This window comes from Gemmatimonadaceae bacterium (genome assembly GCA_035633115.1).
Classification (GTDB): Bacteria; Gemmatimonadota; Gemmatimonadetes; order Gemmatimonadales; family Gemmatimonadaceae; genus UBA4720.
Map to the genome: position 1 here is coordinate 115344 of DASQFN010000103.1, position 57671 is coordinate 173014.

45 protein-coding genes and 9 tRNA genes (2 of these 54 cut by a window edge) are annotated in these 57671 nt (G+C 61.6%); 28 read left to right on the forward strand and 26 right to left on the reverse strand.

What is annotated here, in order from left to right:
• Positions 1-775, forward strand: partial view of an MFS transporter gene (locus VES88_13560; GenBank protein HYN82524.1) — the 3' portion only. The gene continues 449 nt to the left of window position 1, outside the view; only the last 775 of its 1224 coding nucleotides appear in the window; the start codon falls outside the window, past its left edge; its stop codon occupies positions 773-775.
• A gap of 143 nt (positions 776-918) precedes the next feature.
• Here VES88_13560 and VES88_13565 read toward each other — a convergent pair whose 3' ends face one another.
• Positions 919-1350, reverse strand: coding sequence for a hypothetical protein (locus tag VES88_13565; GenBank protein ID HYN82525.1), 432 nt, complete (start codon positions 1348-1350; stop codon positions 919-921).
• Positions 1351-1504: 154 nt separating this feature from the next.
• Here VES88_13565 and VES88_13570 point away from each other — a divergent pair, with 154 nt between their 5' ends.
• From VES88_13570 to VES88_13580, 3 genes are all read left to right on the forward strand, one after another.
• Positions 1505-1915, forward strand: coding sequence for a hypothetical protein (locus VES88_13570; protein HYN82526.1), 411 nt, complete (start codon positions 1505-1507; stop codon positions 1913-1915).
• Positions 1916-1975: 60 nt separating this feature from the next.
• Complete coding sequence (locus tag VES88_13575; protein HYN82527.1) at positions 1976-2353, forward strand: hypothetical protein; 378 nt, start codon at positions 1976-1978, stop codon at positions 2351-2353.
• Positions 2354-2420: 67 nt separating this feature from the next.
• The gene (locus VES88_13580; GenBank protein ID HYN82528.1) at positions 2421-5207 is read left to right on the forward strand and encodes a UPF0182 family protein; all 2787 of its coding nucleotides are present in this window, start codon (positions 2421-2423) and stop codon (positions 5205-5207) included.
• On the opposite strand, the gene VES88_13585 is transcribed toward VES88_13580, so the two are convergent.
• The 3 genes from VES88_13585 to VES88_13595 form a co-directional block, all read right to left on the reverse strand.
• A complete protein-coding gene (locus VES88_13585) occupies positions 5188-5334 on the reverse strand; it encodes a hypothetical protein (GenBank protein HYN82529.1) in 147 nt (48 codons plus the stop codon). The two genes, VES88_13580 and VES88_13585, sit on opposite strands and share 20 nt — an antisense overlap.
• Before the next feature lie 40 nt (positions 5335-5374).
• Positions 5375-6157: a glycerophosphodiester phosphodiesterase family protein gene (locus VES88_13590; protein ID HYN82530.1), complete on the reverse strand. Its 783-nt coding sequence runs from the start codon at positions 6155-6157 to the stop codon at positions 5375-5377.
• 83 nt (positions 6158-6240) lie between these two features.
• Positions 6241-9066 carry a TonB-dependent receptor gene (locus VES88_13595; protein ID HYN82531.1) on the reverse strand — a complete coding sequence of 942 codons (2826 nt, stop codon included), beginning with the start codon at positions 9064-9066 and terminating at the stop codon, positions 6241-6243.
• A 249-nt stretch (positions 9067-9315) separates the two neighbouring features.
• Here VES88_13595 and VES88_13600 point away from each other — a divergent pair, with 249 nt between their 5' ends.
• Positions 9316-10614 carry a hypothetical protein gene (locus VES88_13600; protein ID HYN82532.1) on the forward strand — a complete coding sequence of 433 codons (1299 nt, stop codon included), beginning with the start codon at positions 9316-9318 and terminating at the stop codon, positions 10612-10614.
• 79 nt (positions 10615-10693) lie between these two features.
• Here the strand turns inward: VES88_13600 and nagB are convergent, their stop codons facing one another.
• Both nagB and VES88_13610 read right to left on the reverse strand, forming a co-directional pair.
• Entirely contained in the window at positions 10694-12619 is a 1926-nt protein-coding gene (gene nagB, locus VES88_13605; protein HYN82533.1) for a glucosamine-6-phosphate deaminase, read from the reverse strand.
• A complete protein-coding gene (locus VES88_13610; protein ID HYN82534.1) occupies positions 12616-13917 on the reverse strand; it encodes a serine hydrolase in 1302 nt (433 codons plus the stop codon). Before VES88_13610 ends, nagB begins: the two co-directional genes overlap by 4 nt.
• Positions 13918-14447: 530 nt before the next feature.
• On the opposite strand from VES88_13610, the gene VES88_13615 reads away from it, so the two are divergent.
• On the forward strand, positions 14448-16445 hold the full coding sequence (locus VES88_13615) for an Ig-like domain-containing protein (protein ID HYN82535.1): 1998 nt from the start codon (positions 14448-14450) through the stop codon (positions 16443-16445).
• Position 16446: 1 nt separating this feature from the next.
• On the opposite strand, the gene VES88_13620 is transcribed toward VES88_13615, so the two are convergent.
• The 3 genes from VES88_13620 to VES88_13630 all read right to left on the reverse strand — a co-directional run bounded on the left by VES88_13620 (position 16447) and on the right by VES88_13630 (position 21492).
• Positions 16447-17991 (reverse strand): leishmanolysin-related zinc metalloendopeptidase, encoded by a 1545-nt coding sequence (locus VES88_13620; GenBank protein ID HYN82536.1) that lies wholly within the window; start codon positions 17989-17991, stop codon positions 16447-16449.
• 109 nt (positions 17992-18100) lie between these two features.
• A complete protein-coding gene (locus VES88_13625; GenBank protein ID HYN82537.1) occupies positions 18101-20779 on the reverse strand; it encodes an FtsX-like permease family protein in 2679 nt (892 codons plus the stop codon).
• A complete protein-coding gene (locus VES88_13630) occupies positions 20776-21492 on the reverse strand; it encodes an ABC transporter ATP-binding protein (protein HYN82538.1) in 717 nt (238 codons plus the stop codon). Before VES88_13630 ends, VES88_13625 begins: the two co-directional genes overlap by 4 nt.
• Here VES88_13630 and VES88_13635 point away from each other — a divergent pair.
• The 4 genes from VES88_13635 (at position 21491) to VES88_13650 (ending at position 23161) form a co-directional block, all read left to right on the forward strand.
• On the forward strand, positions 21491-22240 hold the full coding sequence (locus VES88_13635; protein HYN82539.1) for an arylesterase: 750 nt from the start codon (positions 21491-21493) through the stop codon (positions 22238-22240). The two genes, VES88_13630 and VES88_13635, sit on opposite strands and share 2 nt — an antisense overlap.
• 96 nt (positions 22241-22336) lie before the next feature.
• Positions 22337-22900, forward strand: a complete 564-nt coding sequence (efp, locus tag VES88_13640) for an elongation factor P (protein ID HYN82540.1) — start codon at positions 22337-22339, stop codon at positions 22898-22900.
• Positions 22901-22970: 70 nt separating this feature from the next.
• Positions 22971-23044: transfer RNA gene (locus VES88_13645), tRNA-His, on the forward strand.
• Positions 23045-23088: 44 nt separating this feature from the next.
• Positions 23089-23161, forward strand: a tRNA-Trp gene (locus VES88_13650).
• A gap of 153 nt (positions 23162-23314) precedes the next feature.
• Here VES88_13650 and VES88_13655 read toward each other — a convergent pair.
• Entirely contained in the window at positions 23315-23695 is a 381-nt protein-coding gene (locus tag VES88_13655; protein HYN82541.1) for a hypothetical protein, read from the reverse strand.
• Positions 23696-23747: 52 nt separating this feature from the next.
• On the opposite strand from VES88_13655, the gene VES88_13660 reads away from it, so the two are divergent.
• Both VES88_13660 and VES88_13665 read left to right on the forward strand, forming a co-directional pair.
• Positions 23748-25358 (forward strand): sodium:solute symporter, encoded by a 1611-nt coding sequence (locus VES88_13660; GenBank protein ID HYN82542.1) that lies wholly within the window; start codon positions 23748-23750, stop codon positions 25356-25358.
• Positions 25359-25480: 122 nt separating this feature from the next.
• A complete protein-coding gene (locus VES88_13665) occupies positions 25481-26509 on the forward strand; it encodes a Gfo/Idh/MocA family oxidoreductase (protein HYN82543.1) in 1029 nt (342 codons plus the stop codon).
• Positions 26510-26562: 53 nt separating this feature from the next.
• On the opposite strand, the gene ugpC is transcribed toward VES88_13665, so the two are convergent.
• The 10 genes from ugpC to nhaA form a co-directional block, all read right to left on the reverse strand.
• Positions 26563-27678 carry a sn-glycerol-3-phosphate ABC transporter ATP-binding protein UgpC gene (gene ugpC / locus VES88_13670; GenBank protein HYN82544.1) on the reverse strand — a complete coding sequence of 372 codons (1116 nt, stop codon included), beginning with the start codon at positions 27676-27678 and terminating at the stop codon, positions 26563-26565.
• A gap of 2 nt (positions 27679-27680) precedes the next feature.
• On the reverse strand, positions 27681-28496 hold the full coding sequence (locus VES88_13675; GenBank protein ID HYN82545.1) for a carbohydrate ABC transporter permease: 816 nt from the start codon (positions 28494-28496) through the stop codon (positions 27681-27683).
• Complete coding sequence (locus tag VES88_13680; GenBank protein HYN82546.1) at positions 28493-29356, reverse strand: sugar ABC transporter permease; 864 nt, start codon at positions 29354-29356, stop codon at positions 28493-28495. The genes VES88_13675 and VES88_13680 overlap by 4 nt, the downstream gene beginning before the upstream one ends.
• Positions 29346-31946, reverse strand: a complete 2601-nt coding sequence (locus VES88_13685) for a sugar ABC transporter substrate-binding protein (protein ID HYN82547.1) — start codon at positions 31944-31946, stop codon at positions 29346-29348. The genes VES88_13680 and VES88_13685 overlap by 11 nt, the downstream gene beginning before the upstream one ends.
• Positions 31947-31969: 23 nt before the next feature.
• Entirely contained in the window at positions 31970-32956 is a 987-nt protein-coding gene (locus tag VES88_13690; GenBank protein ID HYN82548.1) for a hypothetical protein, read from the reverse strand.
• Positions 32953-34128 carry a cellulase family glycosylhydrolase gene (locus tag VES88_13695; GenBank protein ID HYN82549.1) on the reverse strand — a complete coding sequence of 392 codons (1176 nt, stop codon included), beginning with the start codon at positions 34126-34128 and terminating at the stop codon, positions 32953-32955. Before VES88_13695 ends, VES88_13690 begins: the two co-directional genes overlap by 4 nt.
• Complete coding sequence (locus tag VES88_13700; GenBank protein ID HYN82550.1) at positions 34125-35189, reverse strand: glycoside hydrolase family 130 protein; 1065 nt, start codon at positions 35187-35189, stop codon at positions 34125-34127. Before VES88_13700 ends, VES88_13695 begins: the two co-directional genes overlap by 4 nt.
• A 3-nt stretch (positions 35190-35192) precedes the next feature.
• Positions 35193-36062, reverse strand: coding sequence for a TIM barrel protein (locus VES88_13705; protein HYN82551.1), 870 nt, complete (start codon positions 36060-36062; stop codon positions 35193-35195).
• The gene (locus VES88_13710; GenBank protein ID HYN82552.1) at positions 36059-36217 is read right to left on the reverse strand and encodes a hypothetical protein; all 159 of its coding nucleotides are present in this window, start codon (positions 36215-36217) and stop codon (positions 36059-36061) included. The genes VES88_13705 and VES88_13710 overlap by 4 nt, the downstream gene beginning before the upstream one ends.
• Before the next feature lie 120 nt (positions 36218-36337).
• Positions 36338-37702: a Na+/H+ antiporter NhaA gene (gene nhaA / locus VES88_13715; GenBank protein ID HYN82553.1), complete on the reverse strand. Its 1365-nt coding sequence runs from the start codon at positions 37700-37702 to the stop codon at positions 36338-36340.
• 193 nt (positions 37703-37895) lie between these two features.
• Here nhaA and VES88_13720 point away from each other — a divergent pair, with 193 nt between their 5' ends.
• The 3 genes from VES88_13720 to VES88_13730 are packed head-to-tail and all read left to right on the forward strand — an operon-like array spanning position 37896 to position 42746.
• Complete coding sequence (locus VES88_13720) at positions 37896-40169, forward strand: trehalose-6-phosphate synthase (GenBank protein ID HYN82554.1); 2274 nt, start codon at positions 37896-37898, stop codon at positions 40167-40169.
• Positions 40153-40959 (forward strand): trehalose-phosphatase, encoded by an 807-nt coding sequence (otsB, locus tag VES88_13725; protein ID HYN82555.1) that lies wholly within the window; start codon positions 40153-40155, stop codon positions 40957-40959. The genes VES88_13720 and otsB overlap by 17 nt, the downstream gene beginning before the upstream one ends.
• Positions 40956-42746: a glycoside hydrolase family 15 protein gene (locus VES88_13730; GenBank protein ID HYN82556.1), complete on the forward strand. Its 1791-nt coding sequence runs from the start codon at positions 40956-40958 to the stop codon at positions 42744-42746. The genes otsB and VES88_13730 overlap by 4 nt, the downstream gene beginning before the upstream one ends.
• Positions 42747-42779: 33 nt before the next feature.
• Here the strand turns inward: VES88_13730 and VES88_13735 are convergent, their stop codons facing one another.
• Entirely contained in the window at positions 42780-44147 is a 1368-nt protein-coding gene (locus VES88_13735; protein ID HYN82557.1) for an ATP-binding protein, read from the reverse strand.
• A 254-nt stretch (positions 44148-44401) separates the two neighbouring features.
• On the opposite strand from VES88_13735, the gene VES88_13740 reads away from it, so the two are divergent.
• From VES88_13740 to VES88_13765, 6 genes are all read left to right on the forward strand, one after another.
• The gene (locus VES88_13740) at positions 44402-45598 is read left to right on the forward strand and encodes a hypothetical protein (GenBank protein HYN82558.1); all 1197 of its coding nucleotides are present in this window, start codon (positions 44402-44404) and stop codon (positions 45596-45598) included.
• Between the two features lie 100 nt (positions 45599-45698).
• Positions 45699-45771 (forward strand) — tRNA-Glu (locus VES88_13745).
• A gap of 79 nt (positions 45772-45850) precedes the next feature.
• Positions 45851-45922: transfer RNA gene (locus tag VES88_13750), tRNA-Glu, on the forward strand.
• Positions 45923-45966: 44 nt separating this feature from the next.
• Positions 45967-46041, forward strand: a tRNA-Asp gene (locus VES88_13755).
• A 42-nt stretch (positions 46042-46083) separates the two neighbouring features.
• Positions 46084-46165: transfer RNA gene (locus VES88_13760), tRNA-Leu, on the forward strand.
• Between the two features lie 23 nt (positions 46166-46188).
• Positions 46189-46260 (forward strand) — tRNA-Thr (locus VES88_13765).
• A gap of 7 nt (positions 46261-46267) precedes the next feature.
• Here VES88_13765 and VES88_13770 read toward each other — a convergent pair.
• Positions 46268-46606 (reverse strand): hypothetical protein, encoded by a 339-nt coding sequence (locus VES88_13770; protein HYN82559.1) that lies wholly within the window; start codon positions 46604-46606, stop codon positions 46268-46270.
• Between the two features lie 194 nt (positions 46607-46800).
• On the opposite strand from VES88_13770, the gene VES88_13775 reads away from it, so the two are divergent.
• From VES88_13775 to VES88_13795, 5 genes are all read left to right on the forward strand, one after another.
• Positions 46801-46873, forward strand: a tRNA-Gly gene (locus VES88_13775).
• 38 nt (positions 46874-46911) lie between these two features.
• On the forward strand, positions 46912-48396 hold the full coding sequence (locus VES88_13780; GenBank protein HYN82560.1) for an MATE family efflux transporter: 1485 nt from the start codon (positions 46912-46914) through the stop codon (positions 48394-48396).
• Positions 48397-48557: 161 nt separating this feature from the next.
• A complete protein-coding gene (locus tag VES88_13785; GenBank protein ID HYN82561.1) occupies positions 48558-49673 on the forward strand; it encodes an OmpA family protein in 1116 nt (371 codons plus the stop codon).
• Between the two features lie 39 nt (positions 49674-49712).
• On the forward strand, positions 49713-52370 hold the full coding sequence (locus VES88_13790) for an Ig-like domain-containing protein (GenBank protein HYN82562.1): 2658 nt from the start codon (positions 49713-49715) through the stop codon (positions 52368-52370).
• Positions 52371-52442: 72 nt separating this feature from the next.
• Positions 52443-53201 carry a sulfite exporter TauE/SafE family protein gene (locus tag VES88_13795; protein ID HYN82563.1) on the forward strand — a complete coding sequence of 253 codons (759 nt, stop codon included), beginning with the start codon at positions 52443-52445 and terminating at the stop codon, positions 53199-53201.
• A gap of 9 nt (positions 53202-53210) precedes the next feature.
• On the opposite strand, the gene VES88_13800 is transcribed toward VES88_13795, so the two are convergent.
• The gene (locus VES88_13800; GenBank protein ID HYN82564.1) at positions 53211-53720 is read right to left on the reverse strand and encodes a DinB family protein; all 510 of its coding nucleotides are present in this window, start codon (positions 53718-53720) and stop codon (positions 53211-53213) included.
• Positions 53721-53869: 149 nt separating this feature from the next.
• On the opposite strand from VES88_13800, the gene VES88_13805 reads away from it, so the two are divergent.
• A tRNA-Pro gene (locus VES88_13805) sits at positions 53870-53943 on the forward strand.
• A gap of 80 nt (positions 53944-54023) precedes the next feature.
• Here VES88_13805 and VES88_13810 read toward each other — a convergent pair.
• The 3 genes from VES88_13810 to VES88_13820 all read right to left on the reverse strand — a co-directional run bounded on the left by VES88_13810 (position 54024) and on the right by VES88_13820 (position 56119).
• Positions 54024-54497: a hypothetical protein gene (locus VES88_13810; GenBank protein HYN82565.1), complete on the reverse strand. Its 474-nt coding sequence runs from the start codon at positions 54495-54497 to the stop codon at positions 54024-54026.
• 247 nt (positions 54498-54744) lie between these two features.
• Positions 54745-55200: a hypothetical protein gene (locus VES88_13815; GenBank protein ID HYN82566.1), complete on the reverse strand. Its 456-nt coding sequence runs from the start codon at positions 55198-55200 to the stop codon at positions 54745-54747.
• A gap of 253 nt (positions 55201-55453) precedes the next feature.
• Positions 55454-56119, reverse strand: a complete 666-nt coding sequence (locus tag VES88_13820; GenBank protein HYN82567.1) for an NAD(P)H-dependent oxidoreductase — start codon at positions 56117-56119, stop codon at positions 55454-55456.
• A 91-nt stretch (positions 56120-56210) separates the two neighbouring features.
• Here VES88_13820 and VES88_13825 point away from each other — a divergent pair, with 91 nt between their 5' ends.
• A protein-coding gene (locus VES88_13825; GenBank protein HYN82568.1) for a Gfo/Idh/MocA family oxidoreductase crosses the window boundary here: on the forward strand, positions 56211-57671 show its 5' portion. The gene runs 111 nt beyond the window's last position; only the first 1461 of its 1572 coding nucleotides appear in the window; its start codon is at positions 56211-56213; the stop codon falls past the right edge of the window.

Sequence of the window (57671 nt, forward strand, 5' to 3'; positions counted from 1 at the left end):
CCTCGGAATGAGCGTAGGGCCCGCGGCGGGCGGATTCATTGCCGCATATTCCTTCCGCTCGATCTTTCTCGTCAATGCGGTCGCATCGCTCGCTGCCGGCGCGTTCCTCGTGGCTGTGCCGATGAAAAGCGCGGCTCACATCCGGCATCTCGACGCCGGCTCAAACGATGCGCGCTCTGGCGCTGCACGCACGTCAGTGCTCGGAGATCGGCGCCTGCTGGTTTTCCTCTTCGCAACGTTCCTGGCGAGCGCTGTTTTCTTCCAACACGAGGGAGCGCTTCCTCTGTTCCTAGTGCAGGATCTCCATTTGTCGACGGCATTCTACGGTATGCTTTTCACGATCAACACGCTGATGATCGTGTTCCTCGAGGTACCGCTGAACGCGGCGACAGCGCACTGGCCACACCGCTGGGCGCTTGCAGCCGGCTCGCTCCTCTTCGCTATGGGCTCCGGCTTGTTTGGATTAGCGGCTGGGCCGCAAATGATCGTGCTCGGCATCGTTGTGTGGACTTTCGGCGAGATGATGCTTTTCCCCCAGGCCTCGGCATATGTTGCCGACATTGCGCCGCCACACCGCCGCGGCTCGTACATGGGCGCGTACTCGCTCGCCTTCAGTATCGCCTTTGCCGTCGCGCCCTGGGCGGGGACGACGGTGTTCGCTCATTTCGGGGCGACGATTCTGTGGGCGTCGGTTTTTCTCGTTGGAGTCGCGGCCACGGTGATAATGCTGCAGGTCACGAGCGAGGAGCCGGCAGAAGCAGCAGCGGCCGCGTGACCGCCGGACTGCGGTATGGCACTGCGGGCTGCGGTACTACGCTGCGGACTGCGGACTAAACGACGGACTGCGGAATATAAGAAAGCGAGCCGGAAAACCTCCGGCTCGCCTTGCACCAGTCTTTCGGCACTGCGTCAGCTGAATTACCTCGTACCGCACTTCAGCGTTACGCGGTTGGCATCGCCCGGCATGTAGATGGCAAGCGCCGACGTCTTTGTATCTGCCGTGTTTCCACCCACCGCCGCGCCGATCACCTTCGTGGTCGCCTTCGACTCGGTGAAGTCATTGACGATAACTCCGTTCGCGCCGTTCTCGGCCGCCTTCTTCTTGATCTGGGCCGTGATCTGGCCGTCGGTTGTCCATACCGAGTTGCCTTCGGCGTTTATCCATGTGAGCTCGTGATAATCGTATGGGACTTCTGCGCGGCTCTTATAGACGTTGATCGCCTCGTCACATGTCGGGGCGCGGCTCATGCTCGGATTCACGTCTGTCGTCGTTGTGCGCACACCACACGCCGACGCCGTCAACGCGGCGATAACGAGCGGCAGCACCCATTTGCTGTTGTTTCTTGTCATGGTTTCTTCCTCCTTGCTGAGTCAATGTCCCCAGAGCGTGGGGAGAACAACACCTTATTTTGCAAGTAAGGGGCCGGGACCAGCATCTCGTTAACATTAGACAATGCAGCTCGAATAGCGGGTTTAAGACTTTGACGGAGGCCGTGACAGCCGCATGAAACACCGGTTTGGCGTAACGCCGCTCCTGCTGCTGCTCGTTGGCGCATCGGCGACCTGCGGGGGCTCGCTCACCGGGCCGGTAAGTCCGGGAGACTGGGGAGGGGAGCACATCGGCCTGGTTGTCGCACAAAATGGGGCCACGGTCGAGTATGACTGCGCGAGCGGTACGATCGACCAGCCGCTAATGGCCGCGAAAGGACGGTTTACGGCTGTTGGAACCCACACACGCGGGCATGGTGGTCCCGTCAGGGAGGATGAGATTCCGGACAAGCACCCCGCCCGCTACGACGGCCGAATCGACGGAGCGACCATGGTTCTCGAGGTGACGCTGATCGACAGCGGCGAGAAGCTCGGCCGTTACACCCTCGTTCGTGGTCGATCTCCTCGCGTATTCAAATGCCTGTAACAGGTGTGAAACGGATAGCCGGTCTGCTGAAGGCGAGGCACCAGCGTTAGTTTTACGGTCGTGCGGCCAACATTTCTTGCGCTTGTCGCAGCGGTAATTGCCGCGGCCGGATGTGGCCGGGAACCGACCGATCCGTCGCGCACAGACTTCGCGGGCGTGTGGCAGTCGTTCGATCGCGATCTCTACATCTACAATATCCGCATGGTGATCATCGAGCCGCAGCCCGGCATCGTAGTGGGACAGTGGACCGCTGACGGAAGGACGGACAACCTCTGCACGCCGGGAATCCCGTGTCGGGATTCCAGCATCATTCACGGGCGCAACGAAGTGTCCCAGGTAGTGCTCGGGCTTCTCGGTGCCGGCACGTTGTGGGCGAGCGACCGAAAAGCGATCTGCTCAAGGGAATCATTCGCTCGCAAAACCAGAACTTTCACGTGACGTTCACGCGATGACGCCGCGATGCTTCGCGGTGATCGCGCAACCCAGATAACCCGGAAGACCCTATATGGCGGTGTCGCGGCGGTTTGCGGTGGTGAGCGTGGTAACGCTCATGTTCGTTGTTCTCACAATCGTGCCGACCTTCGTCGGTTTCGTGACGGATCTGTTCTGGTTCCGCGAGATCGGCTACGAGACAGTCTTCTTCACGGAGCTGACGACCAAGGTCACACTGTTTCTCGTCGCCGGCCTGGTGACCTACGCGTTCCTCGCGCTCAATGCGCGTCTTGCGCGCAGCGGCCCGGCGCGCGTGCCGGTTCTCTGGCGAATGAGTCCCGAGCTTCCGCCTGTGGACGTCGCTGCGTCGCTCTCGAAGATCGCAACTCCTCTCGTTCTGGTGCTGTCGTTTCTCTTTGCTCTTGGCGCAGCGGGAAGCTGGATGGATGTGCTGAGGTACATGAACCGACTGCCCTTTGGCGTCACGGACCCCGTTTTCTCCCGAGACGTCGGATTCTACGTTTTCGTCCTGCCGGTCCTTGCTACGCTGCTCGGGAGTCTGAGAAGTCTGGTAATCCTCGCCTTGTTCGGCGTCGTCGTGCTCTATGTACTCCGCGGGCGAATCTCCCTTCCGCCGCAGAGGATCACGCTTTCGTCACCAGCAGACGGTCACGTCGCTGCCCTCCTCGTCGGGTACCTCCTTCTGACCGCGCTCCAGATCTGGCTCGTTCGAATTCCGGAGCTGCTCTATTCCAACACCGGGCCGCTCGTCGGTGCGAGTTACACGGATCTCCACGCGAAGCTGCCGGCGCTTCACGCTGTCGCGGGAACCGCGATCATCGCCATCGGCCTCGTCATCTACGGAATGCTTCGCGGCAGAATCGTCTGGTTCACACTCGTTGGCGCGGCCGCGTATGTAATCGTGTCGATTCTCGCGGGCGGCATTTACCCTTACTTCATTCAGCGATTCGTCGTCGCGCCAACAGAGCTCACACGCGAGCTGCCGCAGCTGCGCAATCACATCAATGCCACCCGCCAGGCATGGGGCCTCGCGAATGTCGAGACACGCGACCTCACGGGCGACGCCGGCCTGAGCCTCGACGATATCCGCGCGAACGCGGCGACTATCCAGAACGTACGGCTCTGGGATCGCGCTCCACTGCTTCAGACATTCGGGCAGCTCCAGGAAATTCGCACATACTACGATTTCGTCTCGGTAGACGATGACAGGTACGTCATCGACGGTCGCTACCGGCAGGTGCTCTTGTCGCCCCGCGAGCTCAACGCGGCTTCACTCCCGAAGCGCACGTTCATCAACCAGCACCTGACCTTCACGCATGGGCTTGGGCTGACGCTTGGTCCTGTAAACGAAGTGACTGCCGAAGGTCTTCCGGTGCTCTACATCAAGAACCTTCCCCCGGTGTCGACTGTCTCGCTGAAAGTGACCAGGCCGCAGCTCTATTTCGGCGAGCTCACTGACGAGCATGTGTTCGTCAACACTGCACAACCGGAGTTCGATTACCCGTCGGGGAATGAGGACGTCTACACGAGGTACAAGGGTACCGGCGGCGTTCGCGTCGGCGGATTCATAAAACGCTCACTTCTCGCGATGCGCTTCGGGGCGCTCAACATCCTGTTCTCCGGAGACATCACGAGCGAGAGCCGCGTCCTCTACAACCGGCAGATCGAGGGAAGGGTCAGGGAGGCGCTACCGTTCATAAGGTTCGACTCCGATCCGTATCTCGTGATCGATACGAAGGGTGAGCTGTACTGGATCGTGGATGGATTCACGTCCAGCAGTCGCTATCCCTATTCGCAGCGGCTTGACGATGGCACGAGCTATATGCGCAACAGCATCAAGGTGACCGTCGATGCGTACAACGGGACGGTCACGGCATATGTAGCCGATCCTTCTGATCCGCTGATTCGAACATACGGAAGAATCTTCCCCGGAATCCTGAAGCCGCTGTCGGCGATGCCTACGGACATTCGTGCTCACATTCGCTATCCGCGCGATCTCTTCCGCGTCCAGACCGAGCTGTATGCAACCTACCACATGGACGAGGCGAAGACGTTCTACAATCGCGAGGACCAGTGGCAGATCCCCGCCACTCCGGGCCAGAAGGAGGACGACGACCGATTCATGCGTCACCTCGTGATGCGTCTCCCTGACGAGAAGCAGGCCGAGTACATCTACATGGCGCCGTTCACTCCGCGTGGCAAGAACAATCTCGCTGCGTGGATGGTCGCCAGAAACGACGGCGCCAGCTACGGGCATCTCAGAGTCTATCGCTTTCCAAAGCAGAGCCTGGTCTACGGTCCGCTGCAGATCTCCTCGCGCATCAACCAGGACACAGACATCTCCCGCGAGCTCACGCTATGGGACCAGCGCGGGTCGCAGGTCATAAAGGGAGAGCTTCTCGTCATTCCGGTCGAGGAGGCGCTGATCTACGTGCAGCCGATCTATCTTCGCGCGGAAGGCGGACAGATTCCCGAGCTCAAGCGCGTCGTCGTCGCGTTTCAGGACAGGGTAGTGATGTCCGAGACACTGGAGAGTGGGTTGACGCGCTTGTTCGCCGGTCAGGGAGCGCTCGCGACGCGTCCAGGCGCGGCCGCAGTGCAGGCGGTGGCTGATACAGCACGACCGTCAACACTTGCGGGAGCAGCACCGGCGCCGCCCGCAACCGCGGGCACCGCCGCCGGGAGTGCCCCAGCCGTCAGCGCCTCACTCCTGCGGGAGGCGGAGGATCACTATCAGCGCGCGATGTCCGCACAGCGAGCAGGAGACTGGGCGACGTACGGGCAGGAGATTCAGCGCCTTGGCGAGGTGTTGCGGCGGCTCAATGCGGGAGGCCGTTGACGGGCAATCGGATTTTCTGGGAGTTCAGTACAGACGCCGCCATCGGCTCGTAGCATCTGCTGTCCATGAGCGCATCGACGAGCGCGGGGTCGAAGTGCATTCCGCGCTCCTTTATCACCTCTCTCATGGGGGCACTTCGACTTGGGAGCCCTCCTAGCCCTTACAAGTCAGCGGGGCAGGAGGGCCCTCGCCCGGAGCATGGCGGCCGGATCATCACTGATGATCCCCTGTACACCCGCGAGCCAGAGGTCCGTTGCGACTCTGGTGTCATTGACCGTCCAGACGTGAACTACGCAGTCCTGCTCCGGGGCGAGGCGCGCGAACCGGCGGACAGGCAGCGGGATCCCGTTGTAATGCATCGGGACGCACAGCGCCTTGTATGTAAATGGCGTCAGTGCACGCATGAGAATAATCTCTCGCATGAGGCGCATCACATCCGATCGCGAAGCCCCGATCGGTATCGCTGAATCCGTGAACGGCCTGAGCGCGGCGGCCTCCATGCTGTCCACCAGCACTCGTTGCTCAGCGTGACGACTCTCGATCACTCGCCGTGTTTCCTCGCCGGCGTTTACAGTCTTGATCTCTATCAGCGTAGGCGTAGCCGGAAAGGCTTCGAGCACTTCCTCGAGTGAGGGAATGCGGTGGCCGAGCCCGCGATACGGATAAGTCCTGCCGTTGTCCGGCGTGAAGCGCGCCCCGGCGTCGAGCTTTCGGAGCTCGTCGAATATCAGGCGCTCGACATCGCCGACGCCATCCGTGGTGCGTCGAACATGGGGATCGTGGAACACCACCGCGACTCCGTCAGCCGACAGGTGCACGTCGAGCTCGATCGCGTCTGCGCCCGTGGCCACGGCCTGAGCAAACGACTCAATTGTGTTCTCAGGGGCGTACGCACGATTGCCCCGATGTCCGATGACGGGCCGGCAGCTGACGTCGATCAAAACGTTCATGCGACGCGTGTGCGAGGTGGGCCTCCGAATGCAAACGGAGCGGTACGCAGGGCGCACCGCTCCGTTGCGGCAGGCTCCTGCCGCTAGAACGTTACTTGAACCCGGGTCATGATGAGCCGCCCTATGAAGTTACCCTGAGTGAACTCGCGGTGCTTCTTGTTCAGGAGATTCGTGCCGTTGAGAGACCACACCACTCCGTTGACGAAGGACGGGCGAACCGACAGGTTCGCGTCCAGAAGGGTGTAGGGCTCGACCGGCCCGCCAACGAACGCGAGAGTGTTGAACCCATCCACGTGACGCTCGCGCACCTGCGCGCTCAAGCCCTTCACTTCGTCGCGAAAGTTTATCGCGAACGAGTGCTTGTTCGCCGGAGCATTGAGCGAGACGTCCTCTCTGGTCCCCAGATACGTCTTGGAGAACAGCTTTTTGTTCACCCAGGAGTAGGTTCCCTGTAGCGAGAACCCTCCGTCGAGCAGAAGCTCGCCGCCGAAATCGCTTCCGAGAAGGTTGATGCTCTTCTGGTAGCTGCGATAGGCGAGGACGACGTCGTTTCTGGCATTTGGAGTATCGAAGTTCACAACGCCGATGGGGCAGGCTGCTGGTGTAGCCAAGGCGCACGGGACCGTTGACGCCGGGTTGCTGCCGGGCAACCCGGTCGAGAGGTTCGCCGCTGTCCCACCGGCAAGCTGAGCCGCGAGGCTCGCGGGCAAACCCGTACCTTGAAGAGCGGCCTGGAAGAATGGGGTGAGCGACGCGCTCAAGTAGCCATTGAGAGCTGTTGGGTTCATGAATACAACCGGTGATTCAATCTGCAGCGGACCGACGAAATTCTGCCGGTTCTCGTGCCACAGATCCAGTGAGATTTGCAGCCGGTTCGCGAGGATTCCCTTGTACCCCGCCTCGATCGTGTTGTGAATCGTCGGCATCGGGCGATCGATGTCCAGAAGCTGATCAGGCGACACCGGGAAAGCCGTTGAGCCGGGCCCAACCGAGGGAATTATCAGCGTCGTACCGACTTGCGCCGCAGTTGGACGGAGCGTGCCGAGGTAACTGCCCACTCCTGCCGCCAGAGCGGCTGCTGTTGGACCAGGAATACCGAACCCGGCGTAGGCCGCGGTGAGTCCGGCAACCAGGGTGCCCGCCCGCGCTGCGGCCACTGAGGTGACGAACGGATTCGCCGCCACAAAATCAGCGGTCGCACTCCCGCCAAACGAGTTGAATGTCTTCATGCAGAGTCCGCCGAGTCCGGCCGGGCAATCGCGTCGGAACTGAAAACCCGTGTTCGGCGTGCCTACTGCACGAACGTTGAGAAGAGCATTACTAAGCCCGATGCGATCGAGAAAGAGGTTGTTCGTGCTGGGAGTCGAGAAGGCGCGATTGTAGATCAGCCTCAAGTTCTGGTTCTCAACCGGCTTGAACACCAGGGCGAGGCGCGGGGAGAAAACAGGATCATCGAGGCGGCTGTGCTTGTCGACGCGGGCCGCGGCGGTGACCTCAAACATCCGCGAGAGCTGCGTAACTGAATGGAGGTAACCTCCTACTTCCTTGATCTCGTCGTCGTCCTCGTTGTTGCCGTTGATCGTGCCTTCGGTCTTCGGCATCGTGTGGATGTAGTCGAAGCCATAGAGAAGCCGCTCGCGCGTCCCGAAGTTCAGCCCGTGCTGGGCCTGCGCAACGAACTGTTTTGACCTGTCGATGATGCACGCGTCATCACTGACGTCCGGGCAATTCGTCTGCGGCTGCACTTTCTGGAGCAGATAGGTTTCTCCCGCGTCGCTCGTATTGAGGAACACCTGTGCGAACAACTGCTTGAACCGGCCGCGCAGCTGATAGGTTTGATAGACCCAGTCCTTCACCTGTGCGGGGCCGAGTCCCGTCGGCTCGACGACGCTCCCGGCCTGGCTGCGGCCGTAATTGGCAATTATTTCGCTGCTGGGCGTGGGCCGGAAATCCGCGCGTATTTCGCCGCCCTGGCGGTTGATGTCACGGTCCCGTGGCTTTCGCTCACCGATCGTGTCGGCAGCTAAAAAAGGCCACTCTTTTCCGCGAAACGCCTCGTACGCCACCTTGAATCCGAATTTCGGAGTAGGCGCCCACGCTGTGCGGATCGATCCGCGGAGCACGCTCTGATTGCCTCCATCGACGGTGACCGTCGTGCCCTGTGTCGAGAACGGCGACTTGGTGAAGATGGCCATCACGCCGCTGGTGGTATTCGGGCCGTACAACGCCGCGCCGGGACCAAGGACGACCTCGATTCGGTCGATGTCCTCCATGTTCGTCGGATTCAAATAGGGAATGTTGACGCGAAGAGACGGCACGAATGCGAACCGGTTGTCCGTCATCGTCATCATCGCGCCGGAAAAGATGTTGTTGAAGCCGCGGGCGACGATGTTCGAGCGCAAGAGACCGCCGCGAGCGACGTCAACTCCGGGCAGTGCCGCCACGTGATCCGCGACGGTAATGGCCGGGCGCTCGTTGATCTCCGCCGAATTGACGACCGATACAGACGCCGGCGCGTCGATGACTTTTTCGGGGGCGCGGGAGACGCCAGTGATAATTGTCTCGAGCTGCGTCGGAAGCTCGGCCATCGCAATGTCGACCGTTGCGGAAGCGCCCGCCCCGACAGTGATCCCTTCCCTCCGCGTCGGAGTGTAGCCGACGCGCCTTGCCTCGACCGTATAGGTTCCGGGCGCAACGTCGGAGATCCGGTAATTGCCATTCTCGTCGGTTGCGGCGCCTCCCGCGTTTCGAATCCCGGCCAGCACGCGCACTCCGGCGCTGGCGATGCCTGCGCCCGTGCCTGCGTCAGTGACCCTTCCAGTAATCGTCCCGTTTTGCGCCGCCGCCGGCAATGCAAATAACGTCACGGCAATACCAGTCAGAAGCCTGCGTACGTTGAGTGCGAACATCAGCGGCGCCCTCGTGTTTGGGAAGAAAAATGCAGGCGATGCGGCGGCCCAATGATCACCGTCCCGCTGCCTCGCGTGCGCCATACCTAAGGACGTACGCTTCTCGCGTCAAGACTAGACCGTGTTGCGAGATACGCGTATCCGCCAAAGTACGTAGAACTCGTACATTCGTGACGTAGCTCCCCCCGCCGAAAAGACTTGCCGCGACCGGTAACGCGCGCGATTGTTGAAGATCGGAGGAGTCGACAGATGGCCACGACGATCGGAATTCCCCCAGCGACCGGACCAGAGCATCCGCGGGCAGAATCCGTCGGCCCGGTCGCCTCGACCGTGATTCCGCAGCCGCCGAAGGGCGAGCGGTTGATATCCCTCGACGTGTTTCGCGGGCTCACAATCGCCGGCATGCTGCTTGTGAACAATCCCGGCACCTGGGGCGCGATCTATCCGCCGCTCGAGCACGCCGCATGGCACGGCTGGACGCCCACCGACGTCATCTTCCCGTTCTTTCTCTTCATCGTCGGGATTACGACTCACATCTCGATCGCCTCGCGCCGGGCGAAGGGCGACGACGACGCCGCGATCGTAAAACAGATTCTCCGGCGCGGCGGACTGATCTTCCTGCTGGGGTTCCTGATGTCGCTCTTCCCGTTCTACCAGTGGGGGACCATCGAAGGCATGGCCAATCCGTCGATACTCGACCGCATCGTCCATCGCTGGGAGCACGTGAGGATACTGGGAGTTCTCCAGCGGATCGGCCTTGTCTACATCGCGGCCGGCCTCCTTTCACTGAAGACTACGCTCAAGCAGCAGATTGTGATCGTCGCGGCGCTACTATATGGATACTGGTTCGCGATGACGCTCATCCCGGTCACCGGGACCCTTAATGGAGTCCCGGGGCGTTACATCGGCGCCCTGTTGCTCGGGAATCCAAGCGAGACTCTGGCCGCCCATCTCGACCGGGCGATCCTCGGACTCAGCCACATCTGGTCGGGCAGCGTGACGTACGACCCCGAAGGGCCGTTCTCCACGATCCCCGCCATTGCAACGGCGATGCTCGGCATCTTTGCCGGCAGATGGATTGCCGACCGCCGGCCTCTCATCGAGCGGATCGCGGGCCTGTTCGCGATAGGGAGCATTGGAATGGTCGTCGGACTTATGTATAACTGGTCCTTCCCGATCAACAAGAATCTGTGGACCAGCTCCTACGTCATCTTTACGGCGGGAATGGCCTGCGTGACTTTGGCAACGACCATGTGGCTCATCGAATGGCGGAACATCCGCTGGTGGACGAAGCCGTTCGTGATCTACGGAATGAACCCGATCGTGGCGTTCGTGGGCTCGGGCGTCCTCGCGCGCTGCATCTACACGCTGTGGAAGGTCCAATACAACGGAAAGCCGACGCCGGTCGAGAGCGTCATCTACAAATCGGTCTTCGAGCCGTGGCTCGAGCCCCGCAACGCCTCGCTCGCCATGGCGCTGGCGACCGTGCTGTTCTGGTTCGCGATCCTCGCGTGGATGTACCGAAAGAGGATCTTTCTCAAAGTCTAGACGCCTATCCCTTTGCGGTTGACTCTAGTGGTCGGATGGATCTGTCCAACAACGAGTGCAGAGCCCAGGCGCGCAGACGCTATCGAGCGTGTGCGCGCGGCGAATCCTGATCACTCGGCGCTCCCAGCGCACTCGTGGGAACTCGCTCTGCCTCCATCGGCGCGCCGTCCCGCCGGACCACGTAGGCCTCCATAGCGAAGTACTCCGGCAATCCCAGCCCGTCGACGACTGCCGCAGTGCGCTTGTTCCGCTCCTCAACGCGCTGCCAGAACTCGCGCTCGTCCTGGCCGGGAAAGGGAGCCCGATCCTTCTGACTCTGGTGCTTGAAGATCGCCCGGATCTTCCATCGAAGCTCGTCCTCGGACAACGGCACCAGCACATCGGCTTCACCGACATCCCACTCCTGCCACGCGCCGCGATAGTACCACACTTCAGGCGGCTCACCCGAATACTGGTCGAGCGCATGCTGCACGGTCTCGAGACACATCCGGTGAGTACCGTGCGGATCTGAAAGGTCGCCGGCCACGAATATCATTGACGGGCGATGCTGCTCGAGCAGCTCGAGCGTGATCTGTACATCTTCCGGGCCGATCGGATCCTTCCGCGTTTTGCCGGTCTGATAGAACGGCAGATTGAGAAAGCGTGCCTGCTCGCGGCTCATCCCGAACGTCTCGATTCCCGACACTGCCTCGGCCTCGCGAATGCCACGCTTGATCGCCAGCACCTCCGGAATGTCCACCTGGCCCGGCTCCTTCTGCGCCAGAAATCGCTCCACTTTCTCGAGCACGGGTGCGAGCCCGGTCTCGCGCGCTGTGAAGTCGCGATTCACGCGCCTGAGAAAATCCACGTAGCGCCGCACCTCGTGATCGAACACGGCGATGTTGCCGGATGTCTGATACGCGACCACGATGCGATTTGCGTTCTGGTGCAGCTTGTGGAGAATCCCGCCCATCGAGATCACGTCGTCATCCGGATGCGGTGAGAAGACGACAATGTTCTGCCTCGTTGGAAGCTTGCTCTTTCCGCGCACTTTGGAGATCAGCGCGTTGAACACCTCGCCGTTGAGCGGGCCTGCTGTCTGGTAACGGGCGAGAAGCGAGCTCAAATGGTGCTCACGGTAATCGAGACTGTCGAGCTTCAGGATCGACTTGCCGGTGACTTCGCTCAGCCAGATTACGGCGGCCACTTCGAGCGCCGGCGTCCATTCCACCTCGCCCGTGATCCACGGCATGCGAACGCGCGTGAGGTCGGCGGCCGCAGCGGGGTCCACATAGAACACCGCGTTGGGATGAAGCTGCAGGTAGGTGGCCGCTACATCGGGATCAGGCTCGCCCTCGACCGCACGCTTGATGATGACCGATTTGTGCTCGCCAGTTGCGATTAGCGCTATCTCCCGCGCCTCCATGATCGTCGCCACGCCCATGGTGACCGCTTCGGTCGGCACGTTGTCCTCGCCGAAGAAATCGGCAGCCGCGTCGCGACGCGTCACGGTGTCGAGAGCGATCAGCCGCGTTCGCGAGTCAATGCCCGAGCCCGGCTCGTTGAAGCCGATATGCCCCGTCTTGCCGATGCCGAGGATCTGAATGTCTATCCCGCCGGAATCCCGAATTGCCTGCTCGTAGGCGGCGGTTTCCGCCGCCACCTGATCCCGCGGAACGTCGCCGCGCGGCACGTGCACATTCTCCGGCCGCACGTTGATCTCGTCGAAGAGATTCTCCCACATGTAGCGATTGTAGCTGTGGATGCTCTCCGGCCGCATCGGGAAATACTCATCGAGATTGAAGGTGACGACGTCGGAAAAATCGACTCCCTCCTCCCGATGCAGGCGCGCCAGCTCGCGGTAGATCCCGATCGGAGTGCTTCCCGTGGCGAGTCCGAGCACCGCATGCGCTCCTGCCTTTCGCCGCTCGGCGATCACGTCGGCGATTCGTCTGGCTATCCGGCGCGAGACTTCGTCATACTCGGCAATGACTACGGGGATTCGCTCACGAACTTGCGGGCTCATTTGCGTGCCCCCGCGGTATCCCAGTCGACGAGCGGCGCATTCGTGATTGATTGCTGGACAGCATCGGCGACAGCGCGCCGCAGCGCAAAGACTCGCGTGTTCTCGCGTGTCGGGTTTACCCGGTTCGTCAGCAGAATCACGAAGAGGTCACGGGTCGGATCAATCCACATGGACGTGCCCGTGAACCCGGTGTGGCCGAAGCTACGCGGCGAAAAGAAACGGCCGGCACTCGATACCGTCGACGGAGTGTCCCAGCCGAGCGCTCTGCTCGACCCGCGAATCTGTGGCGCGGTCCACCTCGCGACCGTGGTCGGACTCACGATTCTCACGCCGTTGTATTGGCCTCCATTCAACAGCATCTGTGCGAAGATGGCAACGTCGCCGACGGTTGAGAAGAGTCCCGCGTGACCGGCAACCCCGCCCATGGCATCGGCGTTCTCGTCGTGAACGCGTCCCCACACCAGCCCGCCGCGAGTAGTGTCGATCTCCGTGGGAGCAATTAGCGCCTTCAGGCTCGAATCCGGGTTGAATCTCGTGCTGGTCATGCCAAGAGGACGAAACACCTTCTCATCGGCGAGCCGGTCGAGAGGGACACCCGTAATGGTCTCGAGCACGAGCTGAGTGAGGATCATTTCCCAGTCACTATATATGGTAGTGGTGCCGGGGACCGCCTTCAGCGGCCTCTGGTTTATCTGCTGCAGATACTGGTCGCGCCCGCGGAACGTCCTGAACAGGGGAGCGAACGCCTCGAGGCCTCCACGATGTGTCATAGCCATTCTCATCGTGATCGGCGCCTTGTCGGGGGCATTGAACCCGGGCAGGTAGCTGGCAATGGTTCGGTCGAGATCGAGCACGCCCTGCTCTTCGAGGATCATGGCCGTCGTGGTCGTGGCTATGACTTTGGTCAGTGACGCCATGTCGAATATCGTGTTGACATCGACTGGTGCTGACGCGACGGCGGTATCGAGGCGCCCATACGCCTTGAGATGCACGAGCCGCCCGTAGCGTCCCACCGCGAGTGTCGCGCCGGGAGCGGCGCCCTCAGCCAGCGCGCTCGCAATGATCGAATCGAGTGTCGCGTTCAGATTGCCGCTCATTCCAGCCGCTGCCGGAGGTGCGGAGACGAGAGTATTCACTGGTGCGATGCGGGTAATAGTCGACCCTTCGGTGGCGGCGACGGTGGCGCAGCCAGCGGCTGCCACGAACAGGATGAGCGAGACAACTGGTCTCATCGACGCGTCGAGCCATCGGCGGGATGAATCGTTTCCGCCGGCCCCCTCACCACTGTAGGCGCGCACGCGCCGATCGCACTCGAGCGAAAGATGAGCTTACGGCTATGCATTATCGTGCGCGGCAAACGGGAGCAGTTCCTTCCGCGGCTTGTCGCGGGGCAGCTGGTTGAAGCGGCCAACGTACGCCCTTGTGAAAAGCGTGTCAACGCAACGTTGGACGAAACCAAAGACGCGATGAAGCGACAGGCGCGACGAAACATCGGGCACGACGAAAATACTCTTGCGGCTTGTTTGATCCAGGCCGTACAATTGCCCGTCGCTAAAACCGCTCGGCCGTGTGTGGCAACGCGATGTGCTGGCCCCTCAACGCAGCGGAGATCACGAACAATCCACTTGTACCCAAGCCATATCCCCCACCGCCCGGGCCGTAGCGCTGAGTCGGAAAAGCGGCACAGCGAGTCATTCTCCCTGGCCTCTTTTTCAGGCTTACTCGAAATGCGCGGAACAAGTCGTGCGTGACCTTTTCCACGCCATGGCGTGTATACAACTGTTCGGCGCGGTAGCCGCAGTCCCATTTGTGAGGAGTTGGCTCGTTGATGCGAAAGTTCATTCTGGCGGGCGCGCTCCTTTTTGCGGCCGCATGCAGCAAGGACGGCGGTGGCGGGCCCCTTGTCGTCACTACGGTCAGCGTGTCGGCCACTCCGACGCAGATCATCGTCGGAGGCACCGCGCAGGCGGCGGCCATCGTCAAGGATCAGAACGGCAATCCCCTGTCCGGGAAAACCGTCAACTGGGTCAGCCTCACGCCAGCCGTCGCATCAGTCAATGCGACGACCGGCGTCATCACCGGCGTGTCGGCCGGAACCGCGACGATTCAGGGCTCGGCCGATGGCGTCTCGGGCTCGGCCACTGTCATCGTCATCGCTGCAGTCAGCGCGTGCAACACCGGCATCACAATAGTCGATCTACCCGTTGGCGGTGTTCGTGTGCTCACCGCGAGCGAAACCCAGGGCTGCATCAAGATTCCGGCGGCAAGCGGCGGGCCGGCCGATTATCTGGTCATTCCCGGCAACATCAGCGCGACACCTGACATTCTGGGAGCCTACGTGCTCAAGTCCGACGAGGGCGAGAATGTCCCGTCGTCGACGATTGCTCCGAGCCACACGATTTTCTCCGCCGACAATGTCGCTCCGCGCATCCCAGCGGCGGATCTTGGCGCCGCCCAGATCGCATTCGAGACGCGCCTGCGATTGATGGAGCGCCGCGAGCTGAGGATTCCCGACGCTCAGCGGGCATACCGCGAGCGCCTTCGGGCTGGAGCACAGGGGCGCTTGTCTGTCTCCAGCGCAATCCCGGCGGTAGGCGAGAAACTCAATTTCAAGATTCCCGGCAGAACGAACGCGTGCACGAATTTCACGACGATCACCGCCGAAGTTAAGTACGTCAACGACAAGGCGATCATCTACACTGATATCACCGCGCCAGCGAACGGTTTCACGGCCGCCGACTATCAGCAGATCGGCGACGAGTTCTCCAACCTCATTTACCCCACGGACGTCGCGTTCTTTGGAACGCCACTCGACGATGACGCCAACGGACGCGTAATCATCCTTTACACCTCCGAGGTCAACAAGCTGACGGAGGCGAACTCGAACAGTTTCGTTGGCGGGTTCTTCTTCGCCGGCGACCTGTTTCCCTCGACCGGTGCTGGCTCCTGCGCCCAGAGCAACGAGGCCGAGCTTTTCTACATGCTTGCGCCGGATCCCGATGGCACGATCAACAACAACAAGCGATCACTGGCGCTCGTCAGGCAGAACACCAGAGGCACGATCGCCCACGAGTTCGAGCACATGATCAACGCATCCGAGCGCATCCGGAGCCCGATTCTGCAGCCGCTCGAGGTCACATGGCTCGATGAGGCGCTGGCGCATTTTGCCGAAGACGCGGTTGGGCGCGTGGTGCGGGGTATTGGCGAGGCCGAGGACGCTTCTTTCTCCCGCGCTCACGGTGGGAGCACGGATGATTTCAACGCGTTCTTCTTCCAGAATCTCGCGCGCTTCCGAGCGTATCTCAATAATCCCGGTCCGTTCGGTCCGACCAGCTCGGCTGCTGACACATCCCTGGCGGTTCGCGGGGCCGCGTGGGCTTTGCTTCGATATGCCGCCGACCAGTATTCGGGCGGCGACGTTAAAGCCTTCACGAAAAGACTCGCTGGAGGTCCCGACGTAGGAGTGGCCAACCTTGTGAAGAACGCCGGAGCATCCTTCGATGCGATCGCCACGGGATGGATGATCGCGAACTACGCCGATAACCTCGGCATCCCTGGCCTGTCCGTGCTCAATACCTATCGCGTTTACGACATGCGAAGCATGATGAGCAGCATCAGCGCGGGTATCTATCCACTCAAGGTGACGACTGTCACTGGGAGCGGCGTCGTGCTGACCGGACTGGAGGCACGCTCGGGCTCAGGGAATTACTTCTTCGCGGAGCGGAACGCCGGCTCGCCGGCGAGGACGTGGCGATTCCTCAACGCGGACGGTGCGACAGCAGCAAGCTTTACCGGCGCTGCCTGGATCATTCTGCGGACGCGTTAGCTCAGCGCGTTCCGACGTAACCTTGTAGCCCGGCCGGCCCGATCTCGAAGAGGGGCCGGCCGATTATTTCCCAGGGACCATTGTCGGCGGGACTGGCGCTTCTCGACTGATTGCCCGGCGCGCTCAGAGCGGCTGAGAAGGGAACCAGGTACTGGTCTCCCGCGGAGGGATTTATCGAGTAGCCCGCGTCCGCCAGAGATTGAACCGTGATGGCGCTGAACGGCATGGGTATTCCCTCAGCTTCGACGAAGCCTGTCATCACCTCGCTCTCGAAGATCGATTCCCGCCAGTGTGAATCGGCCGTGCCGGCCGTGAACGGAAGTCCTTCCACCGCGACGCCGCCGCCGCACGCTCCAGTACCGCCCGCCACGCCGCACGCGGAAATCGCGAGCGGCCCCGTGTAGCGTGGATTGTCGGTTCCGCCGCCAGAAAGAAGAACTCCTCCAGGCCTTCGGCTGTCCGCCCATATGGTGCCGAATCCAACGACATGCAGCATCTCGTGAAGAACGATGTTCGACAAGCGGCCGGTTGAGATCAAACCGTTGACGTCCTCGACGTCGAACTTCATGACCCCGATGGTCGCCAGCCTTGACTGATTGCGGATCACGCAGACTCTCGCTGACGCGAGGACTTTCCCGCTACCGTCGATCGGAGCGACGCTCGCGTAAATGAGAACGTCGTCCACGACCTCGTTCACGATAACGCCGGAAACGCCGCAGGGGCCGATGTCGATGCCGGCCCCACTGCGAAGCAGCGGGATATCCACGTCCGGGATGTCGCCGACGATCGTCGCCCTGATTCGCGCACCGGCTTCGATGAACGCCGAGGCTGCCTCATCCGAGGGCGTCGGTCCGAAAAACCTGACATCCACATTGAAATTGGTCGAGACACTCGACGTCAGAGTCGTGAACAGACCCCCTGCGCTGACAATTGCCGTCTGCGGGACCGCTGTCTTTCCCAAGCGCCAGACGGCTGCGCCCGCCATTCCCGCAGCGTCCGTCACGACGCTGCCCGGTGAGATCGTACCGCCTCCGCCCGTGACAACGAAGGAGACGATAGTCGATGGCACGCCGTTGCCGAACTGATCGTGCACCTGAAAAGAAAGCGGCGCGGGAAGCTCAGCTCCCGCGAAACCGCTCTGCCTGTCGCCACTGACAGCAACCAGTGAAGCAGCCGGACCGGCTACACTGTTGATCGTGATCACGAGCGGCGGGAGATCAGCAACCGTCACTGTGAGAGTATTGGTGCCGGCGACCTTTCCAAGTGTCCACGTGCCGACCGGGGTCGGTACGCCCGCAACCGTTGACGTCGGAGCGTTGACAAGCGTTCCGCCGCCGCCTGTCACAGCGATTGTGATGGGCACGCCTCCGAGGATAGTTCCGTTCGCGTCCTTGACGGAGAACGAAGGCGCCGTCGGAAGTGGCAGTCCCGCAGTTCCGGACAACGCGCCGACAGACGGCGCAATCGAAGCCGGCGGTGGCGGTGCAGTGCTGTCGCTGCATGCGGCGACCAGAACCGCGAGCAGGATTGCTGCGGGAATCCTCATAGCAGCGAATATAGTTAGCGCGAGAGTCCGTCGGTCCAACAAGCTCAGGCCGCGCGTTCCAGCTCGCCTGGTTCAGCTAGCTCGGGCTGAGGGCACCGCGAATAGCAATTTATACGTCACGTAAAGCAGTCATTGGCGTTTCACGGAAAACATCCCGCCCGGCGAGAAGGCCAATCGTAATCGTCAGCGCGAGCATCGCCGCCGCTATTGCGAGTGCAGAGCCGATTGCCGGTGAAAACGGTGTATCGAACACGTAATTCGTCAGTGCCCAGGCGCCGGCGATTGCCAGTAGCATTCCCGTCAGACTTCCAAGCAGCCCAAGAAGAGAGTACTCGGCCAGAAGTATTCGCGCGATCTGCCCACGCGTTGCGCCCAGCGTCTTGAGAAGCACGCCCTCGCGAATGCGGTCGCGTCGCGTGGCCGCGACGGCCGCGAAGAGAACTGGAATTCCCATCGCCAGGCTGAACAGGGCCATGAAACGAATCGCGGTTGTGACCTTCGATGCAATCTTCTCGACCGACTCCTTGATCAGCGACAGATCGAGACTCGAAACGTTCGGAAATCGCGACACTACGTCGCGCTGCAGCCCAGCCACCGCATCAGGCCCGCTGACAGTGGAGAGAAGGACGTACTGCTTGGGTGCCGACTGAAGTGTCGGCGGCGAGAACACCGCGAAGAAGTTTGGCTGAAACCGCTGCCACGTAACTTCCCGCAGGCTCGTGACACGAGCCGGGACCTGAACTCCCTGCACATCCCATGTGACGACGTCACCGATCCTGAGGCTCAGCTCTTCCGCAACATCCTGCGCCATTGAAACCTCTCCGGTGTCGCGACGCCCGCGAAGCGCCTCGGCGCCGAACCACTTACCAGCGACGAGCTTCTCCGACGACGAAACCTTGTCGCGATAGGTCGAGCGATACTCGCGACGGAGCGCCCAGGAAGGGCGTCCCGCCCGATTCTGCCCTGATCTGCGCTCCGCGCCGCCGGAAGCCGATCGACCCTGCCGCTGTGAAGTTTTCCCGCCAACCGCCGTTTGTGGGCGAAGCGTATCGGCCGAGATATCCTCGACGGTTCGATCGTTGATCTTCGCGATTCTCATCGTGACCACGGGTGCGACGTCCACTACTCGATACCCCGCAGCCCGGATTATCGAATCGATTGGTGCGCGCTGATCCTCCTGAACGTCGAAGAACACGAGATTAGCGCTCGACGCATCCATGCTGATCTTGAATTGGCCGAGCAGATTGCTCTGTACCAGATACAGCGTCGTGATCAGGAACGCGCCAAAGCCGAGCGAAAGCACTACGGACTGCGTCTGATTCGCGGGCCGGTAGAGATTCGCCACGCCCTGTCGCACGACATACGGCCAACCGGTTCGGAGCGTTCTGCGCGCAACCCACGAGAGCAGCCAGGCGCTGGCGACGAGCACCGCAATCGCCCCGCCGGTTGCGGCGCTGATCCATAGTCCCTGCTCGAGATTAGTGGCGCGCAACAATGCGATCGCAACGATGCTTGCAACGAGCGCCGCATTCACGACAACGCGCGGCCAGTCGTTCCAGTGCATGCGGAGGACTTCCGCGTCAGCGTCGCGCCGCAGTGTCTGCAGTGGCGAGACGTTTCTCAGCGCCAGGAGCGGCCGAAGGGCGAAAATCAGCGCGATCCACCCTCCAATCAGAACGCCGGTGATTATTGCCTGAGGCTCCAGGGTGACGTCGACATCGACCGGTAGAAAGTCCTTCACCAGGAGTGGCAATCCAAACTGGATCGCGACGCCGAGAGCCGCGCCCGCCAGCGCGCCAAGAATGCCCATTGCCGCCGCCTGAATCACGTACATCGCGAGAACCTGCTGGCTCGACGCGCCGAGGCAGCGCAGAATGGCGACTGTATCGATCTTTCGTGCGACATAAGCACGAACCCCGCTGGCAACCCCGACTCCGCCGAGGAGCAGTGCGACGAGTCCAACGATCCCTATGAACTGGCTGAGCTGGTTGATCGAGCGCGACGATCTGTCTTCAGTCTCCGTTACTGTGGAAACGTTGATTCGGGATTTGCGCAACTGGGGGCGGAAGGGCTTTACTACTTTGACGGGATCGCGGCTGGGGTCGAGCCGCCCGAGCACGGTGTATTCGGCGGTGCTTCCAAAGACGAGAAGCTGCGTCTGGGCGAGGTACTGCTCCGGAATGAAAACTCGCGGCCCGATGATCTCGGCGACGCCGGGCGTTCCGGGCACCAGCTTCAACGTGCCGATGATTCGAAAGCGGGCATACCCCAGGCTCAGCGTATCGCCGACGCGCGCCCCGAGCGTAACGAGCAGCGACGGATCGACGAGCGCGTTTGCGCCTTTCTGCAGCGCCGCCCATTGGCCGGCCGGCGTCGTCGTGATCTGCCCGTACAACGGGTAGTTCTCGCTCACTCCGCGAACCTGCGACAGCCTTGTGCGTCCGGTACGGGAAAGCAAAGCCATCGACGGAAATGTCACGACGCGCGCGTAGGTCGCCCCCGATGCGCGAGCAATTGAATCGAGAATTGCGCCCTGAGCGGGAGTGAACACCTTGCGTGAGCGAAACGAAATGTCTCCGCCGAGGAGGGCGCGGGACTGATCGCGCACCGACCGGTCTACGTTTCCCGCGAAGGAATCGATTGCCACCAAGGCTGCCGCGCCGAGCGAGATGGCAGACATGTAGAGCAGGAGGCGCCGCCGCGCGCTCCGGCTCTCGCGCCACGTGAGGCTTATCAACTGGCGGAGTGAAGCCTTGCCGCGAGCCGATCCGATCGAAGGCGTAGTCACTGAGCAGCCACTGCGGCGTCAGCTACGACACCCGCGTCGATGGAGAGGGTGCCGTCGCTCACGACTCTGCCGTCGCTCAGCCGTATCGTGCGCCCCGCCCGCGCCGCGAGCGAGGCGTCGTGGGTCACCAGAACAATCGTCGAGCCAGAATCCCGGTTGAGCGACGCAAGCAGATCGAACACTCGCGCACCGCTGGCAGCGTCCAGATTTCCAGTCGGCTCGTCGGCAAAGAGTATTCGCGGCGAATTCGCGAAAGCGCGTGCAAGAGCAACGCGCTGCTGCTCGCCTCCCGAGAGCTGCATGGGGAAATGGTGCCCGCGCTGCTCGAGGCCAACCCGCTCGAGAAGCTCCCGTGCGCGCTCCGACGCACCGTCGTTACCCTGGAGCTCGAGTGGAACCTGAATGTTCTCCCGTGCCGTCAGCGTCGGAATGAGCTGGAACGTCTGAAAGACGAAGCCGACTTTTTCGCCCCGGAGCCGGGCCCGCTCGTTTTCGGACATGGTCGTCAGGTCGTGACCGTCGAGGATCACCGTGCCCCGAGTCGGAGTATCAAGACCTGCGAGGAGCCCGAGCAGAGTTGTCTTGCCGCTGCCCGAGGGCCCGACGATTGCCACGAAATCGCCCTGGGGTATGGTGAATGACACATCCTTCAGAACGGCAAGGTTCTGATCACCGCTCCTGTATTCCCGCGTAACTTCCTTTGCAATGAGCATGAAGATTTCTTGGATTGTATTGCTGGGCGCCCTGGTTGCGTGCCAGCCGGAGCGAAATATGGATGGTGCGACAGCGGCCAAGCGGGCTTCCGCGGATGCCGTACCGGCAGCGGATTCTCCCAGTGCATCGAACGGCGAAAGCACCGCGAAGGATTCGGCTCGAGCGAAAGTTAGCGTGCTGTTCTTCGGAACGAGTCTGACTGCGGGATACGGCCTCGACCCGTCGCAGGCGTTTCCGGTGATGGTCGCGGCCAAGGCGGCGGCGGAAGGAGTGCCGATCACCGCGATCAATGCTGGTCTTTCAGGTGAGACGTCGGCCGGCGCGCTGCGCCGCATCGACTGGGTGCTCAAGAATCCGGTGGACGTCGTCGTTGTGGAAACAGGAGGAAACGATGCGCTGCGCGCGCTCGACGCAAGCGCGCTCAAATCGAATCTCACGGCAATCGTCGGCCGGATACGAAAGGCTCAGCCAGGAGCAAAGATTCTGCTCGCCGTCATGGAGGCGCCGCCGAATTTTGGCGCGCGGTACACGGCGGGCTTCCGGGAAGCGTACGCGACTGTCGCCAGGAACGAGAGTGTGACACTGGTGCCGTTTCTGCTCGACCGCGTTGCCGGACATCCTGCGCTGAATCAGGAGGACGGCATCCATCCGAACCTCGCGGGCGAGCGGATTGTTGCCGACAACGTGTGGCGTGCCTTGAAGCCTGTCGTCGCAGAGATCTACGCATCGTGGCGAGATCGCGGATAGGCATTTCTGGTCCAAATCATCGTGCGTTTGTTGCCTCAAACTGCGATTTCCCGCTAAATTTAAAGGCTATCCCCGAAACTGTTTCCGGACCGACTTATGGCTTTCCCCGCGACACAAATCAGACGCGGAATGGTCCTCGTTTTCGAGGGGGATCCCTGCCGCGTGCTCGAATTTCGTCACCACACGCCCGGAAATCTCCGGGCCATGGTGCAGGCCAAGCTGAGAAATCTTCGCAGCGGCTCCAGCTTCGAGCATCGCTTTCGCGCGGCGGATACCGTCGAAAAAGCGTCGATGGAAACGCACGACCTCGAGTTCATGTACCAGGGTGGTGACACTTACCACTTTATGAACACCGAGAACTACGATCAGATCGAGATGGATTCGGAAACACTCGGCGACTACGCGCAGTGGATGCAGCCGGGTATGAAGATCCAGGCCGAGTACTACAATGGCCGCCCGATTGGGATCGATCTTCCGAACTCGATGGTATTCGAGGTGGTGGATACTTCGGTCGTGATGAAGACGGCCACGAAGACGGCCTCGACGAAGCCCGCGAAGCTCGAGAACGGAGTCACGATCAACGTTCCCGAGTTCGTCCGCACCGGTGAGAAGGTCCGTGTGAATCCGAACACCGGCGAATATCTCGACAGGGCAAAGTAGCGCGATTAAGATGCAGGACGCAGGTGCACGACGCAGGCGCACGACGCGGTTGCACGACGCAGGTGACATGGTGGCTGTAGCTCAATCGGTTAGAGCACCGGACTGTGGCTCCGGGGGTTGCGGGTTCAATTCCCGTCAGCCACCCTCCCGCGACGCACTCGGAGTAAGCGAGATCGAAAGCGGATTGTAGGTCCGTAGCTCAATTGGTAGAGCACCGGTCTCCAAAACCGGCGGTTGCAGGTTCGATTCCTGCCGGGCCTGTGAAGCTCGATACAAGGCAAAGAATCACTGCCGGAACGCGCGGTGAACTACAGAAATACGGCGGTGAACTACCGCATTGCCCGGGATTGCTCGGGCGCCCGATCCCGCGGACTCACCGTCGGCCCGACACCCCCCTTCAGAGGCCTCGGATCTTCAAAACGACGGTGCCGGGCGGTTCACCGATGTAACAGTGCAATACGCGCGACCCGTGGCCGGCCGGCGCGGATGTATGTCCACGATTTCTTCAACGACGGCTCGCTTGAACAGATCGTGACGTTTTTCAGGAATGGTGTCAGCTATCCGCTTGCGGGGCGCGACGAGCTCGTGAGAGTCACGCCGGTCCGGGGGCGCTACGACGCAAGCTATGGCCTCTTGCTTCGCGGCGACGGAGGCGGTCGTTTTCTGTCCGTCGAAATGGGGAAAAGCGGAGTCGCGATCGAAGGAAAGGTTCGCCGGCTGACGTCCCTGCGGCGTGCAGGGGGCGACCGCGTGATCGTTGCTGCGCGGAACAACGACAAGCTTCAGCTGCTTCATCCTCTGCGCTCGAGCGGGGCAGGGAGCAAACAACTTCTCACCAACAAACGCCATGACGAATCTGCACATCGTGGACCTGCTGGTGATCGCGGCCTACTTCCTCGTGCTGGCAGGGATCGCGTTATGGGCCGCCCGGCGCAAGAAGAATGTCAGCTCCGATTACTTTCTCGCGGGCCGCGATGTGGGCTGGCTCGCGGTTGGCGCCAGCCTCTTCGCATCGAACATCGGAAGCGAGCATCTCGTGGGACTGGCCGGCACCGGAGCCGCAAGCGGGCTCGCAGTAGGCCACTTCGAGCTGCTCGCGAGCTTCATCCTGCTGCTTCTTGGTTGGCTGTTCGTTCCGTTCTACCTGCGGAGCGGCGTGTACACGATGCCCGAGTTCCTGGAGCTCCGATACAACTCCGCTTCGCGCGCGTACTTCACGTGGGTGTCAATAGTGGGATACGTGCTCACGAAGATCAGTGTGACCCTGTTCGCGGGTGGCATCGTGATGCGGGCGGTCACCGGACTCGATTTCTGGACGAGCGCGGCAATTCTGGTCGTCATTACGGGTCTGTACGTCATTTTCGGCGGGCTACGCGCCGTGATCTATACAGAGGTGATGCAGACACTCGTACTGATCGTCGGTGCGGTGGTGCTTACCTTCGTCGGCCTCGGGGCCGTGGGAGGTTGGTCGGGGCTCGAAGCTCGCGTGCCGCCGGACTTCTTCTCCATGTGGAAGCCCTCTGACCATCCTGCCTTCCCCTGGACCGGAGTGTTGTTCGGAGCACCGATCCTCGGCATCTGGTACTGGTGTACGGACCAGGTCATCGTGCAGCGTGTACTCGCGGCGCGCAACATAAGAGAGGCCCGTCGCGGGACGATCTTTGCCGGATTTCTGAAGATCCTTCCTGTGTTCATCTTCGTTCTCCCTGGCATGATCGCCGCGGCCCTGTACGAGGATGTCCGGACAGGTTCGGCCGATTCCGCCTTTCCCGTGCTCGTGTCGCGGTTGCTCCCTATCGGGCTGAAAGGTCTGGTCCTCGCAGGAATGCTTGCTGCGCTCATGAGCTCGCTCGCCTCCGCATTCAACTCCGCCTCGACCCTGCTGACATGGGACGTCTACCGCAAGTGGAGGCCGGACGCGAGCGAAGCGCGATTGGTGGCCGTCGGACGCGTGGCTACCGTGATCCTGGTTGTTCTCGGCCTCGCCTGGATCCCTTTCATGAAATACATCTCGCCACAGCTCTACATCTACCTTCAGAGCGTCCAGGCGTACATCGCGCCGCCGATTGCGGCATGCTTCCTTCTTGGGATCATGAGTCCGCGACTGAACGGCCGCGGCGCGCTCGCGGCTTTGTGGACGGGCTTCGTGATTGGCTTCGCCCGTCTCGTTCTCGAGCTCTCCAAGTCCAAGCTGCCGCCCGATACGCTGTGGTCATGGATTGCGGGGATCAACTTCCTTCATTTCGCCGCACTGCTGTTCGCACTCTGCAGCGCGATCCTGATAGTAGTCAGCTTCCTCACTCCGCCGCCCGCGCCAGACCGCGTTGCTGACCTCACGCTCCAGACGGCGACAAAGGAGGTCGATACCGCGGACACTCCGGCCGAGCGGCGGTTGACGATCGCGCTGTCGCTGCTGCTTGCGGCGACGATCGGCGTAATCTGGATCATCTTCCGATAAAGGACCCGATACCGCTGAAACCGCATGACAGTTCGGCACAGCTTGGATACTTTCCAGCCGGCAACGAAACGGTACTGACAATTCCCGAAACAGCGGATCCGACCAGCGAGTTTCGAGTTGGACTGATCGGTTATGGACTCGCCGGCGCGGTGTTTCATGCTCCGCTGATCGAGGCGACACCGGGGCTCAGTCTCGCGGCGATCGTAACGAGTAACGAGGAACGCCGGGACGACGCGCGACGAGCGCATCCGCGCGCAACGATCTTCCACGACACGACACAGCTATGGGCTCACGCGCAGGAGCTCGATCTTGTCGTCGTCGCCTCTCCGAATAGAACACACGTCCCGCTTGCTTTGACCGCGCTCGCCGCGGGCCTCCATGTCGTCGTCGACAAGCCGCTGGCGCCGACTGCGGCAGAGGGTCGTCGCCTGATCGACGAAGCGCGCAAGCGAGGGCGCATGCTAACGGTATTTCAGAATCGACGATGGGACGGCGATTTTCTCACCGTCCAGCGTCTGTTGAGCGAGGGAGCGCTCGGCGCCCCTCTGCGTTTCGAGTCACGCTTCGACCGATGGCGGCCGGTTCCAAAAGGTGGATGGCGCGAGGAGGGCGCTCCGGAAGAGGCGGGCGGGCTGCTGTACGATCTCGGGAGTCATCTCATCGATCAAGCATTGGTTCTGTTCGGTCCTGCGAGTCACGTTTACGCTGAGCTCGACCGCCGCCGCCCCTCGGTTGAGGTTGACGACGACGCTTTCGTCGCGCTTACCCACGCGTCGGGTGTGCGCTCTCACCTTTTCATGAGTGTAGTGGCTGCGCAACCCGGTCCGCGGTTTCGCGTTCTCGGGAGCGAAGCTGCGTACGTGAAGCATGGACTCGACGTACAGGAAGCCGCCCTTCGGAGCAATCCTCGCGTCGATTCCACGGGTTTTGGAGAGGATCCGCGTGACGCGTGGGGACTTCTGGGACAAGGTGATGAAACGCGCCCGGTCACGACTGAGGTTGGAGGCTACCAGCGTTTCTACGAAGGAGTTGTCGTTGCACTCCGAGGTGGCGCTCCGCCACCCGTCGATCCCGCCGATGCTGTGGCTGCGCTCGAGATCATCGAAGCCGCGCGACGCTCCTCCGAGGAGAGAAGTCTGATCCGGCTGTGATCGTAAGACGGCTCCAATTGTGCCAGATTTGCACAAATTGTGTTACACCACTGTTACCGGGTCGCCTCTGGTTCGGCTGGAGCCCCAAGCGCCCGGCCGTCGGCGGCGAACAAGTGCACACGACCCGGCGGCACATGGACGGTGATCAGCTCGCCCACATCCGGCAGCAAATCGTTCGACACGGATGCCAGCAACCGGTGAGGACCGACGTCGAAATGGACGTGGCTCGTTCCTCCCAGGCGCTCGACCAGCACCACGCGTCCCGGCACCGGGTTCTCGACTGACTGAGCCTCGCTGGAATCCGCCTCGAGGTGTTCTGGCCTGATCCCCAGCGTGACCGAGTCGGATGCACTTTCCTCCTTCAGAACATCGGGGCTCAGCTTCACTCGAATTCCCTCAGCGACAAAGACCGGCGCGCCGTCGTCGTGCTCGAGGCGGCCGTCAATGAAATTCATCGGTGGCGTTCCGATGAACCCAGCGACGAATCGGTTGATGGGGGCACGATAGAGCTCGATTGGGGTGCCGACCTGCTGCATGCGTCCATTCGCCAGAACGACGATCCGGTCGCCCAGCGTCATCGCTTCGACCTGATCGTGTGTCACGTACACCGTCGTCGTCTTCAGCCGGCGCTGAAGACCACCGATTTCGATCCGCATCTGGGCGCGAAGCCCGGCGTCGAGATTGGACAAAGGCTCGTCGAACAGAAACACGAGTGGCTCGCGCACCATCGCCCGCCCCATTGCGACGCGCTGCTGCTGTCCCCCGGAGAGCTGCTTCGGCTTGCGATCCAGCAACGGCTCGAGCCTCAACATTCCTGCCGCCCAGGTCACTCGGCGGTCTATCTCAGGCGTGGCGATTTTCCTCAGACGCAGGCCAAGCGAGAGATTCTCGCGCACATTCATGTGCGGGTAGAGGCCGTAGTCCTGGAACACCATCGCAACGTCCCGGTCCCTGGGGGGCAAGGCTGTCACATCGCGCTGGTCGATGCGAATCGTGCCAGTCGTGACTTCCTCGAGACCGGCGAGCATCCGAAGGATCGTTGTCTTACCTGAGCCTGACCCGCCGACGAGAACGAGCAGCTCGCCGTCGGCAACGTGAAGGTCAAAATCTTCCACGACGGTCAAGTCGCCGAACCGCTTCGTGATGTGCTCGAAGTAAACTGGGGGCATAGCTATCCTTTTACTCCAGAGCTCGCAATGCTCTCGATGAAGTTGCGCTGAAGGAATGCGTAGGCGACGACGACGGGCACCACCAGGACCATCGCTGAGGCCAGTGACACGCCAACCGAGCCGGCGCCGCCGCCGAGTGCGAAGACGGTGAGCAGCTGCGGCAGCGTCATCAGCTGTTGCTCGCGGACCACCAACAGCGGCCAGAGCACCTCATTCCATGATCCCATGAACGTGAAGATCGCGACGATCGACAGCACGGGCTTCGACAGCGGCCAGAAAATCGTGAACAGGATGCGCATCTCTCCCATTCCGTCCATTCGCGCAGAGTCGATCAGAGACTGCGGGATCTGGAGAAAGAACTGCCTCAGCATCAGGATCGCGGTCGCGTTGAAGAGGTAGGGGACGATGAGCGCCGCGTATGTATCGATCCATCCGAGCTGAACGATGAGCGTGTACATCGGAATGAGCGTGAGCTGGCCAGGCACGAGGAGCACGCCAATCGTTGCGGCGTTGAGCCACGGGCGACCCCGGAAGCGCAGGCGAGCCATTGCGTATGCGGTCATCGAGCCGAAAACCAGCACCGAGAGCGTTATCGTGCCGGCGACCAATGTGCTGTTGATCAGCGCCCGGCCGAACGGCGCTCGCGCCCACATCGTGCGGTAGTTGTCGAGTGTGATGTTGTCGGGGATCAGCGCGAGTGTGCCGATTTCGGTTGGCGGCTTGAACGTCGCCGATACCATCCAGAGGAACGGGTAAATGAAGGTCAGCGCGGCGAGCGTGAGCCCTGCGTACAACGCAATGCGGCCGAGTAGCCTCATACGGCCTCCGCGCTGCCGATAACGCGCCTTTGAATGAAAACGACTGTCCCGATAATGAGCGCCAGTGCGACTCCAATGGTCGCAGCGTATCCCATCTTCTGATACGAGAACGCGTTCGTGTAGAGATACAGAACGATCGAGTATGTGCGTCTAAGCGGGCCCCCGCCTGTCATCACATACGGCTCGATGAAGAGCTGAAAGCCGTTGATCGTTGAAAGAGTGACGACGAGGATTGTCTGAGGGAGCAGCATTGGCAGTGTGAGATGCCGGAACCGCTGCAACGAAGTTGCGCCTTCGATCTCGATTGCTTCCTGACACGAGCGCGGAATGTATTGAAGGCCGGCAAGGTAGATGATCACGTAGAAGCCGACGTTCTTCCATGTCACCATCGCTGCGATTGCGGGCATCGCTGTCGTTGGATCGGTAAGCCACGGCACAGGAGCTACGCCGATGCGCGCAAGCAGCTTGTTGATCAGGCCGACGTCCGTTGCGTAGAGATTACTCCAGAGAATCGCGACGACAGCGCCGGAAATCACGACCGGAAGAAAGAATGCTGCCCGCCAGAAAGCGCGGAGCCGGAGGGGACGATTCAGAGCAACGGCGAGCGCCAGCGCGGTCGCGATCTGAAGTGGAACGTGAATGGCGAGAAAGACGAACGTGTTCCCGACTGCACGCCAGAATCGCGCGTCGTTCGCCAGGAACTGCACGTTGTCGAGGCCCGCGAAGGACGGCGGGGTTACCAGGTCCCAATGCAGAAAAACGAGCACGAGCGCAAACGCAATGGGATAGGCCGCGAATGCGAGCAGAAAGAGCGCGTACGGCGCCGCCAGCAGTGCTCCCGATCGCTGCTCAGCGCGCATTCACTATTTTCCTCGCTTCAGTCGCCGCGCGTGCCAACGCCTCGCGCACGGGAGTCTTTCCATAAATCGCCGCTTCTTCATACGCTTCGGAGATCAGGTCGAAGATCTCGACAATATCAGGGTCGAGATCGACGTCGCGTGTCCGGTCAACGTGCGTGGCGTAGGTTGCGAGCTTTGGCCGGCGCTTCAGGACGGCGGAAAAACGTGGATCCGCAGAGAGGCCGCGCCGGTAGGGGAGCTGGCTCGCCGTTTCGATGAGCATGCGGTCTGCTGCGGGGGATGTGAGGTAGGCAACAAAGCGGGCGGTTTCCTCAGGGTGCTTCGTGGTTGAAAAAATCGCGATGCTTCGCAGGTCAGCGAACGCGTAGCTGTCACCTGGCTTTGTCCCGTCCGCTGCGGGCACGGGCGTCACGTCGTATTGCAGGCCAGCGATCTTGATCTCTTCGAGCTCCTTGAGAAACCAGGGCCCGATGATTTTCATCGCGACTGTTCCATCGGCGAACGGGTCCCGTCCCAACGCGAAATTGGAACGAGGCAACACACCTTCATCGAAGCCGCGCCGCAATAGCGTCAGCGCCGCGACAGCCGCTTCGTTCTCGAACATGATCTTACCGCCAGTTACCAGCGTTCTCCCGCCGGAGCTCGCGAGGTACAGCGGATAGAAATCATAGAATCTCTCGAACCACGTAGTCTTCAGTGTCGCCCAGAACGCCCAGCGATCGAGCCTTCCATCCCCGTCTGTATCGCGTGTAAGCCGTCGCATGACATTGAGCAGCTCCGAGTGCGTGCGCGGAGGTGCGACGCCGGCCTCTCGGAGGAGGTCGACGTTGTACATCAGCATTTCGGGATTCGTCTTCCACGGAAACGCGTAGATGCCGCCATCGGGGAGACGCAGCGAGCTGAGCATAGCCGGACTCGTACGTTCATTCAGACGCGCATTCGTTGCCACGCGATTGTCGAGGCGGACCACTCCCCCTGCTCGCACGAGCCGGGACAAGAGAGCCGAAGATACGTTCGAGCTGACATCCGGAGTCGCCCTTGCGACAATTGCCGCCAGCAGAACTTCTTCCGTCGAGCGGCCGGCGGGGAGCGGCTGCACTCGGACCTGCACAGCCGGGTTCTCCTTGTTCCACTGCGCTGCAAGCGCGATTGCCAGCTGTGTTTCGGATGGGTTCGCGGCAGGCCAGTAGGTCAGCGTGATGGATTCGGCTCGTGTGCCGCCATCAGACGCGGTGCCGGCCCGATCAATCTCGAGCCCCGACTTTCCACTCTTCAGTACGATTCGCGCGCCGTCAGGGCCGGCGAACTCACGGCGATCCGGAATTGCCGCGAGAGATGGCGCGAGCGGGCCCACGGGGCGAAAGCGCATATACGCAGCCGCCTCCGGCCGGCTCGTGACCGCCTGAAGGGCGAGCAGTGCCTCGATAGTGGACTCCGCACCAGAGTTCCTGTTGAGTCGAAGCGGTGCCGGACCATCGATCCCGTCGAAAGTCAGTCCGGTCTTGGCGTCGTACATGGCCACGCCCGCTGGATTCGCGCCGAGGAACCATCCGCAAAGCAAACCACCAAAGACTGCGTAACGGTCGTCGCCAGTCGCGTCGGCGAGCGCCAGATATCCCTCTACCACCGTGCCAACACCGTACGCGATCTGCGGAAACCATTTCACCGTTCCATCGGCTGCAATCTCCGACGGGATCTGCCCGGCGAGCAGAAACCTCCCCCACGCTGCATCTGCTTCCTGTCTCGCGGCGACGGCGAAATCTGGCCGATTCAGAACGACAGCGGCGACTGCCAGCGCTTCCGTCGATCGCGCTCCCCACGCGTGCCATGCCGCGCCGGGCCTATCGACGCGCACGCCCCACGGAGGTGTCTGCACGTTGCCTGCTGCGAGCGGCACGAGCAGGGAAGCGGTCCTCGCGGCGAGAGATGCGAGCTCGGCTGAAGGCTCGGCGCGCTGCAATGCGAGGAGACCGAGCAGCGCTTCCGACGTCGCGGTGGCCGATCCGCCAATCAACGCTCCGTTGTTTACCTCGCGCGAAAGACGGGCAACCGTGCGATCGAGCACGGGACGCATGCTCGTCATCGTCGAGTCACTCGAGCCCAGCACGCGCACGCCTTCGCCCAGCGCCCACAAGGCGCGCGCGGCCCAGTATGACATGCTCTTCCGGCTGCTCGGCGCAACGAGGTTCAACCGACCAGTGGTATCGATGAAGTTGACGAACTCACCATCGCCCTGCTCCATCGCGGCGACGAACGCAAGCAATCCGAGAGCATCACGCCGCGCCGTGGAATCGCCGGTCTGCTCGAACGCGCGCAGATAGACGACCGCTGCACGCGCCGCATCGTCGACGGCCGCGATGCCTTCGTAACCGTCGCGCGCCGGCGATCCCTTGGGCTGATAGTCAGGCGCCTCGGCGTAGAGGGCGACGACGCGCACGGGCCGTCCGCCAACGTTCACGTCGAGACCCAGCCGCCGAAGATGATCGAGATTGATGGCGACGGGTGGCGGTCCGGGTGGCACAGGATCGATTTTCCTGCTGCAACCGCCGGCGATCGCGCACACGAGTGATATCGCGACAATGACTCGCACGCGTACGGCGCTCGCGCTCTCAATCAAAGCGGAACACCGCCCTGGTTCATCTCGATCGCGCTTTCGATGGAATCGACCAGGTCCCGTTTCTTCACGCGCGCGCCGGCTACTGCGACATCGGCTGCGCCATAGTACACGAGGAGCTCATCGCCGAGCTCGACCATGCCCTCCGGGAAAACGACTCGTATTCCGGTTATGAAGTTGGCGTGATCGACTTGAGGGACCTTGCCCAGCTCGATCTCGTACTCCGCTTCGGGTGTCAGTGCCGGCGTATCGGATACATAGCGGACCTTCTCCGGGCGTTTGAGATCGAGCACACACCATCCCATCGAGTAGACGTTGCCTTCTTCTATGGTAGTAGCACCATGGAAGGGCAACAGCCAGCCAATCCGTGTGCGGATGGGCGGCGAGCCCGCACCAACGCGCGAGCTGCGCCATGTATTCGGTTGCGGGCCAACCAGCGTTGTCCCGCTTGCCGGCCACTCGTCTTCCACTGACGATACCCGGACACACACGATGTTAGGCATCGGCCGATGAAGAATCACGTACTGCCCGTCGATCTTTTCCGGGAACACGACGCAATTCTTGTTTTCACCGGGAATGCGGGGTCCGTGGCGAACGTAGCGGTCCGGGGCAAGCAGGTCGTCGGTCGTGATCAGGCAGACTCGCGGGCCATTGGGCGAATGCCCGGTGTATGTGACTGCGTAGCGTCGTTCATCGCGAAGCCACGTAATCCGGGGGTCCTCGACCCCCCATTCCTCGTAAGACGCCTCGGGCGAAATCGCGGGGCGATCCCAGATTTCATCAATGCGCTCACCATTCGACGAAAGCGCGAGTGCGAGGCACGATCGGCGAGCCGATTCATCGTAGACGCGCACCAGCAACACGACGCGGCCGCTGGCATGATCGATTGTTGCGCCCGGGTTGAACGTTCCGGTGGCGCGTGTAAAAGAGATATCGGACGAACGAACCAGCGGATTCGAGGAAAAGCGCCCGAGAGGCGCGATCATGCTTGCGCCGACGAAAGCCAGCTCGCATAGAGCCGCGCGAAGTTCTCGGCAGGCGCGCGATGGTATTCGTCAGCGCTCACGTCGAGCGTGGGCGGGACTCCCCCGCCTGGTGGAAGCACTCCGGCGTCGCGACGCTTCCTGAAGCTCCGCCACACCTCTGCTGCCGGCTTCTCGCTTCCGTCTGCGCGCACGAGCCCAAATGTACGTTCGCGTACAGCGGTTGCTATGGGAGGTCGATCGAAGAGTCGAGAATCGTAGTCGCCGTAACACCAAGCGTACGCCCCAGCAGCTCCGGTTATCAGCAGTCGCTGGAGAACCGCGTCGTAGTAATTGGCCGCTTCATCCTCCGATGCCAGGTACTGAGAAAGCGCCTGTCCAAGAAAATCGTCGGTGATCGTCTGTCCCGGTTTACCCTGCGGTGCGGTGCACAAGCCGAATTCCTGCATCAGTACAGGCCGCCCACTCCCAGCGAGAGCAGACGTCAGCGCGCATGAGAACGGCACGAGCTCCGGGTCCAGGAACGAGCGCGCGACGTCGCTATAAAGCGGATATGCGTGCATCACGTCTTCGTCGGCGATTCCGGCTGCATCGTCGACACGCAGGCGGTTCTGAGCAGTCAGTGAAGGGAGATGCACGCCAATCTGAATCGGCACACCGGGAGCTTCGTGTCGTACCGCATTCGCGATTGTGGATGCCCAGAGCTTGCCCGCTTCTCTCGACCCTGGCTGCTGCGCGTCGTCGATCTCGTTCGTCAGATCGAAAGCGCGAATGGAGTCATCCCCGGCCAGTGCATGCGCGCACGTCGCCGCGAGCAGTGCCTGCGACCCGAGAATCGGGTCTGAGTACAAATCCTCCGGAATTCCGTGCGAGTCCAGCATCCATTCGGGCCACCAGAACCGACCGCTCATGTTGATGACGATCAGAGTGGGCACGACCCGAAGTCCGGCGTCCTTCGCTGCTCCTGCAACGTCAACGAGCCGTTCCACCATCGTCTCATCGACAGTCATCGGTGCCGGCAGGAAATCCTCAGTCAGCGCAAACAGTCGCACGACTTCGAAGCCGATGTCCGCGATCTGAGCCATTTCGTCGCGCACCTCGGCGATGTCGAACTCGCGCCACATGTACATGGCGCGTCTCCTCGGCCAGTAATTGATTCCGAGCTCGAATGTCACGCGCCGGTCATGCCGGCGAGAATATCCTCGAGATACAGATCTGCGACGGCCATCACACCGTCGGCAGCCCCGTAGTAGATCCTCACGAGATCGCCTTCGGCGAGGAGCCCGCAGGTGAACACCACTCCGCCGAAGAAGCCCTCACGCTCGTAAGGTGTTTCCGGTGACAGGATTGGGTCGCGCGAGCGCGCAATCACTTTTCCCGGATCATTCGCGTCGAGAAGCAGAGCGCCAAGGGAGTAAGTAGTCGTTGCGGCGGTTACGCCGTGATAAACCGCGAGCCAGCCCTCCACACTTCCTGTACTGACGCGAAAGGGAACCGCACCGCCGCCAATCTTTTCATCGTCCCACGTGCCTTCACGCGCGGTCGCAACGGATCGATGGCTGCCCCACGAGAGCATGTCCGGCGATGTCGCAATCCACATCGCGGGTTTTCCGAGACCCTCCGGCATCGGCCGGTGAAGCGCGACGTACGCTCCGCCAATTTTCTCGGGGAAGATCGTCACATCGCGATTGGGAGGAGAAAAGATCAACCCATGCCGCTCGAACGACTTGAAGTCTTTCGTCGACGCGAGGCCGGTGGTGATTCCGTGCGGCGAAACGGCGGTGTAGTTGATCCAGTACGTATCGCCGATAAGAGTGATGCGAGGATCTTCGACGCCATAGGATTCGTACTCTGTGGCTGCCGACAAAGCCGGCCGCGGCTCGACATCGAAATGAATGCCGTCGGTCGAACGCGCAACACGCAGGTGTGAGATCGATGTGAGCCACGTCTGGCCAGGGGTGTCGATGGACCTCGGATCACTCAAGTCGAGATTCGGCTCACCGCGCGACCAGCGCTTGATCTCGAGACGGCTCGAGCTCGGGTTGTAGACGGCCGCGGCTACTTCGTCCGATGGAATTCCTTTGGGAGCCTCCGACACGCGCAGGAGAAGAACCACGTCTCCATCGTGCCGTATCACCCCGGCGTTGAACACCCCCACGACTTCCAGGTCAGGGCTCGAGGCCCGAACCATCGCCGGTGTGAGAATTGGATTTTCGGGAGACCGCTCAACTTTCACGCGTTACACGCGACAGATCTGGATTGCCTCAGCGAGGGACGTCCGAGGGTCGCGTGTAGGAATGAACTCCTGCGCGACGTAACCTTTGAATCCCGTCTCGCTGATCGCTCGCATTATCGCCGGATAGTTGAGCTCCTGCGTAGCGTCGATCTCATGCCGGCCCGGTACTCCGGCAGTATGGTAGTGGCCGATGCATTTGGAATTGTCCCGGATGGTGCGGATCACGTCGCCTTCCATGATCTGCATGTGATAGATGTCGTAGAGCAGCTTGAAGCGCTCGGAGTCGAGCTTTCGCGCGAGGGCGACGCCCCAGGGCGTGCGATCGCACTGGTAGTCGCGATGATCCACCTTCGAGTTGAGAAGCTCCATGCAGATCGTCACACCGTGCTGCTTCGCCGCGGGCATGAGCTTGCCGAGCCCGCTTGCACAGCTGGCGAGTCCCTCCTCGTCGCTCTTCCCGTCACGGTTGCCGGAGAAACAGATCAGGTTCGGAATTCCCGCTGCGGCCGCGAGCGGAATCGCGCGCTCGTAAGCGGGCACCAGCCAGGCATGATTCGCCGCGTCGTTGAATCCGCGCGTCAGCCGAGTGCCCGGATCGGGAACCGTCGCATACCCCATCGCGCAGGTCAGCCCATGGCGGCGCGCAATCGGCCACTCCTCGGGCTCGAGGAGCTCCACCGAGTCGATCTTCAGCTCCTTTGCGGTGCGGGCAAGCTCGTCGACGGTGAATTTGCGAAACGGCCATCTGGTCACCGAATGCTTGAATGCAGCAGCGGCGCGAGATTCCGGCGCAGCGCCATGCGCGCGCTCCGCGCCGAGGAGCGATGCGGTGCCGGCCGCGGCACTCGTCGAAACGAAACGCCGGCGGTTCACGGGGTTCGCATTAGAGATTGCGACGCTTCAGTGCTTGCGTTGCGAGATCGGTCGGCCGCGCCGTGAGCGCCATACAGGTAATCGAGGGATTCTGGCTCGCCGAGCAGCCAGGCCGCGCGCTCGAGTGCTTCGCGGCGCGTCATTTCGGTGGTCATGCAGTCCCTCCGCGGTTCACGGGCGAATCTGCGGGGGTGCGACACTGACTGTCAAGCAAGCGGCGTCAAGCTACCAACACTGCCGGCACTCACCACGGGGGGGTTGCGCGGTCCCTGAGATCACCCCGACTTGCGCCCGTCCAGGTTTGGCGGACGTCGAAGGATTGACCATCCGACGATGCCGGCAATCACGGAAGCCGACAGAATTCCGATTTTTGCGGAATCGAGAAGCGAGCCACTCCCGAACGCGAGATTCGCTATGAAGAGTGACATTGTAAATCCGATACCCGCGAGCCAGCCAACACCGTGTATCTGGCCCCAGCCAACCTCCTCCGGCAGTACGGCGAGTCGCGTCCGGACTGATGCAAGCGATGCGAGTGTTACGCCGAGGACCTTTCCTGCCAGCAGGGCAATCACAATTCCGAAAACGACGCGCCATGAGACTGTAGAGAGCATCTCCGCGCTGACGGTCACACCCGCGTTGGCGAACGCGAACAAAGGCATGATCGCAAACGCCACAACTCGGTGAAGCGAGTGCTCCATTTTGAGCAGAGGAGACTGAACCTGCTCCACCGAGCGCTCGAGAGAGTGAAGGGCGTGTTGCTGTCCCGGGTTCGACATGACCGACGACGCATCGGGGTCGCTCGCACCGGCGAATTCATCGAGCGCGCGGCGGGCTTTCTTCAGAAATACATCCTCGTCAATCCGCGTCGTTGCAGGAATCGTCAGCGCGAGAAGAACCCCCGCGACTGTTGCGTGGACACCGGATTGCAACACTGCGTACCAGAGCGCCATACCCAGGAGTGCATAAACAGCAGGCTTTCGTACTCCTGCCCGGCGACATAGAAACAGCAGGGCCAGTACGACGGCCGGCGCGCCCAGGCTCCCTAACGAGATGTCAGCAGCATAGAAGATCGCAATCACCAGTACTGCGCCGATGTCGTCCACGATTGCGAGTGCCGCAAGGAATACCTTGAGCCCCGCGGGCACACGGGAGCCCAGGAGTGACAAGACGCCAAGCGCGAACGCAATGTCCGTCGCCATCGGAATTCCCCAACCCGATGCACCAGGACCGCCGACGTTAATAGCGCTGAAGATCAGCGCGGGAACGACCATCCCGCCGATTGCCGCCGCGACTGGAAGCGCAGCCTTTTGTCGAGACGCGAGCTCGCCCACCAGGAGCTCGCGTTTGATCTCCAGGCCTACGAGAAGGAAAAACACCACCATCAGCCCGTCGTTGATCCAGTGGTGCAGAGTCATGGTGAGGGCTGCGCCCTCGAAACCAACCGACAACGACCGTTCCCAGAGGTGGAAATAGCTGTCGCTCCAGGGCGAATTTGCCCACGCGAGGGCGAGCGCCGTCGCTGCGAGAAGAACGATTCCACCGGCCGATTCCGCTCTCGCGAACTCCTGGAACGGAAGAATGACGCGTTCCGCGAGGGGCGCCTCGACAGGGGTCTGTTTCTCTGCGGTTCGGGGTTCCAAGTCCGCGACACTCCAGGATAACGAGCGGTTGAACGACGCTCCTCGCACGAAAGATATTCGGGACACCGCGGGAGGGACGAAGCTACACTGGGTTCCGGCGCGCTCCTCGGCCATCCGGCGCGGATGGCCCGAGCGCTTTGGAGTATCCGCAAGACACTCCTGTGGCCGCGCATTTGCAGCCGCAAACTCGCGAATGAGACTGTCACTGCGATTCATCGTTCCGCTGGCGATTGCCCTCGCGGCGCTGGCGTACGGCGTGATTCCGCTCGTCGATCGGCTGACCCTGAAATGGTTCACCAGAGACCTAGAGCTCAGGTCGAGCCTCATTGCCAACGCCAGCGACGGGCCTCTCGGAGCTTTCGTCGCGTCGGGTAATCCCGGAGCGGTGCAACAGTATTTCGCTCGCATCGTTCGGGATGAGCGGCTGTATGGAATCGGGTTATGCCCGAGCCCGACGTCGCGCATAATCGCCAGCGCGCAGTTTCCACCCGAGATACGGTGCGATCGTTTCGCTCCGGATTCGGCGCTATCCGACGAAATTCTGAAAACGAACGCCGGGCCTCTCCTCGTTACGGTCAGATCCCTCGAGACCGCTATTGGTCCAGACGCGCGGCTCATCCTGCTGCACGACATGAGCTTCATAACGAGGCGCAGCGACGAGACGCGGCGATACCTCTTCTATCTGTTTGCAGGTCTCGCCGCGGTTGTATCCATCATTACGGTCGTCATCGCCCAGCTCAGCTGGAGAGGTTGGATCTCCGGACTTCGCGCAATTCTGAGAGGCGATGAGTCACGTGGACTGCTGACGACGGGTCCGGCAGAGCTGCAGCCAATTGCGAACGATTTGCGCGCCCTCATTCGCGACCTCGAGGCCGAGCATCGATTCCGGGACGAAGAGCAGCTCGCCTGGAGCGCCGACACTCTGCGTGAGATTCTTCATCGCGAGCTGCGAGGGCAGCAGGTGATCATCCTGTCCAATCGCGAGCCCTACATCCACGTGAGGCAGGACGGCCACATCGCGGTCCAGCGACCCGCGAGCGGACTGGTAACAGCTGTAGAGCCCATCATGCGTGCGTGTTCGGGCACGTGGGTAGCGCACGGGAGCGGATCGGCGGACAAAGAGGTTGTCGACAATCACGATCGCCTCGGCGTGCCCGCCGACGATCCCGCCTACTGGCTGCGTCGGGTATGGCTTTCACGCGAAGAGGAAGCCGGGTACTACTACGGATTCGCGAACGAAGGGCTCTGGCCGCTGTGTCACATTGCACACGTGCGGCCGACATTCCGGGCGACGGATTGGGAGCAGTACAGGAACGTGAACAGGAAGTTCGCGGAGGCGGCAGTTGCGGAGAGCAAAGGCAGCGATCCCATCGTTCTCATCCAGGACTATCATTTTGCCCTCGTCCCGAGGATGATCCGCGAAGTACTTCCTGCCGCGACAATCATAACGTTCTGGCATATTCCGTGGCCAAATCCGGAAGCGTTCGGCATCTGCCCGTGGCGGGAGCAGCTACTCGACGGTTTGCTGGGCAGCAGTATTCTCGGGTTTCACACCCAGTTCCACTGCAACAATTTCGTTGACACTGTCGACCGGCTTGTCGAAGCACGCGTCGATCGCGAAACCTTTACCGTGTCGCACCGGGAGCAGACCACGGCAATCAAGCGGTATCCGATATCGATCGAGTGGCCGCCGGACAAAGAGCTCATCGAGAAGCCCGTCGAGGTCTGCCGCGAGGAGGTGAGGCACCGCCACGGTCTTCCGCGCGATCACAGAATTGGCGTTGGGGTCGATCGACTCGACTACACAAAAGGCATCGAAGAGCGATTCCGCGCAGTAGAACGGCTTCTCGAGCTGAATCCCGACTGGATTGGCCGGTTCACCTTTGTTCAGATCGCCGCGCCAACGCGCGCGAGTATCGAAGATTATCAAGCCTACGAGCAGAGAGTTCGCTCGCTTGTAACGCGAATCAATACGCGATTCGACGGCGCCGTGCATCCGGCGATAATCCTATTGGTTCAGCACCACGAGCCGGCGGAGGTTTACACCTATTACAGGGCTGCCGACCTCTGTTTCGTCAGCAGCCTGCACGACGGGATGAATCTCGTGGCGAAGGAATTCGTCGCCGCGCGTGACGACGAGCTCGGCGTTCTGCTACTGAGTCAGTTCACTGGCGCCGCACGCGAGCTTCCTGAGGCGCTGATTGTGAATCCGTATAACGTCGAGCAGTGTGCATCGGCACTGAATACGGCTCTGACGATGCCAAAGCCGTGGCAGCGCACGAGAATGCAGCTGATGCGCTCACTGATCCGTGAGTTCAATGTCTATCGATGGGCGGGAAGAATGCTGATCGACGCAGCAGCGCTTCGCCGCCGCGGCCGCGTCCTCGGGAGCACTCCCGACGCAGCTGGCGCAGCTCACGGCGATGATTCACTCTCCCTGCGTAGCGCGAGTGGATCGTCGCCCTGACGCGCGACGCTCCGGCGAGCGTGTCGGAAAACCGCCGCCGGCCAGCATGGAGTGGGCCTGGTTCTTCGATATCGATGGCACCCTTGTGGAGATTGCCTCTCTGCCATCAGGAATCATCGTGCACGATGAGCTGTTGCGTGCGATCGCGCGGCTTCACGTACTCGCCGGAGGGGCGGTATCGCTGATCACGGGCCGAGCCATCAGTGATGTCGACCGGATCTTTGATCTGCCGGAGATTTCCATTGCCGGACAACATGGGCTGGAGCTTCGAGTTGCGGGCGGAGACATCACATTGCATGCTGTTGCCGAAGAGGCGCTTCGCCCCCTGCGTGATGAGCTCGGCAGCGCAATAGCAGGATATCCCGGACTGGTGGTGGAATTCAAAGGGATGTCAATTGCGCTCCACTATCGAATGGCTCCCGCGCTTGCGGCCTATTCTCACAGGCTTCTGCGCGGGCTCGGGGCGAAATACGCTCCGGATTTCGTAATCCAGAAAGGAAAGCGCGTTGTGGAGCTAAAGCCCGCCGGTGCAGACAAGGGAGAGGTAATCAGGAGACTCATGCTGACGGAACCCTTTGCGGGACGCACTCCCGTGTTTATCGGCGACGATCTTACCGACGAGGTGGGGTTTGCCATCGTAAATGAACTGTCGGGTTACTCGATCAAGGTTGGGCCAGGACCAACATGCGCTCGCTTCAGGCTGAGAACGGTGACGCAGGTGAGGCAGTGGTTGGCTGAAGGGATGAAACGTGGAGAACCATTCCGGTATCCAGATACGGGGAAGCAATGACCCTCCGGGATCTGGCGTTGCTTGGCAATGGCAACATTGGCGCTCTGGTGGACGGCCGTGGCCGCATTGGGTGGTGTTGTTTTCCGCGGTTTGATGGAGATCCCGCTTTTTGCTCGCTTCTCCGCAGCGACCGCACAGGCAGCGCTGACTTCGGGCATTTCTCCATCGAAGTCGAGAACGCTCAGCGAACGGAGCAGGAATACGTTCGGAACACTCCCGTCCTCTGCACGCGCGTGTTCGATGCGACCGGCGGATCGGTGGAGATCACCGACTTTGCGCCGCGGTACAGGCAGTACGGCCGCGTGTTCGCGCCCATGATGCTGATCCGTCAGCTGAGGCCGCTTTCGGGAAACCCGCGTATCCGAGTTCTGTTGCGGCCGGCGAGCAGTTACGGGCGCGCGCCCATGACGTTGAAACGCGGGAGCAATCACGTCGCTTATGCCGGCGACGGCGTAACGCTTCGTCTCACGAGCAACGTTCCGACGACCGCAATCGTCGAGGAAACGGCATTCTTTCTGGATGGGCCGGCAAGCCTGATGCTGGGGCCCGACGAGACGGTCAATGAGAGCGTCGTCGAGCTTGGGCGTCACATGCTCGAGGAGACAATCGCGTACTGGCGCGAATGGGTGCGCGCTCTGGCTATTCCGTTCGAGTGGCAGGACGCGGTCATCCGCGCGGCGATCGCGCTCAAGCTCAATGTTTTCGAGGATACCGGTGCGATCATCGCCGCCATGACGACCTCGGTGCCTGAGGCTCCACGCACCGGGCGTAACTGGGATTACAGATACTGCTGGCTTCGCGACGCATACTTTGTCGTCAATGCTCTGAACCGGCTCGGCGCAACACGAATAATGGAGCGGTACCTCGCGTTCACGCTGAACATTATCGCCGGCGTGAGTGACCGCCGACTCAAGCCGCTCTACACACTCACCGGCGGTCCGGTGCCGGACGAAGTGGAGCTCGAGTCGCTCGACGGTTATCTGGGCATGGGTCCGGTGCGGGTTGGAAACCAGGCGTACCACCAGATTCAACACGACGTTTACGGGTCGGCAATTCTTGCCGCACCACACGTTTTCTTCGACGAGCGTCTGGAAAAGAGGGGCGACGCCGAGCTTTTCTCGCGCCTCGAAGTGCTCGGCGAGAGTGCAGCTGAGCTTTTCGATAAACCCGACGCGGGTATCTGGGAGCTGAGAGGTGTCCGGCGCGTTCACACGTTTTCCAGCGTGATGTGCTGGGCTGGGTGCGACCGACTGGCGCGCATAGCCACGCACGTCGGACTCGGTTCTCGCGCGGACCACTGGCGGTCGACCGCGGATCGGATGCGCGAGACGATTCTCGAGCGGGCCTGGAGCTCCGAACGCAACTCCTTCACCGGAACGCTGGACGGCGGTTCGCTGGACGCCAGTCTGCTGCGGCTCAATGACGTCGGGTTCATCGCTGCGGACGATCCACGATTCCTCGGGACGATCTCGGCGATCGAGACCAGTCTGCGACGCGGGACCTTTATTTACCGCTATGCGGAGGAGGACGATTTCGGAGCTCCGCAGACTGCTTTTCTCGTCTGCACCTTCTGGTACATCAACGCGCTTGCGGCCACCGGCAGGAAGAGCGAAGCTCGTGAGCTGTTCGAGAATATTCTCGCCTGCCGAAATGCGCACGGTCTGCTCGCGGAGGACATCGATCCGATGAATCTCGAGCAATGGGGGAACTTCGTGCAGACTTACAGCATGGTTGGGATCATCGATTCAGCGGCGCGGCTGTCGAAGCGATGGGAGGATGTGTATTAGCCTGCGTGCTCTATGAGTCTCCCTCAGAAGTTGCTACACGGTCGGAATCGCGAAGGTGAATGACGATCCCTCGCCCGGCTTGCTCTCGACATGGATCTTTCCACCGTGTGCCTCGACGATTCCTCGAACAATCGACAAGCCCAGGCCGGTTCCCAGACTCGCACCGTCGTGTGCCTGCCAGAAAGGCTCGAAGAGGCGCGGAAGATCTTCGGCCGCGATTCCCGGGCCCGTGTCCTTTACCTCGAACATCACGCGCCGGGCGCTATCGGGTTTTGCGGAGACATCGACTCGACCACCCTCGGGCGTGAACTTCAACGCATTGCCGACAAGGTTTGAGAAAACCTGCAGCAGACGATCGCGATCCGCCGACAGCGGCTCGATCGCGCTATCCACGTCCCAGGTGAGCTTGACGTTTTTGGCGCGTGCCTGCGGATCGAGAAGCTCGGAGGCTTCCGCGAATATTGCATCAGGCGTGACGAGCGCACGGTTGATTGGCAGCGAGTGGCCCGACTGGACTCGCGCGGCGTCAAGCAGATCGTGAATCAATCGGTTCATCCGTTCGACGGTGCGCGATATGATCGCAAAATGGCGTCGGCGGTCGTGTTCCTGCAAAGGAGTGGTTGCCAACAGATCGGCGACCATGCCGATCGTCTGCAGAGGGTTCTTGAGATCGTGCGAGACGACGCGGAGCATCTGATCGCGGTATCGCACGGCTTCTCCGGCTTCTGTGGCGGCGATGTTCAGGCGGCGGACGAGCGTCGCAACTACAGTCGCGACCGCGAGGGCAGACAAAGCGAGGAACAACACGACTACTGTTGCCAGACGCTCGTCGCTCATGACGCGCCTCCGGAGTGCTCCCTCCGCGCGAACGACAGCCGCATTGGCCCGGTCGGCGGCGACGAGCACTCCATCCACGCGCCGCTCCCCGTCCACGAGCGACTTAATGAGCTGCTCCCGTGACCGTCGCCCGGCTTCCGCTTCGCGCGGCTCGGCCAGCCACGCCTCCTTCCGCGCCTCGAGTTCTGCGACAGCTGAAGCCGCTTCCGAGCTGAGCTGTCCAGCGAGCACGCGCAGCCGCTGGGATGCCTGTTGATCCTTCTTCAAGCCCGTGCGAAAATCATCGAGAAACGCTTCGTCGCCTGTCAGCTCGAATCCGCGTATTGCGGCCAGCTCTGACGCAAAGGCGTTCTGAACCTCAAGCAAGGCGGTGCGTGCGGGGAGTGCGACGTCAGCGACTCGCTCGCGCAGGTGCTGGGTTCGCTCGCGCAGCCAGAGAGGGACGATGACGAGAGCAAAGAGAAGCACTCCGGTAGCGACGATCATGTGACTCATCCACCGCCGCGCGGGTTCGCGGCGGTCGCCGCGTTGGGTGATCGGCGCTTCTTCTTTCGAGTGCGTCACGTTGCCCGCATCGCCTCCTCCTGCAGGACCGCTGCTTATACCCCGAATAGCCAGGATTGTGTCTCTCGGGCGATGTTGCGTTTGCGCGACGCCAGTTCCATGTTCGCGTGACCACGCGGAGGCGACGATGCGCTTTTCACAAACGAATCCCAGGCTGAACCGCTATCCGTTTGACGGTCGTGCGCCGCTGGCTATTCCCATTGCTGCGATGAGCTCTCGTTACAGTTACAAATAATCAGGGGAAGAAGGCATCCATGATACTCATGACGAAATTCCGCAGCGTGGGTGCCGCGCTGCTGGTGTTGTCCGCATTCGGCGCGCGAACGGGTTCAACGCAAACGCGCACGATCGCGCCCGTACTCGCTTTCCCTGAGCCGGGCCTTGACGATCCCGCAGCCTATCAGGGATACCAGACGCGGTTTTTTCGAGACGCGCTAGGAAACGTCATCCAGATATACCTCGACACCAAGAGTGGACGCGTCGTCAATCTTCTTGCCGACGCGGCCAACGAGAGTGTTGGCTTCACGGTCCGTGATGCAGGAGGCAAGCCGATTCGGCTCGAGTTCGCGTCGCAGACGGCCGCAATTTCAACGTCGCCGCACTGGACCGCGGAACAGCCCGGCAGACACCGCACAATCGAGTACACACTCGTTGCCAACGCACCGAGAGTCGACATCGGCTGGATCCTCCTCGGCTCAATGCGCGTCGAACGCGATCTCCAGTACTCTGGCCGGCATCTCGAGCCGTACTCGACGCCAACATTCCGTCTGCCGGAGCAGGAAGAGCTGATCGAGAATCTTGAGCAGCTTCCGGCGGCCGAGCGCGATCGGCAATTGCGGATGCTGCGCGCAAGAGACGTTTCGATGCCTCGCGCACGGCTCAACCCGGTGATCGTTGCGCGCGGCGCGACCATGCGGGCAGGCCCGGGTGCCAGGGTGTCGCAGACCGCGCTCGACGGCCAGACTCGTCTCGAGCTCGATCTGTCCATCGATCCGGCAAATGCGACAATCACTGTCGCGGGGCCGGTCGTGTCGATCCGTGCAACACGCGGAGCGCCGATCCGATTCACGGTTCAGGTGTCGACGGATGCGCCGTCACTAACGCCCCTATCGCGAACGGAGATATTCAACGCCGAGTTTCTCCGCTTTCTCGCGAACGCGCGCGCCGAATCTCGTCGTGCATCAGGGGCAGGGTCATCTGCGTCAGGACCCGTAGCCCGCTACCGGCGCCTCGAACGCGAGGCACTCATGGTCGAGACGCTCAGCTCCAGAGAGAAGCTGATGGCCGGGCTTCCGAACTACGCGACGTATTTCGGACGCGACATGATGATGACCTCGCTGATGATGGAAGCCATCTGGTCGAACGCCATGTTCGAGCACGTCATCGCCAGTGTGCTGCGGAAGCTCGGCCCCGGCGGGGACGTGAGTCACGAGGAGGCACTGGGCGGGTAATGTCCGATTTTGAGGGACACTACCCCAGCGTGGCGGAGCTTTGAAATGGTATTTGTTCGGTTTATACTTCAAGGCTGCACGTCTCACATCGGGATTTTGCGGCGCTATCGTCTAGGGGACTAGGACGGGGCCCTCTCAAGGCCCAAACACGGGTTCGAATCCCGTTAGCGCTACTGGACGATTGGGGGCTGTTCTTGCGGTTGTTCTTGCACTTTCTCCGCAGCTCGCAGTCCGCAGTCCGAAGTGGTTGTTGGCCCCATCGTCTATCGGTTAGGACGGCACCCTTTCACGGTGCAGAGAGGGGTTCGATTCCCCTTGGGGCTATGGTTTTGTGGTGACGGCGCGCAGTGAATGTGCGCGCAGAATGAGGGGCCGTAGCTCAGTTTGGTTAGAGCACTCGACTGTCACTCGAGAGGTCGCGGGTTCGAGCCCCGTCGGCCCCGTATACATACGCAGATCCGCAGTTCGCAGTTCGCAGTTGTTGTGCCCTGGTGGTGAAATTGGTAGACACGCCATCTTGAGGGGGTGGTGCCGAAAGGCGTAGCGGTTCGAGTCCGCTCCAGGGCATTGGCAAAGTACGCGCTTCATCAGCCACCGTAGCTCAGGGGTAGAGCTCTCGATTCGTAATCGAGTGGTCGTCGGTTCAAATCCGACCGGTGGCTCTCTCCCCTATCTAAGCCACCCTTTTTTCTCCGGCTCCCGCTGCAGCTCTTCGAGCTCGCCTTCCCGCGCCGTAAGCTCCTTCTGCAGACGCTCGTTTTCCTCCTGCAAGTCGTCCAGGAATCTGCCGCGCAGCTTCGCTTTCTCGAACGCCTCGAGTGACGTGCGCCTCAGCTCGATGTAACCCTGCGCGAGCTTCGGCAGCGCGCGTCGCGCGAACGTCAGGAATTCAGCCTGATATTCGGAGCAGGTTTCGCATTCCGCCGGGTCATGCTCGATCAGAGGAGAGAGTGAATCGAGCTCAAGAGCCTGCTGGGCGAGGGCTTCAAGGTCGCCGTCCATGGCCATTGTCGTAATATGTACGACCCGACCGTCATCGCGGGAGTAGTGATGCGGGCGAGAGGCTCTCACTCCGCACCGCCGTTGCTTCCGCGATCGTGATCGCCGCGGTGGCACTGATCACAACCGCTCGAAGCTCGCGGGCTCCGCCGGCTACTTGATGGGGCGCACGCCGCGGCTACATTGACAAGGTTGCGTCATTCGCGGGCGTAATTCAGTTGGTAGAATGCCAGCTTCCCAAGCTGGACGTCGCCGGTTCGAGTCCGGTCGCCCGCTCTCGTGATCATCCTTTGCTCGAATCACGGCCAACCGTCGTGACGGACGTCACTGCGCCTGCCGAGATCGAGATTCCGTCGGCGCCACCGGTAGCGCCCGCACAAGCCACGCGGCGGTACGACCGATCCATCGTTGAGGGCCCGCTGCGCTCCGCGGTATGGAAAATCGCCTGGCCGTCCATGCTCACGAACATCATCGGCGGCGTTCAGGGCATCGTTGATCAGGTACTGGTCGGCCACCTGGTTGGATTCACTGGCAACGCCGCCATCGGTGTGGCATCGCAGATCTTCATTGTCGTTATCGTCTTCCTCATGTCGCTTTTCACCGGCATGAGCGTGCTCGTCGCGCGCTTTGCTGGGGCGGGAGACGAGGACAAAGTCGATCGCGTGGTCTATCAGGCCTTCATCACGGCGATCGGCATTGCGGTGCTGATCATGGCGCCAATTGGCTATTTCCTCGCGCCGTCGCTTCTCGATTTCGTCAACGCTGCGCCGGCAGTGAAGGCGGAAGCGCTGCCGTTCCTGCGCATCATGCTCATGTTCTCGAGCGGCATGCTCGTCTTTTTCATGCTCGGCGGCGCGCTTCGGTCAGCCGGGGACGCGCGAACGCCGATGGTCCTTGGCATTGCTCTCACCGTTTTGAACATCGTGTTCAACGTGATCCTGATTAGCGGCCTCGGTCCGATTCCGGCCTTCCGCACCGCGGGCGCCGCGATGGGAACCTGCCTCGCGTCCGGACTCCTGGCGATCTACTCCCTAGTGAAACTGATCAAGGGCGGCTGGGTCGTTTCGTTTCCCAGGAGAGGGAGCGGCGCGCTGGCGCCGGATTGGACGATCATCAGGTCACTCTTCCGGTTCGGCCTGCCAACCGGCTTTCAGGGAATCGCGATGAACGTGGGCGGTGTCCTCATGCTTGCGTTCATCGGATCAGTCGCGCAGAGCGCCGCCGCGCAGGCTGCATTCTCGGTGTCGTATTCTCAGCTGTTCTCACTGATCACCTGGACTTCCGTCGGACTCATGGGAGCCGCAGCCGCTGTTGCCGGGCAGAACCTCGGCGCAGGCAAGCCCGATCGCGCAGAAGAGGCCGTACACGTTGCGGCGCGCATCGGAGTCGTCGGAGCAGCGTTCGTCGGAACCTTCTTTCTCTTCTTCCCGCGACAGCTGCTTGCGGTTTTCGGCATGAACGAGCCCGCGGTAGTCGAGATCGGTACACAGCTTCTGCGCGTCCTCAGCGTGTCCGGCCTGTTCATCGCCGTCGCGATTACGTACACGGGGGGATTGCAAGGGACAGGGGACACGAAGAGTCCGCTCTATATCTCGATCGTTTCCCAGATCGTCGTACCCCTCGGCATCTGCTTCGTGATCCAGCAGACCGGGACCCTCCAGCCCCTTCATATCTGGATTGCAATTCTGATCGGCCACGCGACACGGTGCCTGCTGAGCGTTCTGCGGTTCAACCAGGGTAAATGGCGCGGCATCGCGGTGGACATTGCGCCGCGGACAGAGCAGGCGCCACGCGCATAATTCTTCTTGCGTAGGGCGCGTCCGGGCATTTCCTTTCACCGGGCATCCTGCAGTCTTCGCCGCGGCCGATTCCAGTCGGCCGCCTGTGCATAAGTGCCCAGCCCGGCAGGTTGGGCATTTCTTGTACGCTGGCTCTTCCGCACCGCTTTCAAGGACAATTGATGCGTCGCCTGGTCCGTTCGCTGCTCATTCTCGGTCTGGCAGCTCCACTAAGTACGCTCGCCTCTCAGTCGGTTGCCGCGAGCACCGACGGGAGTCTCGGTGGAACGCGAGAGGTTGGATTGCTCGTCGTGGGCCGCGTTCTCTCCACCGAGTACAGCGTGAGTGACGGCCGCTCGGCTATCGGCGGTGCGGCCTCCTTCGCGAGCCACATCAATCGGTTCCTCGCCGTACAGGGAGCGTTGGGTGTCGCTTACAGCAGTCAGGAAGCGACCTACTACAAGCCGCCACTCTTCGCTTTCACCCCGATACTTTCACTCATTCTTCAGATGTCCACCGCCAACGATTTCCAGCCTTACGCGCTGGTCGGGGCGGGCTACGAGTTCATCAGGTACACGCATTCCCGCTGCGATTGTGAGCAGAGCAGGAGTCTCGGAATTGGAAACATTGGCGGCGGGATTCGGAAGATGATCCGCGGCCGGCAGGCCTTCAAAATCGAGGCGTCCAGTCAGATCGGATCGGGAGGTCCCGCGTTCAGCATCGGAATGGGTGCATCGTTCTTCGTGGGCGGATCTCCGGGCCTCGTCCGGAAAACCGACCCTCGTCCGCCGACCGTCATCCGTCCCGACCCCCAGGTCATTCCTCCGCAGCGCACAACACCGGTGCAGACTACGCCCAGGCCACAGCCGGCGCCTCCGCCGGCGGCAAGGGTAATTCCTCCCGCTGCTCCGCCCGCCGCGCCCGTCGCGCCCGCGCGCAATCTCGCCGGCACGGTCCTCCTCACAATCGACGGCACTCAGGTCGACTTCAACAGACCGGCGTGGCGGACTGACGCTGAGCCGCTCCTCGACGGACTCGCGGTGGATCTCGTCTCTGACGAAGGCGAGAGAATCAAGATCAACATCGAGGCGCACACCGACAACATCGGCTCGCAGGCAGGTAACGTCACGCTCGGTCTCGACCGCGCGAAGGCGGTGCGCGAATTCCTGATCAACCAGGGCATAAACGCCGACCGAATTACCGTCTCGAGCCTCGGCGGCAGCGTTCCGGTCGCCGCGAACAATACAGCACTCGGCAGACAGCGAAACCGTCGCATCGTAATCCGGAGAACCAACTAGATGCGCGCGGCGTTCCAAACGACAATGAGGCAGCTGGGAATGAAGAATAGTGTTTTGTTCGCGTTCGCCTTTTCAGCAACGTCGCTGGCGATTGCGGGCTGCGCCGAGCTGACGGGGCCGGAGTCGCCGGAGACGCCGATCAACGTGACGGCGACGGTGCTGGCCGGCGGCACGTCGGTACGCATCGACTGGCAGCCAAGTCCGCAAAGCGACGGCGTCATCAGCTATAACGTCCTTCGAAACGGGACGAAAGTCGGTGAAACGACGGGGACGACTTTCACGGATACCGGCCTCGCTGAAGTGGCGACGTACGAGTACTCGGTGTCGGCGAACTGCACGTCGGGTGAATTGTCCGAGCCATCGCCGGTAACCGCTGCCTCGACTGTCACGACACTCGATCTTACGCCGCCCCGGGTGATCAACAACCAGCCTCCAAACAATTTCAACGGCGTTTCCCCAGGGGCGACTGCAACGGCAACGTTCAGTGAACCGATGGATCCCGCGACGATCAATACCACGACCTTCACATTGCGGGTTACCGGAACGGGCGCAGCGATTCCGGGGACGGTTACATACAACGCCACAACGCGGCTTGCGGAGTTCAAGCCGGCAAGCCCAATGCCGAGCTCGACCAACGTTACAGCGACTGTTACGACCGGGGCCAAGGACGCTCGCGGCAACGGCCTCACGGCGAATTTCATCTGGGCGTTCACCATCGCGGACGTAGCAGCGCCGACGGTGATCGCCACGACTCCGACGAATGGCGCCGCAGGCGTCTCGCCAACTGCGCCAAACATCACCGTCACGTTCAGTGAGCCGATGGATCCCAACACCATCAACTCGGGCTCGTTCACGCTCCGTGTGACGGGCGGAGCGGATGTGCCGGGTACGGTTGTCTACAATCCGGCAACGCGAGTCGCGACGTTCACGCCGAACGCGCCGCTTACGTCAGGAACGAGCTACACGGCTACAGTCGCTGCAACCGTGCGGGACGTGGCGGGCAATTCACTTGGAACTGCCGTTCAGTTCTCATTCACGACCGGCGATATCGATGCTCCACGTTTGGTCCAGACTGCGCCCGCCAACCTGGCGACCGGGGTGGCGACCAATGCCGTTGTTACTGCGCGGTTCAGCGAACCGATGGACGTGAATACGATCAACACGACGACGTTCACGCTCAGGGTGTCCGGGACGAACGCGCCGGTGGCGGGTAGTGTTGGATACAATGCCGCCACGAACACAGCAACGTTCACTCCGACTGCCCCTCTGTCGCCGAGCACGGGCTACATCGCAGCGGTCACAACGGGGGCAAGGGACGTAGCGGGCAATGCGCTTGCGCCCAGCGTGGTCCCAAACCCGTGGACGTTCACGACTACGGACAACGTTCCGCCGACCGTGACCGCTGTGTCTCCGACAAACGGCGCGACCGGTGTCGCCACGAATACAGCGGTAAACATCACCTTCAGCGAGGCGATGGACGCAAATACCATCAACGGAGCGACAATCACGCTGAGGAACCCGAGCACGAGCGCGCTGGTTGCCGGGGTTGTTACCACCGTTGGCACTACCGGGGCGAGGTTTACCCCGAGCGTGGCCCTCGCTGCGGGGACGACTTACAGCCTCACGGTAACGACGGGGGTGAGTGACGTCGCAGGTAACGCGATGGCTGCGCCGTTCACGTCAGGCTTCACGACGGCACCAGCGATTGACAATACAGCACCGACAGTCACGGGCGTATCGCCGGCCAATGGCGCGACGGGTGTCGCCACGAATACAGTGGTGAATATCACCTTCAGCGAAGCGATGGATGCAGGCACCATCACCGGAGCTACAATCTCGCTGAGGAACACGGCAACGAGCGCAGCTGTGGCCGGGGCTGTGAGTCTGATCGGGACGAATGTGGCGAGGTTTACCCCGAACGTGGCGCTCGCTGCGGGGACGGGCTACACCGTTACGGCGACAACCGGAGTGAGGGACGTCGCAGGCAACGCGATGGCTTCGCAGTTCACGTCTACTTTCACCACGGTGGCGGCACCTGATAACACGGCTCCAACGGTCATTTCTGTGTCGCCGGCAAGCGGCGCGAATGCGCCGCCGAATACAAAGGTGTACGTCACGTTCAGTGAGCCGATGGACGCCACCACGATCACCGGCACGACCTTCACTCTCAGGGTTACGTCGCCGTCGGCGGCCGTCGCCGGGACGGTGAGTTATAACGCTGGAATGAACATGGCGATCTTCACGCCGACATCGCCGCTGGCCGCCAGCACCGGCTACACGGTCACGGTGACGACGGCTGTCGAGGACGTTGCCGGCAACCCGCTGGCGTCGCAGTTCACCTCGACCTTCACGACGACCGCCGGTGCCGATGCGACGGCTCCGACGGTGACTGCTGTCACACCCGCGAACCTGTCAACCGGTCAAACCGTGAACTCGCATGTCCAGATTACGTTCAGCGAGGGAATGGATCCGACGACGATCACGGGGACGACGTTCACCGTGAGAGTCACCGCGACGAGCGCTCTTGTGACTGGAACCGTCAGCTACACCCCCGCCAGCAATGTTGCGACCTTTACGCCAACGGGAGGTCTGACGCCGAACACGAACTACACGGTCACTGTAACGACCGGAGTGAGAGATCTGGCGCAGAACGCGATGGCGGCACAATTCACGTCGACGTTCACGACGGCACCATAGACTGTCTGCAGCAGACAGCACAACGGCCGCGCATCGAGTGATGCGCGGCCGTTTGCACATATATTCTCCACGATGACTGCACTCGGTGCCGCCCTCGCCCTGCTCGTCGGTCTCGTCCTTGGTCTCCTCGGCGGCGGCGGCTCGGTGCTCACCGTGCCAATCCTTGTGTACGTGCTGCACGTTCCAGTGAAGCCGGCGATTGCCATGAGTCTCCTCGTTGTCGGTCTCGTGGCGATGATCGGATTCCTGTCGCACCTGCGGCAACGCACTGTCGCAACCCGAGTAGCGCTCATCTTCGGGCCGTTTGCGGTGATCGCCGCGTATCTCGGTGCGCGGCTGGCGCAGCATGTGTCGTCTCAGCTTCAGCTGATACTCTTCGCGCTCATCGGGTTGGTGGCCTCGGTGCTGATGCTGCGCGGCGGACTGAAGCGAGGCTGGGCGGAGGCCTTGCCGTACGAGCTTAGCTCCGACGCGCGCACGACCACCTTCCTTGCACTCGAGGGGCTCGCCGTCGGGTTCCTGACAGGCCTCATTGGAATTGGCGGTGGCTTTCTTATCGTCCCGGCGCTCGTGCTGGTGGCGAAGCTGCCCATGCGCCTCGCAATCGGGACTTCGCTGCTCGTCATCATGATGAATGCGCTGAGCGGGTTCGCCGGCTACCTGGGCCACGTCACGATCGACTGGAGTCTCGTTGGCTGGTTTACTTCAGTGGCGGCGGTCGGCAGCATCATCGGGACTCTCCTCAGCAAGCGAGTCCCTCAGCAGGGCCTGAGGCATGTGTTCGGTTATCTGCTCATGGCGGTCTCGATCTACGTGCTATACCGGCGCTGAGCCGCGGACTCAGCCGCGATTGATCAGCGAATAGTTCAGAAAGTCGACGTTCGGCGGCGTGTGTCCGGCCCGCCGCAGCGCGGCAATGATCTGCGCACGCGTGTGCGTTCCGTGATTCGCGACGTGCATAAGAAGCTTCCACAAGGGAAGCGAGTCTGACCGCCCCGTTGGGAGAGTCCACGTCCAGATGTCCCGAAGCTTGTCGTCGTTCAGGCCATTGACGCATTCGGTCGCCTGCGTGTCGATGCTCGCCCACCGCTCGCGTGCCTTGCCCACAGTGTCGATCGACTCGCCCGTTACGTTCAGCTGCTGCGCTAGCGTGACCGTCAGCGAGCCGTCGAACCATGAAAGCCAGCGCAATTGGGCCGCCATGAGGTGTGCGAGATTGTCACGGATAGACCCGTGCCCGCTGCAACCGGGCTCGGTGTACTGTTCGGGCGTGAGCTGCTCGAGGGCGTCGAAAACCCGGGCTGTCGCCCAGGAGCTGTACGCGAAATAGGTTTTGATTAGCTCGAACACCGACAGTCCTCCTTCACAGTCAGCACCGTGACTTTGACTCTCTCCGGAGGAAGGAGTCACGGTGTGCAGTGAGCTTGCTGCACTTTCGCTGCCAGTTGTCGTGCTTGTGGGCGGCGGGTAGATTGCACGTTCCTCGCAGAGCATAGCGACGGGACGTGGCGCAGCCCGGTAGCGCACCTGAATGGGGTTCAGGGGGCCGCGGGTTCAAATCCCGCCGTCCCGACCTATCAACAAATTGATGGTGATGAAGAACCCCTCGGCCTGTGAGGCCGAGGGGTTTTTCAATCCGGCCTAGTCTTCGCTCTACTGCCGCGTGCCGTCGGCGATCAGGTTCCTCGTCGTCGGGGGCTTGGTGTCATAGTGAGAGACGACGGCTCCGACCAGCTTTCCGTCCCGGAGACGCCACGTAACGACCGTATGGACCTTGACGCCCTTTTGCAGCCGGCTGTCGAACGGCCCCGCTTGCGTTACCAGGCTGTCACCCGCCATCGACATCACGTGCATCGGAATCGGCGCGCCAGTCGGGAACGTGAACAACCAGCCCGCTGTGTCAGCCTTTGCATCGAGCACGTACGACGTCAGCGTGCTGTCGCCGGTCTCCGCAGACAGCACTCGCACATTCCATTTCCCCGCGATCTGGTCCAGCGAGATTGGCGCGGGTTCCACGGTTGCCGCCGGCGTCGCCGTGTCGGTCGCGGTCGCCGAATCCGCGGCGGTGTCCGTCTTCGCACAGCCGACGAGAAGAATCGCGCAACAGAGCAGATCGGAAGGACGCATGCTGACTCCTCTCAGAGGACGCTTCAATGATTATCCGGATCGACCGGCTAACGTATCAGTGACCCAATCCTTCGGCAAGATCGCATGCTCTCCTTCAGCTACTGCTTCGGCCGCGGGTTCAAATCCCGCCGTCCCTGCATCAGCCCCCGCCTTGCGGCGGGGAGTTTGTCGTGACGGCCTCCATCTGACCGAAAAAAAGGGGAGAGCTGCTTCGCTCTCCCCAATCATGACGCAATTTCCAGATCGCCTAACGCCAGGGATTCACGGTCTGGTCCCGGACCAGCAAGCTCGACACGACAGTCGCATGCGCTATCCTTGCCAAGCCGGCGGCAGTTCGCGCCTCGGCGCTGCCGTAATGGGCACGAGTCAGAGAATCATTCCGCGCCCCGAAGCTATCAAGGGTCCCCCAATTCTTGTAGGTCAGGACGAATGCGACGTTCCAGTCCGCTGGATCTTCGGTCGTGGTCTTTGTCGATACCGAGTAATTGGTGATCAAGCCTTTTCGCTTCTGCTCTTCCCAGATTGGGAGAGAGTGCTGTCGGACATCCTGCCAGAACATGTTGCCATGCCCCGGAGTGATGCGCAGAAGCGTGACGCGTGAAACTGTGCCAGGCGTCGTGTTCGGCGATCCTGCTTGCGCTCCGAGTACAGGGGCGCACAAAACCATACCCAGCACCATCGAGAGCGAGAATACTTTCCGCATTCACTTCTCCAAGTAAAGGTGAGGCTACGAAGGCCTCAAAAGTAGGAAGGCTGAAGTGATATCTCAACTCCCTTGCGTGAGCTCGGAGCCCGGAGCCGGAACCACCTTCAAGGTGAAGCCCCGGCCATCGCGTGCGCGCTTCGAGCATCGTCAGCGCGCGGTACGCGTCTCTGACTCTGACGTATTGCGTCACTGAATAGGAAGCGACCCCGAAGGTTCTCCGTCGCTTCCTTAGCAGTGGAGAACCAGCAGGCTAGACGGGCGAAGTCTCGGTCACTTCCACTCTCTCAGTTGCGGGATTCGGCCGCTCGCCCAGAAATTCGATCCATTGCGATTTAATCGCCGGATAGTGCTTCGCTGCTTCGACTGATTCGATAAAGCAGTCGACCGTTCCCTCGAACCATTTTTGCAGCTTCGCGTCGCGAAGCTTTCCCTCGTCCCCGAACGCCTCGTGTGCCTGCGCCAGCGAGAACATGTCGGGAAAGACGCGCGCGCCGAGATGCTCCAGAGGAATGCGGGATGACCACAACCCTCGGTTCCCGCCTGCCATCGACGGCGAAGCCGACATGAGCAACGCGTGCCGTCCCTTGATCGGCTGCGGCTTGTAGCGCAAAACCCAGTCGATGAGGTTCTTCAGGATTCCTGGTGTCGACGCGTTGTACTCGGGAGAGGAGATGATCAACCCGTCAGTGGAGATGAGCTTCGAGCGGACGCGATCTGCGCCCGCAGGAATGCCTTCGTTAGCCTCGACGTCTCCATTGTATGACGGGCAGTCGAAGTCGCTCATGCTTGCATGGACCACGGTACCGCCGGCGTTCTCGACGACTGACGCGGCGAGCGACGCCAGACGCTTGTTGAACGAGCCTTGTCGGAGAGATGCACCGAATATGGCCGTTGAACAACGAGTGGAAACGTGCACTTACCGCGCCGTGAGGTATTCACGGCAGCATCGGTTGCTGACCTGACCGTGCGACGTCATAATTGCGATTCAGATTTCGAGCAGGAGCGGAATGGCGGGTAAAGAAGTCAATCGGCGCGAGTTCGTCGCGAACACCGGTAAGCTTGGGCTGGGAGTCATGATCGTGCCGCGTCATGTGCTGGGCGGCATCGGATATCAGGCCCCGAGCGACACGCTGAACGTTGCAATCGTCGGGTTCGGCGGCCGGGGCGCCGAAGTCGCGCTTGGTTTTGCGCCAACCGAGAACGTCGTAGCCATCGCTGATGTCGACATGGCTTTCGCCGACAAGAACATGGGCGACAAGCTGCGCGACTCCAGTGGGAAACCGCGCGAAGGCCAGCAGCTGGCTGACGGTCTCAAGCTGCAGGAGCAGTTCGTGAAGGCGGCCCGTTATGCCGATTTCCGCGAGATGCTGGACAAGCAGAAGAACATCGACGCGGTCGTGGTTGCGACGCCGGACCATCTACACGCGGTGATCACCAAAGCCGCAATGGATGCCGGCAAGCACGTCTACGTGGAGAAGCCGCTCACCTATTCAGTGCACGAAGCGCGCGTCCTTGGCGGACTTGCGCGCGCGAATCCGAAAATCGTGACGCAGATGGGGAACCAGGGCCACTCGAGCGAGGGCGCTCGCCTGGTCAACGAATGGATTCAGGCGGGAATAATTGGCCCGGTGCGCGAAGTCCACGCGTGGACGAATCGCCCGGTTGTCTACTGGCCGCAGGGCGTTCCACGTCCGAGCGGCGGTCCGCCACCGCCTCCGGGCACAAGCCCCTTTGGGAACCCATGGAGCTTCCGCCATGTGAACGGTGTGCTCGCTTCAGCAATGGGGTCGTATCCTGTTCCCCCCGGACTCAGATGGGATCTCTACCTCGGCCCTGTCGCCGAGGATGTTCCATATCATCAGATCTATCACCCGTTCAACTGGCGCGGATGGGTCGGCTTCGGCGTCGGCGCCCTTGGCGATATGGGAGCGCATCTCATCGATCATCCTTACTGGGCGCTTGGTCTAAAGTACCCGATAAGCATCGAAGCGACATCGACGCAGTGGGGAGCGATGGCCATCCCGGGGGATCCCTCAGCTGCCGCCGGCTCGCCCGCGTCGCGAACGACGTACAGGCCCGTATCGTATCCGGTGGCCACTTCAGTGCACTATCAATTCCCCGCGTGCGGATCGCAGCCGCCGGTGAAGCTGAACTGGTATGACGGCGGGCTTTATCCGCCGCGACCAGATCTTCTGCCTGATGACGTCACTCTCAAGAGTGAAGGAGGCGTGATCTTCATCGGAGAGAAGGGAATCCTGATGCACGACACCTACGGCGCCAACCCCCGGCTGTTCCCCGTGTCACTCACGGAACAGGCAGCGCTCGTTCCGAAATCGTTCCCGCGTATCGAGGGGAGCCATATTCTGAACTTCGCGAAGGCGGCGAAGGGCCAGGGAAAATCAAGTTCCCCGCTGGAGTACGCAGCTCAGCTGACGGAGACGATGCTTCTTGGAATCGTTGCGCTGCGT

Coding starts and splice junctions, on each gene's coding strand:
- VES88_13770 (HYN82559.1), bottom strand. CDS start 46,606: ATGGCCATGGACGGCGACCTTGAAGCCCTCGCCCAGCAGGCTCTTGAG.
- VES88_13620 (HYN82536.1), bottom strand. CDS start 17,991: ATGAGGATTCCCGCAGCAATCCTGCTCGCGGTTCTGGTCGCCGCATGC.
- VES88_13815 (HYN82566.1), bottom strand. CDS start 55,200: ATGCGGAAAGTATTCTCGCTCTCGATGGTGCTGGGTATGGTTTTGTGC.
- VES88_13720 (HYN82554.1), top strand. CDS start 37,896: ATGAGACTGTCACTGCGATTCATCGTTCCGCTGGCGATTGCCCTCGCG.
- VES88_13740 (HYN82558.1), top strand. CDS start 44,402: ATGATACTCATGACGAAATTCCGCAGCGTGGGTGCCGCGCTGCTGGTG.
- ugpC (HYN82544.1), bottom strand. CDS start 27,678: ATGCCCCCAGTTTACTTCGAGCACATCACGAAGCGGTTCGGCGACTTG.
- VES88_13785 (HYN82561.1), top strand. CDS start 48,558: ATGCGTCGCCTGGTCCGTTCGCTGCTCATTCTCGGTCTGGCAGCTCCA.
- VES88_13580 (HYN82528.1), top strand. CDS start 2,421: ATGGCGGTGTCGCGGCGGTTTGCGGTGGTGAGCGTGGTAACGCTCATG.
- VES88_13680 (HYN82546.1), bottom strand. CDS start 29,356: ATGCGCGCTGAGCAGCGATCGGGAGCACTGCTGGCGGCGCCGTACGCG.
- VES88_13595 (HYN82531.1), bottom strand. CDS start 9,066: ATGTTCGCACTCAACGTACGCAGGCTTCTGACTGGTATTGCCGTGACG.
- VES88_13565 (HYN82525.1), bottom strand. CDS start 1,350: ATGACAAGAAACAACAGCAAATGGGTGCTGCCGCTCGTTATCGCCGCG.
- VES88_13590 (HYN82530.1), bottom strand. CDS start 6,157: ATGAACGTTTTGATCGACGTCAGCTGCCGGCCCGTCATCGGACATCGG.
- VES88_13810 (HYN82565.1), bottom strand. CDS start 54,497: ATGCGTCCTTCCGATCTGCTCTGTTGCGCGATTCTTCTCGTCGGCTGT.
- VES88_13570 (HYN82526.1), top strand. CDS start 1,505: ATGAAACACCGGTTTGGCGTAACGCCGCTCCTGCTGCTGCTCGTTGGC.
- VES88_13655 (HYN82541.1), bottom strand. CDS start 23,695: ATGAAGCAGCTGAAGCTTGTCGTTGTTCCGCGCAGCAACGATCACGCG.
- VES88_13710 (HYN82552.1), bottom strand. CDS start 36,217: ATGACCACCGAAATGACGCGCCGCGAAGCACTCGAGCGCGCGGCCTGG.
- VES88_13630 (HYN82538.1), bottom strand. CDS start 21,492: ATGCTCATTGCAAAGGAAGTTACGCGGGAATACAGGAGCGGTGATCAG.
- VES88_13600 (HYN82532.1), top strand. CDS start 9,316: ATGGCCACGACGATCGGAATTCCCCCAGCGACCGGACCAGAGCATCCG.
- efp (HYN82540.1), top strand. CDS start 22,337: ATGGCTTTCCCCGCGACACAAATCAGACGCGGAATGGTCCTCGTTTTC.
- VES88_13790 (HYN82562.1), top strand. CDS start 49,713: ATGAAGAATAGTGTTTTGTTCGCGTTCGCCTTTTCAGCAACGTCGCTG.
- VES88_13690 (HYN82548.1), bottom strand. CDS start 32,956: ATGATCGCGCCTCTCGGGCGCTTTTCCTCGAATCCGCTGGTTCGTTCG.
- nagB (HYN82533.1), bottom strand. CDS start 12,619: ATGAGCCCGCAAGTTCGTGAGCGAATCCCCGTAGTCATTGCCGAGTAT.
- VES88_13795 (HYN82563.1), top strand. CDS start 52,443: ATGACTGCACTCGGTGCCGCCCTCGCCCTGCTCGTCGGTCTCGTCCTT.
- VES88_13615 (HYN82535.1), top strand. CDS start 14,448: ATGCGAAAGTTCATTCTGGCGGGCGCGCTCCTTTTTGCGGCCGCATGC.
- VES88_13675 (HYN82545.1), bottom strand. CDS start 28,496: ATGAGGCTACTCGGCCGCATTGCGTTGTACGCAGGGCTCACGCTCGCC.
- VES88_13660 (HYN82542.1), top strand. CDS start 23,748: ATGACGAATCTGCACATCGTGGACCTGCTGGTGATCGCGGCCTACTTC.
- VES88_13635 (HYN82539.1), top strand. CDS start 21,491: ATGAAGATTTCTTGGATTGTATTGCTGGGCGCCCTGGTTGCGTGCCAG.
- VES88_13730 (HYN82556.1), top strand. CDS start 40,956: ATGACCCTCCGGGATCTGGCGTTGCTTGGCAATGGCAACATTGGCGCT.
- VES88_13585 (HYN82529.1), bottom strand. CDS start 5,334: ATGAGAGAGGTGATAAAGGAGCGCGGAATGCACTTCGACCCCGCGCTC.